The sequence below is a fragment of the Roseivirga sp. E12 genome, assembly GCF_017592825.1.
Taxonomy (GTDB): domain Bacteria; phylum Bacteroidota; class Bacteroidia; order Cytophagales; family Cyclobacteriaceae; genus Roseivirga.
Genome location: NZ_JAGFMD010000003.1, coordinates 173,014 through 230,684, shown reverse-complemented (window position 1 = coordinate 230,684; position 57,671 = coordinate 173,014). Strand labels below are relative to the sequence as shown.

Sequence of the window (57,671 nt, the reverse complement as noted above, 5' to 3'; positions counted from 1 at the left end):
ATAAGTTCGCCTATACTCATTGCCCTGAGTAGAGAAATTTGCTCCGCCTTGCTCTTAATGGTACTTAATTTGGCGGCATCGAATTTTGATCCAATTACTTGTTCATAAAGGTCTACCGTATCCTGATGACTAATCAAACCAAGGTTACAACCATCTTCCAAATCGATGATATGGTAACATATATCATCCGCGGCTTCCACCAGGAATGCCAGTGGATGTCGACACCATTGCGCATCAGCTAGTTGGTGCAATTGAAGGTCTTTAGCCAATGAGTCGAATATTTCAGCCTCGGAGTGATAAAATCCATATTTCTTCTGACTCCGTCTCGGCTTAAACTGGTCGGCTACCTTTGAAGGTCTAGGATATTTTGTAAATGCAGCAAGAGTAGGCTTGGTAAGCCTTAATCCCTGATAACCCGATTTATTGAGCAATCGAAAACCTTGTGCGTTGCCCTCAAAGTTGATCAAGTCAAACCATTGCTGCTCAGTGAAGTCCGATTCTAGTATATCCTTATTAGTGACGAAGTAATCCGAGATGGCATCTTCTCCTGAATGCCCAAAGGGTGGGTTTCCGATGTCGTGAGCCAAGGAAGCAGAAGCTGTAATCAAACCAAAATCGTTTGCATTGAAGTAAGGCTCTAATTCAGGGTGTCTTTGCAAAATAACCGCTCCTACAGACCTACCAAGGGACCTACCAACGCTCGAAACTTCAAGGCTATGCGTCAAACGATTGTGTACAAAATCATGTTCGGGAAGTGGGTGAACTTGAGTTTTGTCCTGCAGTTTTCTAAAAGGATGTGAGAATATTATTCGGTCAAAGTCTCGGTCAAACACCGAACGATCGGTATTCTTTTGATGAGATTCCCCGCTATTCAAGAGCACTTTCCAGTCCATTATAAAATCGTTTAGGAGTCGAAATTAGACATCCTATGCAACAGCACAAATTATTCTCAATCTAACCATAATTTAAGGGGTCTATAGTGAAGGATTTTGGGCTTAAAATCTTGATCATTTTTTGAGGGAAACAGGTGCTCAAGTATCAATTAACATGGGCATAATATGAAGCTGCCAACCTGAGAGTTAGAAAAACCAATTCCCTGTTTACTGTGCGAAAATCGCGATTTACTGCAAACGTTTGCGTTAATTTTAGGTTAAGTCGACTATGATTTACCCCTCAGTAATAGTACTTTAAGCATTCGATTGCACTTTTTTGGCCGAATTCGGCCTTAAATCAAGTAAATTAAAAATGATTGTATGAAAAAGTTTTTACTAATCCTACTTGTTATGTCAGTGGGTTTCCAAGGGGCACTACTGGCTCAAACAAAGACCGTTACCGGTACGGTTACAGGAGGGGATGACGGCTTAGGCATCCCGCGTGTAAACGTAACGGTTAAAGGCACTACTAGAGGAGAGGCTACCAATTTAGATGGTACTTTCTCTATTCAAGTAGCGGCCAACGAAACACTAGTTTTCTCTTTTGTGGGTTATATCGCACAAGAAATTCTAGTGGGTACACAAAGCACTATTAATGTAGTGTTACAACCAGACTACGCTGAACTAGACGAAATCGTAGTTGTGGGTTATGGATCTCAAGAAAAGAAAGAGATCACAAGTGCTGTAGCCAGCATTAAACCTGAAGATTTCAACAGCGGTAACATTTCAAATCCTACCCAGTTACTTCAAGGTAAAGTTGCAGGTCTATCAATCACAAGACCAGGTGGTGACCCGAATGGCGGTTTCAATATCCGTTTAAGAGGTATCTCTACTTTCGGTGGTAACCAAGCTCCACTTATCGTTCTTGATGGTGTGCCTGGTGCAGACCTTGGTAACGTTGACCCGAATGACATTGCATCTATAGATGTCTTGAAAGATGGTTCGGCTGCTGCGATTTACGGTGCTAGAGGATCTTCTGGTGTTATCCTTATTACTACTACTAAAGGAAACTCTGGTGAAGGCGTAACAAATATCTCTGTTAACACTTTCGCTACTATCGATTCTAAAGTGTTAAACAAAATCAGTGTTCTCGGAAGAGACGAATTCCTCACAAGAGGTGGTACTGACTTTGGATCTAACACTGACTGGGTAGATGTAATTACTCAAGACGCATTCTCTTATGCTACTAACGTAAGCTTAAGCGGATCTATGGGAGGTACTTCTTACCGAGCTTCTGTTAACTACAGAAACAACGAAGGTATTGTTAAGGGTTTCAAAAATGAAAGACTTAACACTCGACTTAATGTTACGCACAACGCGATCAACGATCGTTTAAGATTAACTGCTAACATTAACATTACTAATGGATCTTTCGGTGCTAAGAACAACAACCTGTTCGATTTCGCATTGACTTACAATCCTACTGCTCCAATATTTGACGATGGTACTTTAAGCCAGAATAGCTTGGGAGGTTACTTCCAGACTTTAGCTTCTTCTGACTTCTTTAACCCTGAAGCATTAAGAAGAGAGCAAAACTTCAGTGGTACTAACAAGACAATCTTAGCTTCATTCAGAGGTGAGTTTGACATTACTGATAACTTGACAGTTGCTTTACAATACAACCAAGATAGATTCACTGGCTTGAACAGCAATGTTTGGTCTAAGTCTGATTTTGACTTTGGTGGACCATTTGGCGGTGTCGCTGGTAGATCTACTGATGATAGATTCACTGAAATCATCACTGGTACATTGAACTACAACACTGAACTAGCTGATGGCCTTGATGCAACATTCCTAATTGGTGCTGAGCGTCAGGAAATCACAAGTGAGGGTTTCGGTCTTCAAACACGTCAGTTCTTATTCGATTCTTTCGGAGCTAATAACTTAGGCGCTGGTGCATTAGCAACTGGTCCTGGTACTAACTATTACTCTTATAAGAATGCTAACGTATTGAACTCAGCCTTCTTCAGAGCTAACCTTAACTTCAAAGGCACCTACTTCATTTCTGCTAGTGTGCGTTCTGAGTCTTACTCAGGGTTTGGTGACAACGAAAAGACAGGTTACTTCCCAGCGATATCAGCAGGTGCTGAGCTAACTGAGATTGCTGACTTAGGTCCGATATCACAATTGAAATTCAGAGTTTCATATGGTATTACTGGAGCACTTCCTCCATCTGCTGACCTAGCACTTCCTGTTATCAGAAACGGTGGTAGAATTGACTTAGATGGTGATGCAAACACTGCTGATGACCAGTTCATCGCTCCAAGACAAGCACAGAATCCTAACCCTACTTTGAAGTGGGAAACTAAAAAGGAATTCAACATTGGTTTTGATTTCGCGATCCTTGATGGAAAAATCACTGGTACTACTGATTACTACACTAGAAATATTGAAGATCTTATTTTCAACATTCCAGTGCCAATCGGAGCGCCTAACCCATTTGATGCAGGAAACTTTAACACTGTAGGTTCTACATGGGTAAACCTTGCTGATCTTAGATCTGCTGGTTTCGAATTTGCTGCTTCATATAACGGTTTGAAAATTGGCCAAGTATCTTGGACTCCTTCATTCAACTTCACTATCTACGACAAAACAACAATTGAGAAACTATCTATTGGTGATGGTTTAGGTTTTGATGATTTACGTGGTGGTAACTTAGGTTCTCCAGGTCAGAACAACACACAGATTATTCTTAACACTGTGGGTGAGACACTTGGTAACTTTGTAGGTGCTAAATTCATCGGAATTGATGAGAATGGCCAATATGTGCTAGAAGATGCAAACGGTGTGAGAGGTTCTTCTGCTGCCGACTTTGCTCTTGATGATTTAGCAGTAATTGGTAACGCTCTTCCTGATGCTGACTTCGGTATCAATAACTCGTTCAGATATAATAACTGGGACTTCAGCTTCTTCTTAAGAGGTAGTATCGGTCACGACCTTTATAACTCTTTCAGAAGTTTCTACGAAAACCAAGATGCTAGTACAAGTGCTTGGAATAGTGTAGTAACTGACAAAACTCCTGTCGTGAGTGCGTCACCTACCTTCTCTGATCTTTACATAGAGGATGCAACGTTCATCAGACTAGATAACTTGCAGTTAGGTTATAGAGTACCTTCTAACTCTGAGTGGGTTGAGAACATTAACGTGTACTTCGCTGCACAGAACTTGTTCACAATTACAAACTACACAGGTTTAGATCCTGAAGTAAGATACACTGACGGTGGTAACCCACTGGTTCCAGGTCTTGAAAGAAGAAACACTTTTATTCCTACAAGATCATTTACACTCGGTGTAAAATTGAATATTAAATAATAGAAGAAATGATTAGATATACTAAAACGACAATTCTTGCTGTAGCGCTACTTTTTGTAGCAGCGGCTTGTGAGGAACCGGTGCAGGAAATTTTCGATGGTGTAACTCCAGAGGAACTCGCAAATAGCACGGAACCTGCGCTAATTGATGTGTTGAAAGCTTCTGCTTATCAACGTATCATTGGAACATGGGGAGGTCATAACTCTCTATGGTCAATGCATGAAGTAGCTTCAGATGAAATGGCAATTGCCCATAAAGGAGCTGACTGGGAAGATGGTGGTCAGTGGCTAAGAATGCACAGACATCAGTACAATGCTAATGAGCAATCAGTAAATAACGCTTGGGCATACTGCTACACCGCAATTGGTGATGTGAACCTTTTGATTCAGCAGAACCCGAACGTTACGGCTCTTGTGGCTGAGCTTCGAATCCTACGTGCCTTAGTTTACCTTTGGTTAATTGACGCATATGGTAATGTTCCAATTGTATTGGAGACTGACACAGACCCAACGCCTCCGACTCGTACTAGAGCTGATGTTTTCACTTTCATAGAAAACTCTGTTCTTGATAACATCTCAGAGCTTTCTACTGATAACACAAAAACCACTTTAAATCAGTGGTCTGCACGTGCAATCTTAGCTAAGCTTTACTTGAATGCTGAAGTGTATACTGGAAGCGCAAGATGGGCTGATGCTGAAACTCAGATTGATCTTATCATCAATGGTGGTGTATTCAGTTTAGAGAACAACTTCTTCTCGAACTTCGTGACTAACAACGAAAATTCAAGTGAGAACATCTTGACATTGCCTTATGATGAGAACAATGCAGGTGGTTTCAACATTGCTCAGATGACTGGTCACTACCAGACTCAAGCAACGTTTGACCTTCAAGATTCTCCTTGGAATGGATATGCTTCTCTAGAAGAGTTCTACAATGCGTACGAGGCAACTGATGCAAGAAGAAACAGTTTCCTTGCTGGTCCTCAGTTCGCATTAGATGGTAGTCCTTTGACAGATGACAATGCTGAGCCGGCTGACCCTGATGGTCCTGGATTGAACTTTACTCCAGAAATCAACGAGTTAGCTCCTAACTCATTGAGACAAGCTGGTGTTAGAGTAGCTAAGTTCGAATACAGAGTTGGTGCTACACCTAACTTGAGCAATGACTTCCCAATTTTCAGATATGGTGACATACTATTGATGAAAGCAGAAGTAATGCACAGACAAGGTAACTCAGCTGGTGCTTTGACTTACGTTAATCAAATTAGATCAAGAGCTGGCATTGCCGACCTTGCTATGTTAACTGACGACATTCTTCTTGCCGAAAGAGGTAGAGAAATGTTTGCCGAAGGTTACAGAAGATCTGACCTGATTAGATTCGGAAAGTATAATGATGCATGGTGGGAAAAAGACGCGTCTAACCCATCTGTGAATATCTTCCCAATTCCACAGATTCAGAGAGATGCAAACCCTGACTTACAACAGAACCCTGGATATAACTAGGATTACTTTATCATAATCATTGAAAAAGGCCCCGATTAATCGGGGCCTTTTTTGCTCTATATTTTACATCTTTGTAAGATGCCTAATAGGTTAAAAGTCTACATATTAAGTACGATTACCTTCATTGTCATTAGTTGCGAAACACCAACTGAGAACACACCCCTATTTAAAAAAATTAATCCTTCAGAATCAGGAATAGATTTCGAAAATCATCTGGAATACGATGAACAACTCAATGCCTATACCTACAAAAATTTCTACAACGGAGCCGGAGTATCACTAGGCGACATCAACAATGATGGCCTCACCGATATTTATTTCTCAGGTAATCTGGTAGACAATAAGCTCTTTCTGAACAAAGGCAATTTTCAATTCGAAGACATTACCGAAAGTGCCGGTGTAGCTTGCCAAAATGTTTGGTCATCAGGGGTCTCCATGGCTGACGTTAACGGAGATGGGCTTCTTGACATATTCGTTTGCAAATCAGGGCCGCTAGAAGGAGAAAAGAGATACAACCAGTTATTCATTAACAATGGAGATTTAACCTTTACGGACAAGGCAAAGGATTATGGCGTTGATGAAATTGGCCTTTCTATTCATGCTGCATTTTTCGATTACGATCGTGATGGTGATCTCGACTTCTACTTGTTAAACAATAGCACGAGATCAGTAGGAGGCTACGACCTACGAAAGGGCCAAAGAGAAGAACGTGATCCCAATGGAGGGAACAAACTCTATCGGAATGACGGTGAAAAATTCACGGATGTAAGTGAGGAAGCAGGCATATATGGGAGCTCTATCGGTTTTGGCCTGGGCGTCACAGTGGCCGATGTAAATCAAGATAACTGGCCTGACTTATTCGTATCCAATGATTTTTTTGAAAGAGATTATCTCTATCTCAATAACCAAGACGGTACTTTTTCAGAATCATTGGAGCAAATGATTTCGGAAACAAGTATGGGCTCAATGGGAGCTGACATCACTGACTTAAATGATGATGGCTATCCTGAGATCTATGTCACCGAAATGCTTCCCGCTACACAAGAGAGGGTCAAAACCAAAACGCTTTTTGAAAGCTGGGACAAATACCAAGCAAATATTAACAGCGGTTATCACCATCAGTTTACACGAAATACCCTACAACAAAACTTAGGAGTCAATCCTGAAAAAAACACAGAGGTGGTCTTCAGTGAGATTAGTCGACAAGCAGGAGTACATGCCACAGACTGGAGCTGGGGAGCACTTATGTTCGACTATGACAATGATGGAAAGTCAGATATTTTCGTTGCCAATGGTGTGGTAAAAGATCTTACCGATCAAGACTACATCAACTTCTATGCTAACAACACCCTCCTCTTTGAACAATACCGCGCTGACAGTTTAGTTGTCACCAAGCTACTAGATGCCATACCATCAGTTCCCCTCGCAAATCATCTCTTCCAAAATCAAGGAGACTTTCAGTTTGAGGACAAAGCCATTCCTACGGGGTTAACCGACAAAGCCTTTTCGAATGGAGCCGCATATGGAGACCTGGATAACGATGGAGATCTGGATTTGATCGTCAACAATATCAACAGCCCAGCATCGGTCTATAAGAACCTGAGTAGTGAAACAACGGAGAACCATTATCTAGAAATTGCCTTTGAGACCAAGGAAGCTTATCAACTTTTTGGTACTAGGGTCACATTGTACTCAGGAGAACTGAAGCAGGTAAAAGAATATCATCCTGTTAAAGGGTACATGTCTTCGATGGACCATATTCTTCATTATGGATTGGGCGATCAGACAAAAGTAGATCGCATTGAAATCACATGGCCAGACGACTCTCAATCGGAAATCACAAACTTGGAAGCTGACCAAAAGATTGTATTGTCCAAAAAGGAACTCGAAGCGAAGAGTCCAAAAGCTATTTCACAAAAGCCATCATTCTTTACCAAAACCAGCTTAACAGGTGGTTTCTCCCATAAGGAAAATGAATTCTCAGATTTCGATAGAGATAGATTACTCTTTCAAATGAGTTCTAATGAAGGACCAGCTCTGGCTGTAGGAGATGTGAATGGAGACGGCCTAGATGATGTATTCATCGGTGGGGCCAAAGGCCTTTCTGCAAAGCTCAATATCCAAAAAGCAGACGGAACATTCAGTCTTAAAACCATGAACGAGGACCTTTTGTCAGAAGATGTTGATGCCTCTTTTGTTGATATAGATGCAGATGGCGACTTAGACCTGATCGTTGCTAGTGGTGGCTATGAGTATGGTGCAATGGACCCAGTGCTTCAAGATAGAATTTATGAAAATGATGGAACGGGCGCTTTCAAACGCATACCATGGACGCAATTTCAATCGGTCAGTGAAAGTTCTGCTTTTCTTAAGCCTCTAGATTTTGATGGTGATGGCGATATGGATTTAATCTCAGGCACGCGCAGCACGCCTTTTGCCTACGGCATACCTGGAAGTATTCATCTCTACGAAAATAGGGATCAGGTATTTAGTGAAATCAAAGACAACCCTGCCTTCAAAAATATTGGCATGATGACCGCTGGAATCGTCACTGACATTGATAATGACGGTGACGCGGATGTGGTAGTAGCAGGCGAATGGATGAACGTCAAGATTTTCAAGAATAATGGTGGAGCTTTTGAAGTAAATGAGCTTCCCAACACCAGTGGCCTTTGGCATAGCCTCGCTGTTGCCGATATGAACAATGATGGACTAATCGATATTATTGCCGGTAACCATGGACTCAATAGTAGACTTAAGGCCGACACTGAACACCCCCTTTCGATGTACGTCAATGACTTCGATCAAAACGGCAGCATAGAGCAAATCATAACGCAATATGAGGGCGATATAAGCTATCCGATCGTGTTGCTTCCAGATTTGGTTAAACAGCTACCTGGATTAAGGAAGAAATATGTCAAACATGAAAGCTATAAAGACCAAACCATAGAAGACCTCTTCGATAAAGAGACATTGGGTAATTCCATCAAAAGCAATGTTCAGGAACTCCGAACAAGCATATTTTATCAAGAGTCAGATGGCAGTTTTAGACAGTCGCCACTTCCTGCCGAAGCACAATTCTCTCAGGTTTTCAGCATCCTTCCAGAAGATATCAACCAAGATGGGCTAATTGACTTAATCATAGGAGGTAACCAAACGCGAATGAAGCCTGAAATGGGTATCAATAATGGTTCATATGGCTTAACTTTACTCAATATTGGCAATGAGAATTTCAAAGCGCTAAAGCCATCTGAATCTGGTATTCTAGTGCGAAATGATACGCGTCAAATCAAAAAAATCAAGGTAAAAGGTGAAGAGGTCTTCCTCTTTGTAAGAAGCAACGAAAACAGCCTTGCCTACAAAAAAGCAATAAATGAATAGTCGATCGATAAGTGTCAGCTTAATGATTTTAATACTGGTAGGACTATCTACTAGCTGTACCAGAAAATCTGAATATCAAAAGCTTGTAGAGTCCGAATTGAGCACCAATGTGCGTCAAGACAGTCTTTATTTAGGTATTAGCCTTCAAATGGAGTCTAAGGATTTCTTCGTGCACTGCTGGGAGATGAATAAGAAGGGTCTATTGACGAATGGAGTGGGTAATCAGATTAAGTACGATGCGAGCGAATTCTTCGAGGAAAAAACCTCTATGCACTTCTATCCAAAGTTTGTGGACGGAAAAATCTTCGAAATGCCAGTGGAATTTAAATATGACAACTGGGCGCTCTGGAACGAAGAACTCTCGGTTGATAACTTAATCGAAGATGTAATAAGTGTATTAGAGTCATGGTATGGCGAAGGCTTTATAAAAATGGTCAATGATGATGGTTCTAAAACCGTCTGGGTAAAAGTAGATGGCAATAGACGCATAAGGGTCTATAGACAGAGTATTTCGTCAGTATCTGTCATTTTCACCGACCTAGTTAAACTGAACGAGATCAATAGCGAAAAGTCCTAATACGCATTATGAACGCTATCAAAACTTCACTTTTTGGCCTGATTATATTGACCGTGGCATGCTCCACACCTGACGCTTCAGGCCCCACTCTTTTTAATAAACTTGAAGCCAATGATTCAGGCGTTTCATTCGAAAACGAACTCGTGTTTGATGAAGAATTCAATATTTATACCTACCGAAATTTTTACAATGGTGGAGGTGTTGCCTTAGGCGATATTGACAACGATGGCCTTGTAGACATCTATTTCACTGGCAACAGAGTATCAAACAAGCTTTATAAAAACCTCGGAAACCTAAAGTTCGAAGACATCACTGATCAAGCAGGTGTTTCGGGGCAAAAGGCATGGAGTACTGGGGTGAGTATGGCCGATATCAATGGTGATGGCCTCCTCGATATCTATGTTTGCAACTCTGGAGATATCTCTGGGGATGACAAACAAAACGAACTATTCATCAATAATGGCAACGGCACATTTACCGAAAGCGCGGAGGCTTATGGGCTGGCCGACAAAGGCTTTTCTACCCATGCGGCCTTCTTTGATTATGACCGCGATGGAGACTTAGATGCCTATCTATTGAACAACTCGTATAAGGCGATCGGAAGTTTTAACCTTCAAAAGAACGAAAGACCAATTAGAGATGCTGTTGGAGGTGACAAACTCTACAGAAACGATAATGGCAAGTTTACGGATGTGAGCGAAGATGCCGGCATTTATGGAAGTATCATAGGTTTTGGACTTGGTGTAACGGTGGGTGACGTCAATGCCGACAACTGGCTAGACATCTTTATATCAAACGACTTTTTCGAAAGAGACTACCTCTACATCAACCAAGGAGATGGGACATTTGACGAAGTATTAGAGTCGAGCATGCGTTCCATAAGTCAGGCATCCATGGGTGCTGATATGGCGGACATTAATAACGATGGTAACCCAGACATTTTCGTGACAGACATGTTACCTGAGCCAGATCAGAGGCTAAAGCAGGTTACAACTTTCGAAAGCTGGGACCGATACAATTATGGTGTCCAAAACGGCTATCATCATCAATTCATTCGCAATATGCTCCACATGAACAATGGTGATGGGACTTACACTGAAATAGGCCGTTTGGCAGGCGTTGAAGCCACTGACTGGAGTTGGGGAGCACTATTCTTTGATATGGACAACGATGGGCTTAAGGATCTTTTCGTAGCCAACGGAATCTATCAAGACATTACAGACTTAGACTATCTCAATTTTGCTGATGACAATGACACCAAAGTCAATGTGATCAACCAAGATGGTGTGAATTACAAAAGTCTAATTGATCCAATACCCGTCACTCCTATCCCTAATTACGCTTACAAAAACTCAGGCAACTTGCAGTTTACTAACCAAGCGCAAAAGTGGGGGCTTGGAGAACCTGTCCATTCAAATGGATCTGCTTATGGGGATTTGGACAATGACGGAGACTTAGACTTAGTGGTTAATAATGTCAACGCGGTGGCCAACATCTTTGAGAATAAAGCCAGCGAGCAACTTGTCGGCAATCGCTATTTAAAGTTTGACCTGAAGGGAAAAGGCCAAAACACCTTCGCAATCGGAACAAAAATTCGAGTCTTAGGGGATGATCAACAATTTTACATAGAGCAAGTCCCTATCAGAGGTTTTCAATCTACTGTTGACGCTAGACCGAACATCGGCTTGGGTAATCTTCAAACTGTTGCCTTGATAGATGTTACCTGGCCAGATGGTAAAGTGACATCTATGAAAGACGTGCCGACCAATCAAACGCTCACGCTTAGTTGGGAAGATGCGACTGAGCCTTCACAACAGTTAGAGGAAAAAGCTGACTTTGTTTTTACCCAAATAGATGCCAGTGATGTCCTAGCTTTTACCCACAAAGAAAGTACTTACATCGATTTCGATCGTGATCGTCTGACATATCACATGGTTTCAAATGAAGGGCCAAGGCTAGCCTCAGCAGACGTCAATGGTGATGGCCTCGAAGACTTGTACATCGGTGGAGCCAAAGGAGAGGCAGGTTCAATGTACATCCAAAGTGCTAACGGCTCATATCGAGAAACAAAGCAAGAAGATATCAAATCAGATGAGCTTTCAGAGGATGCTGATGCACTCTTTTTCGACTTTGATAATGACGGTGATCAGGATCTTTACGTAGCCAGTGGTGGTAATGAATTTGGTCTGGGCTCTATGCAATTCATTGACCGCCTTTACCTGAATAATGGAAAAGGCAGTTTCAGCAAGCTCAGTGACCCAATTCTCAATGCCAATACCTGGAGTACGGGTACGGTAGCGACCAGTGATATCAATGGGGACGGTTATCTAGACCTATTCGTTGGCTCTAGGCTTCGACCTTTCCTCTATGGGGTTCCTGCGCCAAGCTATGTCTATCTCAATAATCAAAAAGGAGGTTTTACAGATGCTACAAAGGACATTGCACCAGAATTAAATGATCTGGGTATGGTTACAGATGCCATTTGGAATGACTTTGACAATGACAATGATGAAGACTTGATTGTGGTTGGTGAATGGATGAATCCAATAGTATTTGAAAATAAGGACGGTAAGCTTACCAACATCTCATCAACAGCAGGCACCTCTGCATTCAAAGGCTGGTATCACCGTATTGAGGCCCGTGATCTTGATGGAGATGGTGACATGGATTTCATTCTTGGAAATCATGGCCTCAACTCTCGATTCAAAGCTTCCACCTCGGAACCGATTAGACTATACGTCAATGACTTTGACCAGAACGGCAGCCCAGAACAGATCTTTACAAGAGTAATTAATGGTAAAAACCTGCCCTACACCTTGAAGCATGAACTTCAGATGCAAATTCCTGAGATTAAGAAACGCTACCTCAAATATGAAGCTTTCAATGATCAAACGATGGAAGACATCTTCTCTCCTGCTCAGCTTGAGAAGGCTATCGTTTCCGAAGCTACCCATTTGGCAACATCTGTCATGATTAATAACGGTGACGGAACCTTCAGTATAAGTGCCCTACCAATAGAGGCACAGCTTGCCCCAACTTACGCCATCAGCACCGCAGACTTCAATGGTGATGGTGCCGTGGATATACTGTTAGGAGGTAATCAGCACCGCGTAAAGCCTCAGGCCGGACGATATGATGCCAACCATGGCATCTTACTAATCGGTGATGGAAAAGGTGGCTTCTCTGCCATGTCAAAGTGGATAACAGGACTATCCATTGAAGGTGAAGTAAGGGATTTCTTGATTCGTAAAATCGATGGTCAAAATGTACTACTGATTGCTATGAATAACGAAGCTCTTAAAGCCTATAAGTTCTAGGCCAATGCGCATTAAGTACTCCATCTTTCTCTTGCCCATTCTTCTATTCGGCTGTTCTGATGATAAGTCGGAACCTATGTTTAGGCTGCTCCCAGCGGAAGAGTCTGGTGTGGTTTTTAAGAATGTTGTGACTTCATCAGCCGACTTCAATATTCTAGAATACCTCTACTTCTATAATGGTGGAGGGGTAGCCACAGGAGATATTAACAACGATGGTCTGGTCGATATCTTTTTCACTTCGAACCAATCCTCCAACAAGCTCTACCTTAACAAAGGGAACCTTCAATTCGAAGATATCACCGAAGCTTCAGGACTTGCCGGTAAAGGCACTTGGTCCACTGGTGTGACTATGGCTGACGTAAATGCCGATGGCCTTTTAGACATTTATGTATCTCAAGTAGGCGACTACAAAGATGCACAGGGCCAAAACGAACTTTTTATCAATAATGGGGACAATACCTTCACTGAATCTGCTGAGCAATATGGCTTAGCTTTCAAGGGGTTTTCTACGCAAGCGGCCTTCTTTGACTATGATAAAGATGGAGACTTGGACATGTACCTCCTCAGCCATTCCATTAAGAATCCAGCTGTTTTCTCTGAAGCCAGTACGCGTTACAAGCCGGAGTCTGGAGGCGATAGGTTTTTCCAAAACCAAGCGGCTCAGGGCCAATTGGGGTTTTTGGATGTTACCGATCAAACCGGAATCTATTCAAGTGCAATTGGCTTCGGTTTAGGGCTGGCCGTTAGTGATATCAACGGGGACCACTGGCCCGATATCTATATATCGAATGACTTTACGGAAAATGACTATCTGTATATCAACCAAAAAGATGGAACATTCAAGGAGGAGCTAGAACAAAGAATAGCGCATACCAGCCGATTCTCAATGGGCAACGACATTGCTGATTTGGACAATGATGGTTTAGGGGAAATCATCACCACAGACATGTTGCCTTCGGACCCAGAAATCTGGAAAAGATCGGTAGTAGAGGATAAATCGGAGGTCTATAAAATAAAATTAGGTTATGGTTACGGCCATCAATATGTGCGCAATACCCTTCAAAGAAATTTGGGAAACGGGCAATTTTCGGACCTTAGCCTTTTTACCAATAACTATGCCTCGGATTGGAGTTGGTCCCCATTAATCTTTGACATGGACAATGATGGCTTTCAGGATATTCATATCACCAATGGTATCTACAAACGGCCTAATGACCTAGATTATCTCAACTATCAATCCACATCAAATGACGTAAGGCAGCGAAGCCAGGACGAACTAGAGGAGTTCTTGGTTGAAACTTTGCCTACCGTTAAGATTCCAAATTATGCCGGCCGAAATCATGGCGGGTTCGAAGTTGAGGATGTTGCCGATGCATGGGGGCTCAATCAACCTTCCTATTCAAATGGTTCGGCCTATGCCGATCTAGACAATGACGGTGATCTTGAACTCATCATCAACAACATTGAGCAAGAAGCCTTTATCTACGAGAACTTATCTAAAGAGAATGCCTATTTGAAAGTATCCTTCAAAGGGCCTTCCCTCAACCCCTTTGGCATAGGCACAAAGGTCACATTGAAACTGGGTGACCAGTCAATAACACGAGAAAATTTCAATAGCAGAGGTTTTCAATCAAGCATTGCTCCCAGCTTACATTTTGGCCTTGGTAAGGCAAAATCCATTAACGAGCTGACAGTAATCTGGCCTGATGGCAAAATTCAGCGGATGACCAATCAAGGCATCAATCAAACACTGACAATAGATTATGAAAATGCCAAGTTAGATACGAGTAAGAGTAAAGAAGAAAAGCAGGCTTTACTAAGCCCCTTGGCTAACCCTTTTGGATTTGAACACAAAGAAGATGCTTTCACTGATTTCGATCGTGAATACCTTATTCCACGGCAGTTCAATCACGAAGGACCAGCCCTCGCTGTCGCTGACGTCAATCAAGATGGTTTAGATGATGTCTATTTCGGAGGTGCAAGAGATCAAGCCGGTGAGTTATGGATTCAACAAACCAGCGGAACGTTCTCTCCTCAAGCCTCTCCTATTTTCAACCAATTGGCAAAAGCTGAAGACATTGCCGCAGAATTTTTTGATGCGGATAATGATGGTGACCAAGACCTATATGTCAGCACAGGCGGTAATGAGTCTGAAGAAGGCCAGCTGTTCTCATATGACAGACTCTATCTCAATGATGGCCGAGGGAATTTTAGATTTTCTCCTCCTGCTTTACCTCAAATCGGATCACAAGGAAAAACCATTGCCATTACGGATATTGACGGTGATGGCGATTTAGATGTATTTGTAGGTTCCAATATTGTCTCAGGTGCCTATGGCAAAAATCCACAGCAGTACCTGCTTATTAATAATGGAAGAGGACTTTTCAAGAATGAGATCACCACTCGAATCTCTGGCAGCGAAACCATGGGAATGCTCAATGCATCTCAGTGGATAGACTATGACCAAGATGGTGATCAGGATTTGCTGGTCGCTGGCGAATGGACACCCATTCATCTCTATGAAAATGATGGTAGCGGAGTCTTCAGCGCTGCGTCATTGGAGGCTTTTGAAGGATCTAATGGCTGGTGGTACAGCCTAAAAGTGGCAGACATTAACAATGATGGCCTCCTGGATATTCTAGCGGGTAATTTGGGTTTAAACAATAAGCTGAAAGCGACTGAAGAACAACCCGTAAGCCTATACCTTAGAGACTATGACAACAATGGTCAAACAGATCCTTTTGTCTTTCACTACCAAAAAGGAATTGAATCACCTTTCGCTACACGCGATGACTTGATCAAGCAAATGGCCGGCATCAAAAAACTTCATCCCGACTATAAGTCTTATGCGCAAATCACGGGACCAGCAGATTTGCTCGGTGGTGGTTTTACGAATGACGCCATAGTCAAGCGTGCCTATTCCTTCAGTTCAAAAGTCTTTATCAATAAAGGAAATGGAAAGTTTGAGGGCATGCCATTAGCAAACGAGGCTCAATTCTCTACCGCAATGGGTTTTGCTGTCAATGACCTCAACAAAGATGGCAACCCGGACCTTTTGGTATTTGGCAATAACTACACTTTCAGAAATGATTATGGCCGTTCAGATGCCAAGCCAATAACACTATTGATGGGCAATGGCGATGGCACTTTTACGCCAAGAGCGGATAGTCATTTGAATACTCCCGAGACTTGGGGAGAGTATCGATCAGCACGTAGAATCATGATTAATGGGCAGGCAATGATTATTGCAGTAAGAAACAACCAGCCGCCCATCCTTCTCAAAGCAAACTAAAAAAAGTACTTCTCCCAAATTGCGAGTCAATGCTTATATTGAGCATGCTATGACCTCACGAAACCTTCTCGCTTCTCTTCTTACCTTCTCTATCATTATTCTATTCTCAGCTTGTAAAAGTCAGGAGTTTGATTTCTCAAAAAAAGATGTGAAAAGCGGACAGAAACTGGTCGGCTTGGACTTTGACAAACAATCGGTCAATACCATGTACCGTTACCTTGGCAGGAATAAAACAGGCTATGACTCGCTCAGGAAATACGAAACTGACAACGAAACATTCCCCGCTCTGCTCTTTGACCCACACCCAAGTGGCTATACCATGCCAGAAAATAATCCCACTGGCAATCAATGGGACATTCCCGAAGACATAGCGCTACCATCCTCTGATGAGGAGATTGCTTTTATGAGTATCCCAGAATTAGCGAGTCTTATCAAGTCCAAAAAGCTTTCGTCCGAGCGGCTTACTCAAATTTATCTCGATCGGATAAAAAAATACGATGCTAAGTTGCAAAGTGTGATTACCGTGACCGAAGAACTGGCCATGAAACAGGCACGCGAGGCAGACAGACAGCTTGCTTCTGGCAACTACAAAGGTATACTTCACGGCATTCCATACGGAGTGAAAGACCTTATGGCCGTTGAAGGCTACCCTACTACTTGGGGTGCCGCTCCCTATAAAAATCAAATGATTAATTACACCTCCACTGTGGTAAAAAAGCTAGAAGCACAGGGCGCAGTGCTCATCGCCAAGCTTGTATCAGGATCACTCGCCAGAGGAGATGTTTGGTTTGGTGGAAAGACTAAAAACCCTTGGGATTTGAATCAAGGAGCTAGTGGTTCATCTGCAGGTTCAGGTTCGGCCACATCTGCCGGATTAGTAGCCTTTTCACTCGGTACCGAAACGCTTGGTTCCATCACATCACCAGCAACGAGAAATGGGGTAACAGGGCTGAGGCCAACTTACGGAAGAGTAAGCAGGCATGGTGTAATGAGTTTGAGCTGGTCAATGGATAAAGTCGGTCCACTGTGCCGATCGGCTGAAGACACCGAGATTGTTTTCAATGCGATATACGGAAAGGATCCCCTAGACCCAACAACCAATGACATCGGTTTTTCTCAGGTAGATAAAAGGCCGAGCGACTTGAAAGTCGCTTATTTGAAAGAAGACATAGAAGCAGATTCTTCGGACCAAGGAAAGAACCTCTGGGCTGAGCTTGAGGTATTGAAAGAAATGGGTGTCAATCCAGACCCTATCAGCCTGCCAAAAAACTACCCATATAATGTATTCGATATAATACTAAGGGCTGAAGCTGGTGCCTTCTTTGATGATCTTGTCTTATCAAAAGGGGTGGATCAGATGGTTGAACAACACTATGGTTCAAGAGCCAATTCACTGCGTCAGGCACGATTGATTCCAGCCGTTGAATACTTACAGGCAAACCGCCAAAGGAGACAACTAATGGATGATATCCATCAACTCTTTAAAGACTATGATGTTATCATAGCTCCAACATTCAGGGGAAGGCAGCTTTTTATCACCAACCTCACAGGCCATCCAGTGGTCAGCATACCAACAGGATTTGATAAAAGAGGTAGGCCCACCAGCATGACATTCATTGGTAATCTCTACGATGAAGGCAGTATTCTTGCGCTTGCCAAAGCCTACCAGAAGGTCACTGACTTCGATGAGAAACATCCACCATTATTCTACAACTCACAAAACGACTAAAGATGAAGACCAAGGTTCTATCGCTACTATGTATATTGTTAATCCTAGTTTCTTGTGAGCCAAAGGAAGGTTTTGATCGAGAGCTCGGTGTCGTCTCGGCCTTTTCAGAATTGGTGAATTCAGGGGTCAAACAATTGGCTTTGAGTTCACCTATGACTCCAAGCGAAATGGATAAGTTTTATCCTCTGGCGGTTGAAGCAGCCGCGGCTTACAATGTTTCTGTTCACAGAGAAAGAGATCTGATCAAGACAAGCCTGTTTCCGGAAGACATTGCCGAAGGAAAAGAGGTACTCCTCCTCTACCAAGGCAATACCAAGTATGCCTATGATCAGTTGAAGAAGGGTCAAAACCAGTTGATTTCATCAAGTAAGTATGACCATGCCGAACGTCAGGAAATCTCACGAAGGTTTGGAAGGTTATTGAGTTACTCTCCTCGTAAAATCAACAAACTCTTGGCCGATAACACTGAGTATAGAACCTTAGATGACTTTAATATTCAGGCTACCAATGTATTTCTATACTATAAAGACCTAGCAAAGGCCACTGACTTTTACACCAAAACCCTAGGCCTTGAATTGCTCACCGAATACGACAATGCCAGCATTATCAAAATCACCGATAGTGCCCTTTTCATCTTGGTTGATGCTGCCAAAGGCATGCACAGCGCAGATGAGCCGAAGACGGTGGCACTGGCACTGCTGACCAATCAGTTGCCAGAGTGGTATGCCTACTTACAGGAGCAAGGTGTTAAGATTAAATATACCTATAAGCCCAAGGAAGGTGGCCCTCATGACGGTTTTGTGGCGATCGACCCCGAGGGGTATCTGCTGGAATTTGAGATGTTCAAACAGCATAAGGAAAATGAGGCCTTCGTCCCTTATTTGGAACAAAATGAAGAAATTGAAACTGCCATAAACTACAACGCCAAGCAGCTCAGTTTCCATGGGGCGATCACCTGGCTGTACTATAAAGACTTATTGGCAATGCAAGGCTTCACAGAAAACACCCTTGGACTAGAGATGGTAGCAGATCAAGGCTGGACTAAAATCTACCGTGCTACAGATACTGGATTCATTGGTCTAGTGGATGAACGAAGAGGCATGCACAAGTTCACCGAAGAGAAAGGAGTTACTGTGTCTTTTATCATTGAAGACCTCGATGGCTGGTATCAATATGTGCAAGCCAATAAACCTTTTGAACTGAGAGAAGGAGCATTTGAAGAAGGCCCAGGAGGTAGATATAAGGCTTTTGTTGGCTTCGATCCGGAAGGGTACTTTCTTGAGTTCGATAAGTTCTTTGATCACCCTGACAATCAGAAGCTGATGCCACTGTTCAAGTAGAGCAGTAAAGGGGGCTCATTTTTGTTTCTTCGCTCACTTGACAGAAGGAATACCACTAATTAAAAAGGCCAGCCAATAAATTGTTCATCTTACTTTTCATTCCTTAACTTTGTGAAGGCGAAAAGGATAAAGAGAATGAAGAAGTATTTTTCCATTTGTATCATAAGTCTATTCTTGATCAGTTCTTGTGACTCAGGAAAAGAAGAGATCGTTATTCCATCAGATGTCTATCATGACACTATGGAGAAGCTTTCTGAGGTGATTGTTCATGATATTTTCTCTCCTCCTGTAGCCAGCAGAATCTATGCTTACCCAAGCATTGCCATGTACGAAATACTTGCTCAGAATGACAGTGAGTACAAAGCCTTGGCTGGTCAGTTGACAGATATGACTGCCATTCCTAAACCAACTGAGAATGTAAGTTATGAATTGGCGGCACTCGAAGCCTTCCTAAAAATTGGAACGCAGCTCATATTTTCAGAAGAGAAAATTGACACCTACAAGGCTGAGCTTTACAAGGATCTTAGAAGAGGAGTGAAAAGTTCTTACTTTGATGCCTCAGTCGCTTATGGAGACCAGGTCGCAGAGCATATCTTGGCTTGGGCTGATGGAGATAATTACAAGCAAACCAGAACCTTTCCAAAATTTACTGTTACGGACGAGCCTACCCGATGGAAACCAACACCTCCTGGTTATATGGAAGCTATCGAGCCACACTGGACTAAAATCAGACCTTTCGCTATAGACTCAGCGAACCAGTTCGTTCCTATCAGACCTACTCCTTTTGATATGGCCAAGAACAGCCTTTTTTACAAAGAGCTAATGGAGGTCTATGATGTAGGAAACAATTTGACCGAAGAGCAAAAAGAAATTGCCTCTTTCTGGGACTGCAACCCTTACGTGATGAATGTAACTGGACATGTAATGGCGGCTACTAAAAAAATCACCCCTGGTGGGCACTGGATTGGTATTGTGAAGATTGTTTGTCAAAAGGAAGAAACAGCACCAATGAAGACTGCCGAGGCATACGCTTTGACCTCAATCGCATTGGCCGATGGCTTTATCAGCTGCTGGGATGAGAAATTCAGAAGTAACCTTATTCGTCCAGAAACGCTAATCAATCAGCATATCGATGAAGAATGGTTGCCGTTACTACAGACTCCACCGTTTCCAGAATATACCAGTGGTCACTCTGTGATTTCCAATGCTGCTGCGGTTGCATTAACTTCTATTTTCGGTGATAACTTTGCTTTCGATGATGACACCGAAGTTAAATATGGCCTACCTGTTAGATCATTTACATCATTCATTGATGCTTCAGAAGAGGCTGCTATTAGCCGACTGTATGGAGGTATCCACTACATGCCTGCCATTGCAAATGGTGTTACACAAGGAAAAGCGCTTGGCAACTTTGTGATAAACAAATTGGAGATCAGAAACGAAAGTTTAGCCCAAAACAACCAATAGGCTTTCTAAAAAGACTTTGAAGCCAGCACATGTTGCTGGCTTTTTCTGTTTTTGGCCACTTGGCTTTCATGGCCAAAAACTATGATTTTCCCCTCGAAGTGCTTATAATTATGTGTTGCGAAAGGCTCTAAAACGCCCATTATTCGCTTCAAAACTGAAACGCGCTTTTACCGAAGTCTCCTCAAGGCAAATGCCTGGGTGATTCGGCAACCTTAAAAACAACTAATGGACAATATTGGATTGGAATGGAGTGATTACACGATAATCATCGTGTACCTCGTGGGAATCGTTTGGTACGGCATCCGTAAAGGAAAACAAGAGAGTTCTGAAGATTATTTTCTCGCAGGCCGAAATATGGCTTGGCCCATCGTGGGGATCTCTCTCTTTGCGGCAAACATAGGTAGTAATACGCTCATCGGATTAACCTCTGATGCCTTCAATACCGATGTGGCTGTCTATAACTATGAATGGATGGCAGCAGTTGTGCTTGTCATATTCGCTATATTCTTTCTACCCTTCTACTTGAAATCCAAGGTGTATACCATGCCTGAGTTTCTTGAAAGGCGTTATGATACAAGAACACGATACCTCTTTTCTGGAATTACCATAGTAGGTAATGTAATCATTGATACTGCCTCTGGTCTCTATGCAGGTAACCTCATTCTGAAAATCATATTTCCAGGTACGCCATCATGGATCATTATTGCATTGCTAGCCTTCGCGGCAGCAGCTTATACCATTCCCGGTGGCCTTTCGTCAGTGGTACACACTGAAGTAATTCAGGCGGTCCTCCTCATATTCGGTTCAATTCTCGTGACCTACTTTGCATTCAACGAAGTCGGTGGGTGGAGAGCCATGATAGATGGGCTCAACAACCTACACGCTAGTGGGGCCATCGAAAAAGATTCTGGAGAGGTACTGAGTCTCATACGGCCGGCCTCTGATAAATCCATGCCTTGGCCTGGACTACTCCTAGGGGTACCTCTTTTAGGTTTCTATTTCTGGGCGAATAATCAATTTATGGTGCAGCGGGTGCTTTCAGCAAAAGACCTTAACCACGGTCGATGGGGTGCCATATTCGCTGGCTTATTGAAACTGCCTGTTCTATTCATCATGGTAATTCCTGGTGTTTTGGCAATTCTATTATTCTCCGATACAGATATCAGTTTCTTGAATTATCAAATTCCTGTGGAAGGTGGTTTTGAGACTTGTGGTGCTTTGGCTGACTGTCCAAACATGACTTATCCAGTACTTATTTACTCCCTACTGCCAACAGGTATTCTGGGTTTGGTGATTGCTGGACTATTGGCTGCAATGTCATCTAGTATTTCGGCAACCTTAAACTCTGCTTCTACCCTGATCACCATGGACTTTGTACAAAAACTTAAGCCAGGTATCAGTTCAAAAGGCTTAGTAAGAGCTGGGCAAATAGCCACTGTGGTTCTTGTGATTCTCGCGGCAGCTTGGGCACCAATGATCGAGACTTTCCGATCATTATGGACTTACCTACAGCAAATTCTCGGCTTTATTTCACCTCCAATAGTAGCCGCCTTTGTAATAGGGCTCTTTAGCAGAAGATCTAACGCCAATGGAGGTTTCTGGAGTTTGGTACTTTCCTATTTACTGGTCCTTGGTTGGATTGCCTATTGCTTCGCGACTTATGGAGGAATCAGTACAGATCAAACGGGAGTTCACTTCTTATACATCGTGCCGGTGTTATTCGTGATTGCGTGTGTAATCAACATGGTGGTCAGTTCAATGTCTCCAGCACCGACTGATGAGAAGTTAGAAGGAATGATTTGGAGCAAGAGAATATACCAAGACGAGACCAAAGAATTGGTTGGACTACCTTGGTACAAAAACTACAGAACCCTATCTCTCTTGCTGCTCATACTCACTGCCATTATCGTCATCTGGTTTGCATAGAAACTTGTAGAAAAGCCTCGGTTGGAAAACTTCTGACCGAGGCCTTTAACACTTTCTGATATTGATTCTCAGCTTAGAATAAAATACTTTAGCCGCCTCTTTTCGAACGTATTGAACATAATTTTCAATGTATAACCCATCGGCCCATTTATTACTGAAAAAGCTTCTCCCTGTACTCAGGAAGCAGATGGGAAATAAGAAAGACGAAGACTTTGAAAGAAGGTATATAAGCTTGTTCAGTGAAATTTACAGCAGGTTTCAAAAGCTCTACGGACAACACGAGGATGCCATGACGGCATTTGAAAAGTTAAGCGAACGTATGCTCGAAGCTTATCTCAAGCGTCCCGAATACCTTAAGAAATCCGATCAAAAGAGAGAGGAAAATCCAGGTTGGTTCAGAAGCCATGAATTGACAGGTATGATGCTCTATGTCGATCGATTCAATAAAGACTTAAATGGCTTAGTCGAAAAGGCGGACTACTTTGAAGAACTGGGCATCAATTTCTTACACCTGATGCCATTGCTCGAAAGCCCAAAAATCAAGAACGATGGAGGTTATGCCGTTAGCAATTATCGAAAAATTGATAGGCGATTTGGTACCAATCAAGACTTCAAAAACGTAACCAAAACACTCCGAGAAAAGAATACCCTTGTCATGCTCGACTTCGTGGTCAACCATACCAGCGATGAGCACGAATGGGCTAAAAAAGCCAAAGCTGGAGACGAAGCATATCAAGCCTTCTACCATACGCATGCCGATCGGTCAACCCCTTACATGTTCGAGCGGTCCATGCCCGAAGTTTTCCCTGAAAGTGCTCCTGGCAACTTCACCTTCAATGAAGAAATGCAAAAGTGGGTGATGACGGTTTTCAATGGCTATCAGTGGGATTTAAACTACACCAATCCTTTCGTGCTAGTGGAAATGATCGATAATATCTTCCACTTGGCAAATATGGGTGTAGATGTATTTAGAATGGATGCGGTGGCCTTCGTTTGGAAGCAAATTGGTACTTCTTGTCAAAATCTACCGCAAGCTCATATCATTCATCAACTCTTTAAGTTGTGTGCACAAGTAACTGCTCCCGGAGTTGCTTTTCTGGCTGAAGCCATAGTGGCTCCCACAGAGATTATCAAGTACTTTGGCGACTCTGAAGTATGGAGCAATGAGCACGATATGGCTTATAATGCCACTTTGATGGCATTGCTTTGGAATTCTTTGGCAACGCGAAGCACACGAGTAATGAAAGCCAGTCTAAGGGACATACCCACAAAGCCTAATGGTACTACCTGGATCAATTATGCCCGATGTCATGATGATATAGGCATGGGTTTCGAAGATCAGCATATTCAAGAATCGGGGTTTGACCCAGGGCCTCACCGGCAGTTCCTCACCAAATTTCTCACTGGCGATTTTCACGGGTCTTTCGCCAAGGGAATGCCTTTTATGTACAACCCCAAAACCGGAGATGCTCGTATTTCAGGTGCTATGGCATCACTTTCAGGACTTGAAGAGGCTATCGAAGAAGGAAATAAATTAGGCCTTCGCAGGGCCATTGATAGAATCAACTTATTGCACAGCATCATTCTTTCCTATGGTGGTATACCTGTGATCTATGCAGGTGATGAAATCGCTACCCTCAATGACTATGACTTCTTAAAAGACGAGTCGAAAAGTGATGACAACCGCTGGATACATCGCCCATTAATGGATTGGAAAAGGGCCGAAAAGCGAAACAAAAAGAATACCCCAGAAGAGAAGGTATTCTCAGCGCTCAAGCGGATGATAGCGGTTAGGCGATCCGTTGAGGAGTTTGCTGATGAGAATAATACCCAGCTGGTGGAAGTGTCAAACGAACATGTTTTTGCTTTTCAACGTAGCATTGAAAATCAAAACACCTTGGTAATTGCCAACTTCAAAGATGCTGATCAAGAAATATATCCTCACCTCGTTTTTCCTCAAACCCAAGTCAACCCATTCAAAATGATCGACCGGATTACAGGGAAGGCAGTAAAAATTAAAGACGGAAGGCTTTCCTTAAAGCCTTATCAATTCTATTGGTTAACGAATAAATAAGCATCATGACAAAGGCCTGGTGGAAAGAAAGTGTAGTATATCAAATCTATCCTAGAAGCTTTAAAGACTCTAACAACGATGGTCTTGGGGATATTCCTGGTGTGATTGAAAAGCTTGATTATATCAAGTCACTCGGTATCGATGTTATTTGGCTTTGTCCTGTGTATAAGTCGCCCAATGATGACAATGGTTATGACATAGCTGACTACCGCAATATCATGGAAGAGTTCGGCACCATGTCCGACTTTGATGAACTCCTATCAGGTATTCACGTCAGAGGAATGAAGTTGGTAATGGACTTAGTAGTCAATCATTCTTCAGACGAACACCAGTGGTTTGAGGAATCCAGAAAATCTAAAAACAATCCATATCGCGATTACTACATCTGGAAACCCGGAGTGAATGGTGGCCCCCCTAATGACTGGCAAGGCTTCTTTGGTGGTTCCACTTGGGAGTATGACCAGCAGACAGAGGAGTACTACCTCCATATGTTCACGGTGAAGCAACCAGACTTAAACTGGGAAAACCCCAAAGTGCGCAAGGAGGTGCAAGATGTGGTTAGGTACTGGTTCGAAAAAGGAGTAGATGGCTTTAGAATGGACGTAATATCATTGATCTCTAAACGTCCCGAGTATGCCAATATGATGGCTAAGCGATTTGATGAAGTTGTTGAGAAGCAATTCGCCAATGGACCCCGAGTGCACGAGTTTCTCCAAGAATTGAATAAGGAGGTCTTGAGCCAATATGATATCATGACGGTGGGTGAAGGCCCGGGCATTACGCTGGATCATGGTTTGGACTATGTAGGCGAAGATCGCAACGAATTGAATATGGTCTTCCACTTTGATCATATGTTTATGAACATGGGAGATGGAGGGCGGTTCGATCCCTTGCCGATTGACTTTCAAGAGTTCAAGGATGTATTTACCCGCTGGGACGAAAAGCTAAAGGGAAAAGGATGGGGTAGCATATTCCTAGGCAATCATGACTTCCCAAGAATGGTCTCTCGTTTTGCAACGGATGGGAATTATAGAGAAAAAGCATCCAAACTACTCGCTACTCTTTTGATGAGTTTAAGAGGAACTCCATATGTCTATCAGGGAGACGAAATTGGTATGACCAACATCGCTTTTGACGATCCGAATGATTATAAGGACGTGGAAACGCTGAATTTCTTTAAGGAGCTAAAAGCCAAGGGCAAAGACCCGAAAGACTATCTAGACAAAGTTCACAATATCGGAAGAGATAATGCTCGAACGCCCATGCAATGGACCGATAAGCAAAACGCGGGTTTCTCAGAAGCCGATCCGTGGATCAAAGTGAACTCCAATTATCCTGACATCAATGTTGAAGATCAGGAACGCAATACTGAGTCTATTCTGAATTTCTACAGAAGGATGATTCAATTCCGGAAGGACAACCCAACGCTTGTGTATGGGGATTATGAATCTATAAGAAATGATCACAAACAGATTTATGCTTACCGCAGGTGGGACGTAGAGAATGAGTTCTTGGTGGTACTCAATTTTTCTGGTCAGGAAGTGGACTTCGACCCTATTATAACTGGTTTAGAACTGTTGATTTACAACTATACGGATGCTACAGAAGACCTGCTGATGAGACCTTGGGAGGCAAAGGTATTCAGAGTTAATGACTAATTGGTTTCAGGAACAATTCGGACTTTTAGGAAAGTCTGATAGTCACGTTCGTCTTCATAAGCGCGCTTCAACCAGATATAACCATTTGCGTCACCGAAAAAACGGTAATCACTTGACTCAAAATCCCAATCGACTTCTCCCAAGTATTCCTGTTCATTAAAGAGTAACAAATTGGTGCTACCATACTTATTATTCAGTTGATCGAATTCAGGTGACTGCCACCATTGAGGAATGCCCATAATTTTTTCAAGTTCTGATTCGGGAACCCTGCCCATCATCATTACGGCAATTTTATCTCCAATTGTCATGACATAGCCCACAGATTTCGTGCGATCGACTTTTCCTTTGCTACTAAATTCAATGGCATCAAATTCTGGTCGATGTTCCTCAGGAATTTCTAGAATATTGAGCAACTCATCACTCGGAGCATCATAGATATAGATGTTCTTGTCACTGGTATAGGCTACCACAAACTTGCCGTTATTCAAGTGATCCATGGATGGGTAGCCATTGTCAATATACTTTCCCAAGGTTCGATAAATGCTTTCCTCAGGTCTTCTGAAAATTGGTCTAGACGTTTCATTAGTAAAGTCTAAAGCATAGACCAAATCAAGACTGTCATAGTAAAGTTGCGTTCTGGGTGAAGGTTTTGATAAGCCAGGAATTAGCGCAACAACTTTTTCTGTTGATTGATCCTTATAGTAGATCAATCGTTTTGGAAAGTAGTCCATATAAATCCAACCCGCCACCTCTATTGGGTACGAGAGTCTTTGCAATCTTTTCCCCTTATCCGAGAAACGCACAAAATGAGTATATCCAAAACCGACAAGCTGATCATTTCCATAAAAAGTCCAGCCAAAGCTTTTATCACCCATATAATCTGGTCCTTCGACAAACGGATTAAAGCTCGAGGTAATCTCTCCTGACTCATTAACCAGCACCATCTCATTTGTCTGCTCATCAACTAAAAGCAGTCGGTTTCCGGCAGGGTTAATCGCCTCCATTGTCAAGACCGAAAGTCTATCGACTACAACAGAATCTGTGATTTGCGCTACATAGTTTATTTCGGTAGGAACATTCGCTTTAGAACCCGACTCCGAGGAACCACAGGAACTTGTTCCAAAAGCAGAAATCACTATCAAGACGATAACAACTGCATTTTTAATGCGACAGGAGGTTTGGATATCTCTCATTCTTTTGTTTTTACTTTAATTTTTAAGAACGTTCTGTAAGGCCTTTCATCATTGTACCGTCTTTGAACCCAATAGAACCCATCGCTCGTACTCTCCATATCATAATTCACAAGGCCCGCTCCATTTTCTAAGGGGCCTAAATATGTCCCGTCCAAATTATAGACGAGGGTATTTAGGTCAGAATACTTCTTCAAAGCATCCCTGTATGCCTGAGATTGGCGCCAATTTTCATTCCGTCTTAGCACCTTCTCAACTGACTCAGGTATAGTACTCAACACTCTCAAAAAGATGTGCTTCCCGTCAGACATGACTTTGATGTTAATTCTTAATTTATCTGGCTTTTCCTTAGAACCGAATGGTACAGTCTCAAACTTTGGCTTAAATTCTTCTGGGATCTCGAAAGTCTGAACAAGTTCATCAGTATTAGCATCATAGAGATAGAATTTATCATCGATGCTGTAAGTCACAACGACTAGGTTATTATCAACTTGACGAAAATAAGGCCAGCCCCTATCTACATAAGCGCCTAGGTTTCTATAAATACTCTCAGGCCTTTTCTTCATGATGGGTTCTGAAGTCCCCTTTTGAAGATCCATTCTATGCAGCATATGTGCCGAATCTTGAAAGGCTTGGGTATTATAATTATGGCCCGCAGGCTCAGTGATGAATGCCAAAAACATCGGATCGCCTTCAGGAGATTTATAAGAAATAGACATCTCTGGTAAATAGTCCAATGACCATATACCATTGACTTCCACTGGGTATTTGTGCCTAGCTATATACTCTCCTTCTTTAGTTATCTCGTAGAAATAGTAATTGCTAAAGCAAACCAGATTTTCTCCATGAAATATCCATCCATGATCAAAGTTCCCCACATAGCCCGGCCCCTCAATATGGGGATTGAACTTTGATACAATTGCACCTTGATTATCAATAATTAGTACCTCCCTACTTTTTCTGTCGATAAGTATGAGCTCTTCTGTCTCCTCACTATAGTCCATTAATAGCACCTCAGGGAGATAATCAAAAGAGAGTGAATCGGCCACATAGGTGATATAATCCTGTACCTGATGTTCATTTTCGCTCTTCTCTGCGGAGCCTCCACAAGACACTGCTAAGAGAATAAGGAGAAGTGACGCTGAGATTCCTTTAATGTGCTTGTTCATTGACCTTGTATTTATAAATTGTCAGAAGATAAAAAGAATTTAAGGCATGTCAGAAAAGCTTTGGGGAATTGATTTGGGCGGTACCAAAATTGAAGGAATTGTATTGAAGTCCAAGGACGAACCCGAAGTACTCGTCCGCCATAGAATAGACACCGAAAGTGACGGTGGTTATGAGCATGTTCTTGATCGCATACGAATCCTTATCGACCATCTAGCCGATGAAGTCGGTGAAAGGCCGAGCATCATTGGCATGGGAACACCTGGGGCCATTGACCCTCCTACTGGACTCTTAAAAAACAGCAACTCGCAATCCATTAATAAAAAGCCATTCAAAAGAGACCTAGAAGCGCTAATCGGTATTCCCACTGTGATGGCCAATGATGCTAATTGTTTTGTCCTTGCCGAAGCACAAATGGGTATCGTTCCCGAAGTAGACCCAGATGCAAGTGTCGTATTTGGTGTTATCATGGGCACAGGCTGCGGTGGAGGTGTGGTGGTCAACGGGCAGGTGATCAACGGAAAACATGGTATTGGTGGTGAATGGGGCCACAATTTCCTGGACGCCTCAGGGGGCGATTGCTACTGCGGCAAGTCGGGGTGCACCGAAAAGATTATCTCCGGAACTGGGCTTGAAAATTATTACGAAGAGATTACGGGTACCAGAAAAAGGCTGAAGGAAATCATTCCCGCTGCACGTTCCGGTGAAGACCCTAATGCGGTGAAAACTTTAGACAGGCTTATCCATTTCTTCGGGCTGGGTATATCTACCATTATCAATACCCTAGACCCAGACGTAATTGTTTTGGGTGGTGGTGTCGGCAATATCGAAGAACTCTATACCAGGGGCGTTCAGGAAGCCGAAAGGCATGTTTTCAACCCTCGACTTGAGACTAAAATTGTAAGACCAAAACTAGGTGACAGCGCAGGGGTTTTCGGTGCGGCTTTCTTGACTGTCTAAATTAACCGTCCGACCGCTTTAAGCGGTCAGACGGATAATCTTTACCAAAACATTGATGATATATACTATAATATTTAGTTTTTAACTATTATTTTTAGTTTACTAAATAATATAGCAATTGTACAAAGGTAGAGGAGCACAAATACAGGTAAAAAATAAGTTCTTGATGCATGAATATGTACAAGAGCACCTGGAAGGTATCGATGAGTATGACGAGGACGCTCCTAAAACCAAATACATTAAGATCTTTCCCAAGACAATTGTTAATAAGGTAACCAGTCCAGATGTCGGCATGGAGTATTCGCTCAACCCCTATCAGGGTTGTGAGCATGGCTGCATTTATTGCTATGCCCGAAACTCCCATGAGTACTGGGGCTACAATGCAGGCCTCGACTTTGAAAGAGTCATCCTTTACAAGGAAAACGCTCCTGAACTCCTTGAAAAGCAGTTTCAAAATCCACGATGGACCCCAAGAACGATTGTCCTTTCTGGTAATACAGACTGCTACCAGCCGATTGAAAGAAAATTGAAAATCACCCGAAAGCTGCTTGAGATTTTTCTACAGTATAAGCATCCAGTGGGGATAATTACTAAGAATGTAATTGTCTCGCGCGATATAGACATTCTCGGTCCACTAGCAGATCTGAATCTCATCGGATTGCATTTTTCGCTTACCTCCTTAGACGAAAAAGTCAGGCGAAAGCTGGAACCAAGGACTGCTACCGCCAAACAAAAGCTCAAAACCATTGAAAAATTGGCCAATCGAGGCATTCCTGTCAGCATCATGATTGGCCCGGTAATTCCCGGGCTCAACGACCATGAAATTCCGGAAATTATGAAGTCCGCTGCTAATGCCGGGGCCAGAAGTGCCGGCTTTACCATGGTAAGACTAAACGGACAAATTGGTCAGGTCTTTGAAAACTGGGTGCCACAGGCTTTCCCCGATCGTGCGGAAAAGATTCTAAATCAAATCAAGGGGGCTCACAACGGGAAACTCAATGATAGTCGATTTGGCATGCGCATGAGAGGCAATGGCCGCATGGTGCAGTCTATTCATCGCATGTTTGAACTCAGCAAAGCCAAATATTTTAAGGATATTCCTCATCGACTGCCTCTTAGAACAGATTTATTTGTCCGAACAAGTAAAGGGCAATTAGGCTTATTTTAGCTCTTTGTCCACAATTTTAAAGGGGTTCGTCATTCCTTCTTCGGTGGAATGACACGTAACTTGCCTAAAGCTTCCTCAACAACGACTCCATAGAAGTCGTCTCTTTCAGCTTGCCTTTCACTTCGTCAATAGACACTCTAATCTGAGATAGATCGTCTCTATCGCGGATGGTAACGGTATTGTCTTCTAAAGTTTGATGATCTACTGTCACACAGTAAGGTGTACCAATAGCATCTTGTCTTCTATAACGTTTACCAATGGCATCTTTCTCGTCATACTGACAATTGAAATCAAATTTTAATTCCGAAAGGACCTCTCTTGCCTTGGCAGGAAGACCAGACTCTTCTTTCTTCAACAGCGGCAATACCGCTACATGATAAGGAGCCAAAGGTGCTGGTAACTTCAATACCGTTCTTTCGCTTCCATCTTCCAAAGTTTCCTCGGTGAAGGCGCTTGAAAGAATGGCTAGGAACATACGGTCTAGACCAATGGATGTCTCCACCACGTAAGGAACGTAAGACTTATTCTCTACAGTGTCGAAGAACTGCAGCTTCTTACCAGAGTGCTCTTCGTGGGCCTTCAAGTCGAAGTCTGTTCTTGAGTGAACTCCTTCCAGTTCTTTGAAGCCCATCGGGAAGTTAAACTGAATATCGGCCGCGGCATTCGCATAGTGCGCCAGATTCACATGGTCATGAAAACGGTAATTCTCTTCACCCAAACCGAGTGCTTTGTGCCATGCAATTCGCTTGGCCTTCCAGTTTTCGTACCAGTCAATTTCTTCGCCTGGCTTCACAAAGAATTGCATCTCCATTTGCTCAAACTCTCGCATTCTGAAGATAAACTGCCGGGCAATAATCTCATTTCTAAACGCTTTTCCGATCTGAGCGATACCGAAAGGAATTTTCATTCTACCCGTTTTCTGCACGTTCAAGAAGTTCACGAAGATGCCTTGAGCAGTTTCTGGTCGTAGGTAGATCTTATTTGAGTCGTCAGCGACAGAGCCCATCTCAGTAGAGAACATCAGGTTGAACTGACGTACGTCTGTCCAATTTTTAGAACCCGAAACAGGGTCTGCGATGCCAAGTTCTTCAATCAAAGCTTTGATATCGGCAAGGTCACCGTTCTCAAGCCCTTTGCCCATACGATCATTGATTTCGTCAATCTTAGATTGGTTTCTAAGAACGTTAGGGTTGGTGGCCAAGAACTGCGCTTTGTCAAAACTATCGCCAAAACGCTTTTCAGCTTTGGTCACTTCTTTATTGATCTTCGCTTCTATTTTAGCGATATAATCTTCGATCAGCACGTCTGCCCTGTATCGCTTTTTAGAGTCTTTATTATCAATCAACGGGTCGTTGAAAGCGTCCACATGGCCAGAAGCCTTCCACGTAGTAGGATGCATGAAAATAGAAGCGTCTATACCAACGATGTTCTCGTTCATCTGTACCATCGCTTTCCACCAATACTGCTTAATATTGTTTTTAAGCTCTACTCCATTTTGCCCATAATCGTATGCAGCGCCAAGCCCATCATAAATTTCACTTGATGGAAAAATGAAGCCGTATTCTTTTGCGTGACTCGCAATCTTTTTGAGCAAATTCTCTTCGTTCTGTGCCATGCCGCAAAGATATAGAAAAGGGATTCAACAAGTACAAGACAGGAATTAAAAAAGGAATTAGACCTATCAAATAACAAGGATTGAAAAAAAGCCGTTTCGAATGCCTAAATGGGTATATTTACACTAAATGTCTAAGCGCGTCATTTATATTTTTGGTGCAGTGGTCTTTGTACTACTAGCAATTATCGGGGTTCAGCAATACATGCTTTACCAGACAAAACAGTACAGCCCAGAGTCGACCGCCCAATATACAAGTAGCGATGTCAACATTCGCGTCACCTATAGCCGACCATCCAAAAAAGGAAGAGACATCTTTGGCGAGCTTGTTCCTTATGGTCAATGGTGGAGAACGGGAGCCAATGAGCCTACCGTGATTGAGGTTTCCAGAGATATTATTTTCGAGGGAGATCAACGACTGCCAGCAGGCAAATATTCATTGGTCACCATCCCTGATGCATCTTCATGGAAGGTGATTTTCAACAGCCGAATTCCTGACTGGGGCACCGACTATTACCCCGAAAGTAACGTGGTAAATGTAAGTGCAAGCGTGGAGCTACTACCTGATGTCGTAGAGTTGTTTACCATAGATTTTACAGAGGATAATGGCAGGCCAGCCTTGATTCTAGCATGGGATCACACCAAAGTTACGGTGCCTTTTCAGATACTCTAAGCTAAAGCTTAGGACCCATCAATTTCAAATTCTTTAGCCTCTTCATTAAACCATCTTGTTTCTTACACATCCAAGGGGTGAATTAAAAAGAAAGAGATATGAGGTCATTATTAAGAACTACTCTGATACTTACAGTTATATTTTCGGCCAGTCAAGTCATGGCTCAGAGTGGAAATAAAACACTCCTTAAGACAGAACAAATCGCTGCCAAATTAGAGCTCACCGATAAGCAGAAAGCGGATCTAGACAAAGAGCTAAAGGCAAATCAAGAAACCAGAAAGGCACAGATGGAGAAAATACGTGCCATTAGAGAAGAAATGAAGCGAGATGCTTTTGTACAGCGTCAAGAGCAGATGGAGCGAATGAAGAACATTCTTACACCGGAGCAATGGGAGAAATTCCAGAAGCTTCAAAAAGAGGGAAAAGGTCGTCTTCAAAGAATGAGAGGAAATCGTGGGCAAAATAATGTGCGAGGGCAAAGGGGTCAGAATGGACAAAGAAATTTTTCCGGTAGAGCAGGTATGCGACCGGGAAGAATGATGCTACGCAAAAAAGCTATTGAAAAGAAAATTGAAGAAAAGAAGGAAAAAGGAGGAGACGGAGGAGACGGAGGTAATTAAACCTTCGCTTATCGCCAGCCACATTGTCCCCCGCTGGCGGGGGTTAGGGGGTGGAGGAAGTAATAAATAGGGTTTCTGCGAAATTGACCCGTTGAAAGCCTCCTCCGTCCTTTGGAGGATAATGGCAACTCCGAAAGGCCACTTATTTCCAATCTTCCTCATCTTTAGGGCCCATCTTGCCCTCCACACTTTTCAGTAAAGTCTTGCTATCATATACTAGCCCTCCTTTGATCACTTTCTGAACATTTCTGGTGTTCGTAATCTCTTCCAGAGGATTGCCTGTGATCACAAAAGCATCCGCCAGTTTACTAACCTCGATGCTCCCAAGAATGTCACTTTTTCTTAGTGCCTCGGCACCATTGATAGTCGCTATCTTCAAAACTTCAGCATTAGGTATACCTATTGAAACCAATGCTTCCATTTCTCTATGCGCACTAAATCCCGGAATAAATTCACCTACTGAAGGGTGGTCCGTTCCCAGCGTGATCTTCCCCCCTTTGTCAAAGAATTTTTTGACAGTCACTTTCTTCACATCAAAGATTTTCTGGAACATCCCCAATTCCTGACGTGTTTCTTTCGTGATTTCAAAAGCATATGGGGTGAGATACTGACGTTCATTATGCCAATAATCATAGAGTGAGTTTCTATGCCCGTAATAGCCATAAGCTGTTAAGGTGGCATCAAAGAAAACACCGTTGGCAATAAAGTGATCTATTTGTTTGTCGACAGCCGGATCGTTAATGTCTAAGTTTTGAAGCGTAGCATAGGCCGATTGTGTATTGGGCAGTGCATCACCTCCCAGAAAGTGCTCAACCCGATCGATCCCCATCGTTATGGCATCTCTCGGGTTCACTGTATTTCTAAAACCGGAACCCAGATGACCCGTGACGGGTAAGCCATGTAGATGAGCCCTTTCAATAAGTGCTTTGAGTAAAACGGGAGAAATTCCTTTGGCCTTGAATCCTGCTACGCCAAGTTCGGCCCACTTATCTACAGTTGCATAAATGTCTTCAATAGTAGTTCCTCTATTCCAAGCCGGAAATGCCGTACCAAAATATGGCCCAGAGCTGTGAATACGTGCGCCAATCTTCTCGCCTCTATCAATTTTTCTTCGAGCCTCCAACATCACCTCAGGTTGAATTTCACCCCCCGGGAAGGTCGAGGTCACCCCATTGGCTAGGAAGATTACAGGATTGGCCTCTACCTCATCTCTTCGAACGCCATCAAAAGTCACACGATAATGCGCATGCAAATCGAAAATGCCAGGCAATAAATACTGATCATCGCTAAGAGTCAACTCCTCATAGTCTTCGCTGGCCGCTAAAGCTTCATTTACTCGAACAAACTTTCCACTGCGAATAACTATGCCCTGGTTTCTGACCATTTCACCTGAAACCACATCGAAGTAAGAACCTCCAGTGATATAAAGGTTTTGGGCAGAAACAGTTCCAAAAGTCAGAGTGGCAAAAAGCGTGAGTGTTACTCGTGTGATCAATTGTCTCATGATTCGTGATTTTTACTCAATATAAAGGCTGTGATTGAAACCTACTTGTAAGAATTGACAAGAGGTAATCCGAAAGCACGTCTATCTTTCGAACCTCAGGGCAACGTCCTCTAAACTCGAGTTGGTACCAACTACAGTTAGCGTATCGCCTAGTCTCAAACGAGTATACCCATGGGTAATAATACTCTGACCTCCACGATTCACCGATAGGACAATAACATCAGAAGGCAATCTCAAGTCTCGAAGTGCCAATCCACGTAGGTTCGGGTTTTGCACCTCCACATCCATGGTATCCTGGTTTTCCTGCATACCCAAAAGAAGGGTTGCCGCCTGTGGCGACCGTACCAGATGGTCCATCAAACTCACCATAGCCGTTGCTGGGTCTACTATCAGACAGTCCAGTTTATGAAATTTTTCGAAATTATAGCGGTGATTAAGCCTCACTACAATGTCTTTGGTACCTATCTTCTCATAAAGTACTTCTGCAATCGCCAAGTTCTCCTCATCAGTCAACATTAGAACCACCGCTTCAGCCTTCTCAATATTGTTATCAATCAGCGATTGAACATCGAAGTCATTCACTTTATGCACTACAAGGTCAGGGTACTCTGAAGCTTCAATTTCCTCACTCCTTGTCAATAGTTCCGCTTCCCAATTATGCTCTTTTAATTGCCTGGCCAAAGCCACGGATTGAGACTCAATACCAATAATCATGGCATCGCGAACACCATCGAAATGAGGTGTGTTGGCTTTTGTCCGTGCTTCTCCAACCATTTGAATGGACCATTTAAACAATGGCGGACCTACAAACTGGTTCAGCACAATAACCGCCACTACTATGGTCTGAAACTCGGCACCAAAAACAGGAAAAGTATTGGCCACAATAGTCGCTAGACCCAAACCAACACCCGCTTGGGTAACGAAAGGCATCCAACCAATTCGTTTAAATAAGGCTGAATCTCCTGCTAATGAGCCTCCGATAATTGACCCTACCACCATCGTAACCAAACGGATACCAAACAGCAAGAAGGCAACTCCAATAACTTTAACAAGGATATCAATGGAAACGGAGGCTCCCGTTAGTGTGAAAAAACAAATGTAGATGATGGGACCAATCTCTTCCAGCAACTTGATGAACTCATACCTGAAACGTGAATAGTTGGTCACTATGAAACTACCGATGATACAAATCAGCAGCGGTTCTATATGGAACTCATGGCCGAAATGATCGAGTGTATAATGCTTTACAAAATAGTAGAGTAGGTAAACAGAATAGCCAACGGCCAATATGAGCACCATTTTTACATAGGGATTGGCCCTTAGTTTCAAGGCGAGAATTAATACTCTGCCAACTAAATAACCCAGTGCAAAAGAGGTTGCTAACTCTGCTAAAAGGAACAGTAAAAACTGTAAGTCGAAAGGATTCCCATTCACCAATGAAGTAGCAATGGAGAGACAGATAGCGAAGAGTATAATGACCAAGAAGTCCTTGATAACCGTTACTCCCATTGCCATTTGTACAAATGGGCCCTTAGCTCGCATTTCGTTGATCACTGCGATGGCCGAGGCTGGTGATCTCGCGACAAAGATAGTGGCCATCAAAATGGCTACTGCCACTTTTGACGAATTGTTCATGTCGCGCATGAATTCGATCTGTCCCGCAAGAAAGTAGATCAATACGGAGCTGCCTATGAAGGTAACGGCCAACTGACCAAAGGTCATCCACTTAATACTCTTCATTTGGCCTCTTAACTCTTTCAAGTAGAGCTCGGCCGCTGCCGCAAAGGCTATAAATGCTAAGGAAATATCGTTAATGAATTGTAAGCCAGACCCTGCCTCTTTTGGTAGTAATTTGAAAATAAAAGGACCTGAAAACAGGCCTATTACTAACAAACCAGTAATGAAAGGCAGCTTGGCTTTTTGGAAAAACCCAGCAATCTGATTGGCTGCCACCGCTACAATGGCAAAACCTCCAAGAAGTAAGGCTATCTGTTGTATTTCAGTCATGCAGCTTCCTTATCAGGGATATTGTTACAATTCCGGATTTACGTAAGCAGACAAATTAATAAAAAATGACTTATTTGATGTGCATAATTTCGGTGAAACACTTATTTAAGCTTTGTGTTTACCCTCAAACCTTGGGTTAGCGTTTTGTGAACCGGACACCTGTCTGCAATTTCGACTATTCTATTTCGCTGTTCCTCAGTGAGGTTTCCAGTTAACTCTAGTTCTCGATCTATGAACTCGACTTTGCTCTTCTCGTCCAAAGTCTCGGCATCAGCTGCATGACGTTTTTCCCTGCTTAGATGAACTTTTACTTCTTCCAGATCAATTCCCTTATGATTGGCATAGAGGCGGATCGTCATGGCAGTACAAGCCCCCAAGGAAGCAACAAGAAGGTCGTAGGGAGTTCCTGCCAAATCAGTACCTCCCACATCTTTAGGCTCATCGGCAATCATATAATGGCCATTGGCCATAATTTCCGTAAGCAACCCTCTTTCCTTTTCATTCCTCACTACTACTTGATGATCAGTCGTCAAATCATCTTCATTAGGTTTTGGCAAGTAACGAGTCGCCCAAGAAGAGATGACCTCGCCAACATAGCTAGCATCTTCCTTCCTAGTGAGCAGGTGGTCTGCCCCATCGAGCGAGATGTAGCTTTTGGGGTGTTTGGCAGCCAGGTATATCTTCTCCGCATTCCTTATATCCACAGTATCGTCTTGTGGAGAATGAAGTATCAGCAATGGTCTATTTAATTCCTTGATCACTTGAGATTGCTCGTACTCCTGTAGGTCGTCAATAAACTGTTTCTTAATTGTAAAAGGTCTTCCACCAAGTGAAACTTTGGCCTTACCCGAAGACTCAATCTCATCAAGTGCATTTTCAAATAAATGCTTTACGTGGGGTGGATCCGCGGGTGCTCCCACTGTAGCTACCGCTGTAATATAAGGTAATCTGTGGGCTGCAATTAATACTGCCGCACCACCCAATGAATGACCGACTATCAACTGAGGCGCCTCATATTTGGACTTAAGGTATTGGGCCGCGACAATTAGGTCCTGCACATTACTAGAGAAGTTAGTGTCTGCAAACTCACCCTCACTATCTCCTAGGCCTGTAAAGTCAAAACGTAACACAGCAATCCCTTTGGCAGTGAGCGCCCTACTAATATTCGTGACGGCCATTAAATTTTTAGAACACGTAAAGCAATGTGCAAATAATGCATACGCTTTTGGGTTTTTGTCCACTGGCATTTCTAGTCTCGCGGACAACATTTGCCCTTCGGCATTAGGGAATTGAAGTTTAAAGCTTTTCATCACTCAAGAGATTTCCTTTACAAGCCCCGAATGCGTAAAAAAGTTCGGGCTATCCCTTCAATTTAGCGATTGTACTGGAATAAATGGAGACGAAAAAAGGAACGCTGTAGGTGAACAATAACTTGGGAACGTTGAGTTGATCGAAGTCTTGATTGATAAAGCACTCGGCCTGATTAATGCAGTTGAGCAATGTTCCGACTACTAAGGACATTTTGATGGCTAGGATTATATTTCGCCTATCCGAAAATGCAGCTAAGAATGAGTTGTTTGAGTTTACCTTCATCTTTTGACCCTTTGACTTTAAGTAAATTTGCATGATCCATGACTGTTTCTTTGTCTGCTAGCACTCATTTATAGATAATCGCGGTCAAAACTAAGGGTGATTCGCAGATTGAGTGTTTAGCATATAACTACCTAATATAAAATTGCTCAAGGTGATGGGCTAACCAGCGAATCGAGGAAATTACTGGCAATCACTATTCCTTAAAAGCATATTGGGCAATCATAGATCGTTAGCTCGGGGCCATCCCGGGCTTTCTTTTTTTGCAGCCTTTCGTAGGTACTTGAAGTATGGGGCATAACAGAAAACAAATATCTTTGCAGCCTGTTTTGCTTGAATATATCTACTAATGGGAAAAGAGAAGAAAGGCGTTTTATTGGTGAACTTAGGAACACCCGACAGCCCAGCAACAAAAGACGTAAGAAAGTATTTGCGAGAATTCTTAATGGATGGTCGCGTGATTGATATCCCTTTAATTTCCAGGTTTCTTTTGGTTAATGGCATCATTGCTCCATTTAGAGCGCCAAAGTCTGCCAAGGAGTATGCGAAGCTATGGGAGGACCGAGGCTCACCATTGAAATTCAATGGTTTTGATGTAAAAGACTTACTACAAGAAAGTTTAGGAGACACCTATCAAGTGGCTCTAGGCATGAGATACCAAAGCCCGAGTATTCAGAGTGCTTTAGAAGAACTTCGAAGCCACAACGTTACCGAAATCATCGTCATTCCTCTTTTTCCACAGTATGCTTCGGCCAGTACAGGCTCAGTATCGGAAAAAGTGAATAGCATAGTCAACACTTGGCAAATTATTCCATCGATTACTCATATTAATCAGTTCATGGATCACCCTAAGTTTCTGCAAGCCTTTGCTGAAAACGGAAAAGCCTTGATGGAAAAGCAGGAATACGATCATGTGATTTTCAGTTATCATGGTTTGCCTGAAAGACAAATCAAGAAAGGCTCGGTTGGAAATCAATGTCAGTTGGGTGCATGCTGTAACCAGTTGAATGAAAGAAACAGATATTGCTATCGAGCACAATGTTTCTATACTTCTCGTCAGTTGGCCGAAAGACTTGGTCTTGAGGAAGGAGATTATACAACCACTTTCCAATCGAGATTAGGAAAAGATCCTTGGGTAAAACCTTACACTGATATTTTTCTCAAAGAATTGCCAGCCAAAGGAATCAAAAAAGTCCTTGCCTTCTCTCCAGCATTTATCTCCGATTGCCTTGAAACTACGCTTGAGGTTGGAGAAGAATTCAAAGAAGAGTTTGAAGAAGTCGGGGGCGAAGTCTGGGACTTGGTGCCAAGCCTTAACACCTCTTCTACTTGGATAGAGTGTCTTGAAGATTTGGTTAAATCAGCCTAATTAGCCAGTCTTATTGATACAATGCTTACTTGGTGTGCGGAAGCGGAAGTACAATCTGCTGATGTAGCACTATTGGTGAGCACTATCAGCACTTCTAATTCGTCTTGTTGAAATTCGGCAGGGATGCTTTCGGGCACTACCACCGAATTGAAGCCATTATTAAACTGAATCACCCATCCACATGATTCATGGCCCTGTACGTTGGTTCCATCTTTAATGATAGCCATTTGTTCTGTTACGGCAGTATCATCATTAGACTTGCACGCAAAAAGGAATAAGATTGATAAAATGAGAAAATGTTTAGCCTTCATGGTTTTGGTATTCCTCTAAAATAGTCCTTGTGTTGAACGACAAGTTAAGTACCAGCATTGTACTTTGGGAGGATAAGCGCAAAAAAATGCAGATATATCTCAGTTTAAAGGTCGAATTTGTTCAATTCTGATCTCTCTTGGAGCCAATGCCCGTGTGCTACAATCAGCACGTGAATTCAAAAACTCAACATTAAGTAACACCTCAAAACCATCTTCTTCATATTGGCGATTTAGATATGTGGGCTTATACAGCTCGCCATTGATACGAATCATAAAACCACATCCTTCTAAGCCGAAAATTCCGGAAACATCTTCGACAACCCCATTTACTTCATCAATTTGAAAATCCTCGTTTGAGCAGGAAAGTGTACAGAGGAGAAGTACGAAGACACAAATTTTGCCAAAATTCATAAATGCTTATTATAGCTATACAGACTGTATTAGCCTAAAAAAGTTGCATTAAACCATTGCTGGTTCTAATATCTCAACAAGTTTATCTAGCACGTAATCAACTTCTTCGGGCTTATTGTACTTACTAAAAGAGAAGCGAACGCCTTGTCTGTCAGCATCAGCTTTGATCCCGTTCAAAACGTGAGAGCCCATGGCTGCACCACTATTACATGCACTACCTCCTGAAGCTGAAATGCCATTGATGTCAAGATTGAAGAGAAGCATATCATTGTCCTCTGACGGAGGAAAACTCACATTCAAAACGGTATACAAACTATGCCCATCGCGGATATCACCATTAAATGAGATGCCTGAGAACCTTTCTCTCAAACCAGCAATCATCCTATCTTTTAACCCTCTGATATATCTTTGATGCTCGTCCATTTCGCGATAGGCAATCTCCAGAGCTTTCGCCAAACCTACTATACCATATACATATTCAGTACCTCCTCGGTGATTTCTTTCTTGGCCTCCACCATGAACAAACCTGCCGATTCTCTTTGATTTACAAACTCTTAGAAAGCCAACTCCTTTTGGCCCATGGAATTTGTGTCCCGCACCAACTAAGAAGTGGCAATTCAGGTTTTGTGTATCATGGGCGAAGTGACCCATTGTCTGAACAGTATCTGAATGAAATATGGCATCATACTCCGAAGCTAAATCCCCAATGGCTCCAATATCATTCAAAGTGCCGATTTCATTATTCGCATGCATTATGGATATGAGTGACCGACTATTATTCTTCAATAGATCATTGAGGTGATCCATATTAATATGGCCCTGCTCGTCCAAATCTACATAACTGATTTTAAGCTTGCCTTCAGCTTCTAGTTTTCTTGAACTCTCAAGGACTGCCTTATGCTCAATTTCTGTTGTAATAATATGCTTAAGGTCATATGCATCAACACAACATGTAATCGCAGTATTGTCTGCCTCGGTTCCTCCTGAAGTAAAGAAAATCTCTGACGGGGAAGTATTCAATAAGTCAGCAACTGTACGTCTAGCGTATTCCAGTTTAGTTCTAGCTTCTCTACCATGTGCATGCGTAGATGACGGGTTTCCGTAGACATCAAGCATTAAGGGCTTCATTGTCTCAAAAACCTCAGGATCCAATGGCGTTGTTGCCGCGTTATCGAAATAAACTTTCATGTCTTCAAATATTAGTTGGACACAATTTCTTTAATATCAGATATTATCTTGTTTGCCAAATGTTCAGCCGTAGCCTGAGATTCAGACTCCGCATATATTCTAATAATTGGCTCAGTATTTGACTTCCTCAAATGTACCCATTCCTTGTCAAATTCTATTTTTACACCATCTATTGTGTTGACTGGCTGTTTTTTATACTTCTCTTTCATAGTCGAAAGCACATTGTCAACATCAATCTCAGGCGAAAGGTCAATCTTATTTTTTGAGATATGGTAATTAGGGTATGATGCCCTTAGTCTGGACATGGGCTGACCAAATTTTGCCAAATGCGTCAAAAACAAAGCAATGCCAACCAAGGCATCTCTACCGTAGTGTAGTTCCGGATAGATAATTCCACCGTTTCCTTCACCACCAATCACAGCATCAGTTTCCTTCATTTTGGTGACTACGTTAACTTCACCAACAGCAGCAGCTTCATAGGTCGCTCCATGCTTCTCTGTTACATCTCTTAGCGCTCGCGTGGATGAAAGGTTAGAAACAGTATTGCCTTTTGTTTGAGATAATACATAGTCTGCTACCGCAACTAAAGTATACTCCTCTCCAAACGGTGTTCCATCCTCCGAAATTAGCGCCAACCTATCTACATCAGGGTCTACCACTATACCCAAGTCATAACTCCCGTTCTCAAGCGTAGAGGATATTTTGGTCAAATGCTCTGGTAATGGTTCTGGATTATGCGGAAACTGCCCATTAGGTTCACAGTATAGCTCTTCCACATGACTGACCCCAAGTGCCCTAAGTAGCGGGGGAAGTGAAATGCCTCCAGTAGAGTTGACACAGTCAATCACTACTTTGAAATTAGCCGTCTTAATGGCCTCAATATCCACCAAAGGCAGGGCCAGGACCATATCGATATGCTTCGCTATATACGTATCATCAAAAGAAACCTTTCCCAAGTCTTTAACTTCAGCGAAAGAAAAAGAGTCATTCGCTGCCAGCTCCAAAACTTCTTGTCCATCAGCTCCGCTGATAAACTCACCTTTTTCGTTCAATAGCTTAAGGGCATTCCATTGAACAGGATTATGGCTCGCAGTGAGGATTATTCCTCCTCCGGCTCCTTCAGCAGGGACTGCTACCTCAACCGTTGGAGTTGTAGATAAGCCCAAGTCCACTACATCAATGCCCAAACCTACAAGCGTAGAAGTCACCAAATTAGAGATCATCTCTCCCGATGGGCGGGCATCTCTGCCTATTATAATCTTCGATTTACCCGATTTCTCTTTTACCCAAGTACCAAACGCAGCTGCAAATTTTACAGCGTCTATAGGAGTTAAGGCCTCATCGACTTTGCCTCCAATTGTTCCTCGAATACCTGAAATTGATTTAATTAATGTCACCAGCTAGCCTATGTTAATTCAATTGCAAAAGTAGCAAAACAAGTGTAGAAACACTTTAATAAAATGCTTTGAAAAGTTTGTAAAAAGTGAGGGGTTATTTGAACTGAGCAAGCACCTTATCCACCTCATTGTCAGGGTTTCCGCAGGCCTCACCTTCTTTCATGTCTTTGCCACAGAAGCCACAGCGAACGCCTTCTTTGTTTAGAAATGGGCTTTGAGAAGCACAAGTACCCTTGAATTCACCATTTTTCAATAGGATCAACCTCACAGACATCCCTACGAAAAACAACCCTACTAAAACTAATGTCAATATTAATGTGGTCATGACAGACTAATTTGTGGCAAATTTAACATACTTGATTTCATAACGCTACCTTTGCCTCATAAGTTTCTGGAAAGGAAAAACTGATGATTCAACCCCCAAAAGATTTACGTAGAAAGGAAAAACTCGAAGCCTTCGATCGGCTTTTGACGATTATGGATGAATTGCGATTGAACTGTCCATGGGACAAGAAGCAAACATTGGAAAGCATTCGTCACCTGACCATTGAAGAGACTTACGAGTTGTCAGACGCCATTCTGACAGAAAACCTGGATGAGGTTAAAAAGGAGATTGGTGACCTTATGCTCCATATGGTCTTTTACTCAAAAATTGCAGATGAAAAAAAGGCCTTTGATGTAGCAGACGCTTTGAATTCTATTAGTGATAAGCTAGTGAATAGACATCCTCACATCTATGGAGATGTTGAAGCAAATGATGAAGAAGCTGTAAAAGCTAATTGGGAAAAGATCAAGCTTAAAGAAAAAGGCAACAAGTCTGTTTTGGGAGGAGTACCGAATTCATTACCGGCCCTTGTAAAAGCGATCAGAATTCAAGACAAAGCTCGAGGCATTGGCTTTGACTGGGAAAAGAAAGAGCAGGTTTGGGAGAAGGTGGAAGAAGAGATGCAAGAATTCAAAAATGAATTCAACGTAGCCAAAAACGGCACAATCGACAAACAAAAAGCTTTAGGCGAGTTCGGAGATCTTCTTTTTTCATTGGTCAACTATTCTCGATTTATCGATATTGACCCGGAAGAAGCACTCGAAAGAACAAACCTCAAATTCATAAAGAGATTTCAATACTTGGAAACGGAATCTAAAAAAGATGGTAAAAATATCAGTGAAATGAGTCTTGAAGAAATGGACCAGTACTGGGAAAAGGCCAAAAAACTAAAATGAATTTCAAAAAGCTCTTAGGTAAGTTTTTGATTTGGCGTATTCGCCATATCCGTACCAAGAATTTCGTAATTATTCTGGGTGGGCTTATCGGTGTTATTGGTGGCATCGCTGCAGTTACCCTAAAGAGTCTCGTTCATTTTATACAAATTTCATTATCCGGGCTTAGTGATTCCTTTATTTACATCTTCTTCCCTGTCGTAGGTATTCTCATCACCGCCCTACTGGCCAATTATGTCCTAAAAGAGAGGTTGGGCCATGGAATCACTACAATTCTGTACGCTATTTCGAAGAAATCAAGCATCATCAGCCGGACAAAGATGTACAGTCGTATGCTCACCTCTGGGCTTACTGTGGGCTTCGGGGGTTCTGTCGGGCTCGAGGCTCCAATTGTTGTAACAGGTTCTGCGATTGGCTCCAACATTGGTCGTTTGATGCATTTGAACTATAAGCAACGCACCTTAATGATAGGCTGTGGAGCGGCTGCAGCTATATCGGGCATATTTAATTCGCCTGTTGCTGGTGTGATTTTTAGTATCGAAGTGATCTTAACGGATGTAACGATTGCCGCTTTCATCCCATTGCTGATAGCTTCGGTAATTGGTTCCTTGATTTCAATGCTATTGCTTGGAGATGATGTGCTCTTTTCATTTGATCTAACAGATCCATTTTTGGCCGGAGATTTCATTTTCTACTTGATTTTAGGTGTCTTCTGTGGACTCATTTCTTACTATTTCTCAAACACCACCCAGTTTGCAGAGAAGCTGATGTCAAACATAAAACAGCCGATTATCAAAGCGATTGTCGGTGGTCTGGGCTTAGGTGTGTTAATGTTATTTTTCAACCCTCTATATGGTGAGGGCTATGATACCATCAAGCTGATCCTCAATGGTCAGGCTTCCGAAGTGCTAAGCAATAGTCAATTCTTTGCTGATGTGTCTAACGAATGGATTTTAGTGGGTTTAGCTTTTCTGGTCCTGCTTTTGAAACCAATCGCGACAGGGCTAACCATCGGGGCAGGTGGCAATGGAGGAATCTTTGCCCCTTCTCTCTTTATAGGAGGCATTACAGGATTTCTATTTGCACAGGTTAACAATCTACTAGATTTTGGAAGAACGCTATCAGTCAGCAATTTCACTTTGGTAGGAATGTGCGGGGTAATGAGTGGCGTATTGCATGCCCCTCTGACGGCAATATTTTTAATTGCTGAAATCACCAGTGGCTATACACTATTCTTGCCATTGATGCTTGTTTCAGCCGTAGCATTCAGTACCAATAGTTACTTTCAGAAGCATTCCTTTTACACTGCCAAATTGATTGAGTCAGGCGATCTTATACAACATGATAAGGACAAACAGCTTCTCAGTCTCATGAACATTTCTAAGCTTCTTGAAAAGGATTTGATGACCATTCAGCCGCAACAGAAATTAGAAGAATTAGTCGCATTGGTTAAAAAGTCAAATCGAAACATTTTTCCAGTTGTCGATGAAGAAAACGTCTTAAAAGGCATAATTACACTTGATGACATCCGAGAGATCATGTTTGATCCAGAATCTCAAAAAAGTGTAATTGTTGAAACATTGATGCATAGACCTCCAGAAACGGTCTCTCCAGATGATCATATGCAGGAAGTGATGTCAAAATTTGAAAAAACGGGTGCATGGAACTTACCCGTTATAAAAGATGGCCAATATTTAGGTATAGTTTCAAAATCACGAATCTTCAATACCTATCGAACTAAGCTAAAACGTCAACAGAAAGAAATGGGCTCCTAAATCGCCCATTTTTGAGCCCAGAGGCATGTTCTAAAAGATTTCAATAATTCACTTTCTACTTAAAGTGAAAATAGTTATCAACAAAAATCAACAATAAGATTTGATGCTTAATCATCTATAGATCAGTTACTTATGTGTAGTTCGGTTGTCCCTGTGGATAAACATTGAAAATTGTGGAAAAAAAATCTCCTAAAAAATTGATTCTTTTTTTTGTCTAAAAATCACTTATGAGTGACTCTAATGCCTTAAAGAAATTGTTTAATTTTTTGCTAAGAAATCCTTCACTAAACTAATGGCAAAAATGTGTTCGAGAGCGACCAACGGCAAGGTTAAAAAACCATTAAAGTCAGATATATAAGCTGTTACATAATTATTACCTAATGCCTAACTATACTAATACTACGTTAACTCTATTTTAATACTAAGTTCATTAGTTGATTCAATGAACTCAGCCGTATTAGAAAAGTACAATTTTCTCGAAAGTGTTGAAAAGGAAGATTTTGTGTATGTAATACAAAATTTAGGAAAACACCCCTTCAGCATCAAGCCTCCTAATGAGGCTATGATTTGACCTGTAAAAGGCTCAGAATCTCATCGAGGTACTCACGGGTATTTGATAGTCGAGGTACTTTATGTTGCCCTCCAAGCTTACCTCTTTTTCGCATCCATTGGTAGAAGGTACCTGGTGCCGCCTTATGAACTATGGGAGGAGACAATGCCATATCCTTATAGCGCTTGGCATCATAGTCAGAGTTGATGCTTCTCAGCGTCTCATCGAGCGCCATCGCAAACCGCGCGAGATCATCTGGATCTCTTTCAAACTCCACAATCCATTCATGAGCGGCATTCTCCTCTTTATCGAAATATTTCGGGGCTGCCGTAAAGTTATTGATTTGGGCTCCAGTCTTTTCACATGCCTCCGCAATAGCTCTTTCGGCATTCTCAACAACGACTTCTTCACCAAAAGCATTGATGAAATGTTTTGTTCTTCCCGATATCTTGATTCTGAATGGGTCGATAGAAGTAAACTGCACAGTATCGCCAATCTTATAGCGCCACAAACCAGCATTGGTTGTAATCAATAGAGCGTATTGTTCTCCAATTACCACCTCATTAAGCCCTATAACCTTGGGTGATTCATTGTGAATTTCTGCAAAAGGAATGAACTCGTAATAGATTCCATAGTCCAGCATCAGTAGCATATCATCGGCCGAAGGGTCATATTGAATCCCAAAAAAGCCCTCTGATGCATTATAGGTCTCCATATAACGCATTTGATCAGATGGAATGAGGCTCTTGAAAAGGCTCTTATAAGGACCAAATGCCACAGCTCCATGAAAAAACACTTCGAGATTCGGCCACACCTCATGAATATGGCTAGCTCCCTTAAGTTCAAGAACTTTCTGCAAGAGGATAATGGTCCAAGTGGGAACACCGGAAATGCTCGTGACATTTTCCTGCATGGTATACTCCGCCATCTTGTCAATTTTGGACTCCCACTCTTCCATCAAGGCGATGTCCAGCGTTGGCGTTCTAACAAACTTGGTCCAGTATGGAAGGTTAGACATGATAACAGCTGATACGTCACCATAAAAGGACTCGCTATTACTATCGAATTGATTGATTTGCTGGCTTCCTCCAATGGTCAACCCCTTTCCATCGAACATCTTTGTCTCTGGAAAATTATTGCAATAGATGGACAGCATGTCCTTGCCTCCTTTGAAGTGGCATTCTTCCAGTGCTTCATAAGAGACAGGTATAAACTTACTCCGGGCATTTGTGGTACCGGAAGATTTGGCGAACCATTTGACATCTGAGGGCCAGAGCAAATTTTGTTCACCCGCCATATTTCGCTCAATATACGGGCAGATGTCTTCGTAGGAGGAGACAGGAATTAATCTTCTGAATTGCTCTTCAGTATGCACATCAGCAAAGCCATGTGTTCTACCGAATTCAGTGTTTCTACCAGTGGTAATTAATCTTTTGAATAACTCTTCCTGAACTTCATGAGGGTATTTCATGAATAGATCGATCTGGTGCATGCGTTTTTTCATGACCCAGGTGAGTATGGAATTCAGGATAGCCAATGGACTAGATTTTTCGTTTCAGCTCAAAATGCTTTCCAAGATATACTTTCCTTACTTGCTCGTCAGCTGCCAATTCTTCTGCTGTGCCCGCCTTTAATAGCTTGCCTTCAAACATCAAATAAGCACGATCGGTAATAGAAAGTGTCTCTTGCACATTATGATCTGTGATTAAGATACCAATATTTCTGTTTTTTAGCTTGGCCACGATGGATTGAATTTCTTCTACTGCGATGGGGTCTACCCCTGCAAAAGGCTCATCGAGCAAAACGAATTTCGGGTCGACAGACAGTGCTCTGGCAATTTCAGTTCTTCTACGCTCTCCACCTGAAAGCACTCTACCCAAGTTCTTTCTCACATGCGTCAAACTGAACTCTTCTAAAAGAGACTCCATCTTCTCGCGTTGAGCCTGCTTAGAAAGCTTAGTCATTTCTAGCACCGCAAGAATGTTTTGTTCTACTGTGAGCTTTCTGAACACCGATGGTTCCTGTGCCAGGTAACCAATGCCTAATTGCGCTCGCTTGAACATTGGCAAAGGTGTGATGTCCTCTCCTTCCAGCTTCACCGTCCCTTCATTTGGCCTTACTAAGCCAACAATCATATAGAAGGTGGTGGTTTTACCTGCTCCATTTGGGCCTAAAAGACCCACAATCTCTCCTTGATTCACTTCAACAGAGACTTCGTTTACAACTTTTCTCTTCTTGTAAGTCTTTATCAGGTTATCTGCAGATAATTTCATTGAGGCAAAAATAGTTTAATCAATCAAATTTGATGTCTTTGATAAAGAGTTGGAGGGATTTATGTCCTCTAAATTCATTCTCCTCGATAGTGTATGCAATATTAAAACGCATGCCACTGTCGATCAAATCGGAATATTCTCCAAAACCAAAGCCGATTACATCATAAGCAACATTCGTACCTTCCTGCCTTACACTGAACTTCAAATGCTGTTCTTTTAAAACTTTAACATTTGTGGCATAAACATTTTCAGAGACAAATACCGGCTGCATATTTTGAGGGCCGAACGGTGCCATTTGTGAGATGATGTTGTAAAACTTCTGGTCAATCTCCTCAAGCCTCATAAGCGAATCGATCTTAAGGCAAGGAATCAACTGATCATCGGTGATCTTCCTTGCAACGGCTTCCTCAAACCTCACTTTGAAGGCTTCAACATTCTCGATAGGCATAGTCACACCAGCAGCATACATATGTCCTCCGTATTGCTCCAACAAATCAGAACATTCACAAATGGCTTCGTAAACATCAAAACCCATAACCGATCGGGCTGAGCCTGTCACCATGTCATTTGATTCAGTAAGAATAACTGTGGGCTTATAGAATTTATCAATGCACCGAGAGGCAACGATACCGATAACTCCTTTATGCCAATCATGCTTATATAACACTGTCGACTTAGCTTGCTCAAAGCCTTCATCGGAGTGAATCATCGCGATGGCCTCTTCAGTAATCGAGCTATCAAAGTCTCTTCTCGCATCATTGGTATCATTGACAGTATTGGCAAGTGCTACCGCGGCCTCTTCAGTTTCGGCAAGAAGCAACTCCACGGCCGAGCCCGCATGCCCCATTCTACCAGAGGCGTTTATTCTTGGTCCAATACCGAAGACTACACTCGAAATGGTCAGGTTTTTCTGAACCTTGTTCAAGGCAATCAATGCTTTCAAACCTGGCCGAGGCGCACTATTAAGCTTTTTAAGGCCGAAGTATGCCATAACCCGGTTCTCCCCTGTTATTGGAACAATATCAGAAGCAATACTGACGGCTAGTAGATCTAAGAATTCATAGGCCACTTCTGGCTCAATGCCCGATTGAATGCTGAACCCTTGTAGCAGTTTGAAGCCCACGCCACAGCCAGACAGCTCTTTGTATGGATAGGTACAGTCTTTGCGTTTGGGATCGAGCACAGCGTAAGCCGCTGGTAGCTCATCCCCTGGCATATGGTGATCGCAAATGATTACATCTATGCCTAGACCATTGGCCATTTCAACCTTATCCATAGCCTTAATACCGCAATCCAGCGTTACAATCAATGAATACCCATTGTCTTTAGCATATTGGACACCCTCGGCCGACACACCGTAACCTTCTTTATAGCGATCGGGAATATAGTAGCCGAGTTGATCGTAAAAGGCATTAAGGAAGCCGTAGAAAATCGCTACTGAAGTGGTACCATCAACATCGTAGTCTCCATAAACCAGTATTTTCTCTCCATTCCCAATGGCTTCGGTCAGGCGATTTACAGCCTTGTCCATATCCTTCATAAGGAATGGATCGTGTAGTTGATCTAATGATGGCCTGAAAAATGAGCGAGCCTCATCGAAGGAAGCCACTCCTCTCTGAGAAAGAAGCTTAGCAATGGTTGAACTAATCTGGAGTTCATCTTGCAAGAGATCGACAATCGCATTATCATATTCACCCTCAAATAACCACCGCTTCTGCATTAGATAAAATTAAAAAATACTTGTCTTATAAGGCATAAAAAAAGCAGTACCTCGAAAGGCACTGCCCTCAATAATATGTTCACAACTTAGTTGTTAGACACTTTCTCTATTGCGATAACCTCTTTCAAAGGAACTCTCTTACCATCGCGGTAAGGTACTATCCAAGCGTCTTCCACACCCATTTCCCTCAAATAGCGTTTAAGAATATTGGCGTCATCGTAGTTTCTGAAGTTTCCGATTATATACTTTCTCAATTCGTTGCCCTCTTGATCGAAGTCCTTGGCTGTTTCGGCATACTTAGCTAAATCAATCTTGCGGAAGGCTCCTACTTGAACTTTGAACACAACACCTACACTAAAATCCTCACCGTTGATCAGTTCAGGGTTATAGACTGGAGTAATGGATTGGTCTTTAAGGTTCTCTATTTCTCTTTGTGCCGCTTGATATGCCGCCTGCATTCTTGTCACCTGTTTCTGTAGGTCACTAACCCTATCATCTTTGGTAGACACCTGTCGTTCCAAGTTTTGAATCTCCCCTTCAATACTCGCGATTTGAGCTTTCTGCTTTACATTCTCATCATAAAGCAGCTTGAAGTCTTCAATAGACATCTTTTTCTTACGCTTTGCCCACTCTTTCAATTCTTTCTTTGTTAGGGGGCGGCCTTCTGTGGTTTGTGCCAAAGCAACCGAAGCCACGAAAATTCCGAGTATGAGCGTTAAAAATACTTTCTGAGATTTCATCGAGTAATTATTAATTCTAAGTACAATTTAGGACAATAAGGTCAGCTTTTCAAACTACCTATCATATCCTCCGGCCTTACCCACTCATCGAACTCATCTGCCGTCAGATAGCCTAAATTAACAGCCTCTTCCTTCAAGGTTGTACCATTTTCATGGGCTGTTTTGGCGATTTTGGCAGCTTTTTCATATCCGATCTTGGTATTCAAGGCGGTTACCAGCATTAACGAGTTATTGAGGTGTTGCTGTATACTTTTTGTATTCGGTTCTATGCCGATCGCGCAATTCTCTTCGAAGGATACGCAAGCATCTCCGATCAAACGTGCAGACTGCAAGACATTATAGGCCATTACCGGCTTGAAAACATTCAGTTCATAATGTCCTTGCGCACCACCAATAGAAATTGCCACATCATTACCCATTACTTGAGCACAGACCATGGTCATTGCTTCACATTGGGTAGGGTTTACCTTACCAGGCATAATGGAAGACCCTGGTTCGTTTGATGGAATAATGATTTCACCAATGCCTGACCTAGGTCCAGATGCCAACATTCTAATGTCGTTAGCAATCTTATTCAAGGAGACAGCTATTTGTTTTAATGCACCATGGGTTTCTACCAGAGCATCATGGGCTGCCAACGCCTCGAATTTATTCTCCGCAGTAATGAATGGAAGCCCTGTAAAATCAGCAATCTTCTGTGCTACATGCTCGGCATAGCCTTCTGGAGTGTTGATGCCCGTACCGACAGCAGTACCTCCTAAGGCTAACTCAGACAGGTGATCGAGTGTATTTCTTATTGCTTTTAATCCATGGTTAAGTTGCGATACATAACCCGAAAACTCTTGCCCTAAAGTAAGAGGAGTAGCATCCATTAAATGCGTACGTCCGATTTTTACCACTTGCATGAAGGCTTCAGATTTCGCCTTTAAAGTGTCTCTGAGCTGCTCAATACCCGGAATAGTCGTTTCCAACACCATTTTATAGGCAGCTATGTGCATCCCAGTTGGATAAGTGTCATTTGATGACTGCGATTTATTCACATCGTCATTAGGGTGAATGAATCTCTCCCCTTCTCCTAACTTATTTCCCGCAATGACGTGTGCTCGATTGGCAACCACTTCATTAACATTCATGTTAGATTGTGTTCCAGAACCGGTTTGCCATACTACAAGGGGAAACTGATCATCGAGCTTACCTTCTAAAATCTCATCACAAACAGCGGAGATTAAGTCTCTCTTCTCAGCAGATAAAACACCTAGATCACAGTTCGTATGGGCTGCAGCCTTTTTCAAATAAGCGAAGCCATACACTACTTCTAGTGGCATGCTACCCTCAGGGCCTATTTTAAAGTTATTTCTAGATCGTTGGGTTTGGGCTCCCCAGTACTTATCAGCAGGGACTTTAACGTCACCCATTGTATCCTTTTCAATTCTATATTCCATGTGAATGAGATGTTTTCAGCAGGCCAAAATTAGGCATTGAAGCCTTTATACTAAAAGAAAAACAAGGTTATTCACCGATTGGTGCCTACAAACCAAAAACTTCTGTCGAACCGCCCGACCATTTACCGAGTGCTGGCGTGCGTTTACCGATTTCACGAACCCGCAAGGCCTAAAGACCCCGTACATTTGAGTAGTCAAAAACAACAAACAACATTTGGTCTAGAGGTTGGTCCCTCGATTAGCCCAAAGTCAAAACTCAAAATACAACAACGCTTAAAACTAACAGTCATGGAAAATAAAATGAATAGACGAATTTTTGTAGGAGCAGCCTTCCTTGTAATAGGTCTACTTCTCACTTTCGACAACCTAGATGTCTTCAACTTCGACTTACCTGATTATGTCTTTCGTTGGTATACCTTCTTAATTATTCTTGGTGTGTTCTTGGCCACTGTTAGAGAAAAAGTAGGTGCCGGAATTACATTGATCATCATTGGTTCAATATTTCTGGTAGATCGGATGTCGGACTATTATTACTGGGATTTTTATATCGAAGACATCTTTAGATTATGGCCTTTGGCTTTCGTAGGAATTGGTTTATCTCTGATTTTGAAGAGAAAAAGTAATAACGACTACGAAAAAAAAAATATTGAAAACGACAACGATCATGTCGATGAGATCGGAATTTTCTCAGGGGCAGAACGTAAGGTTTATTCAAAAGAATTCAAGGGAGGTAAACTCACTTCGATATTTGGAGGAACAGATTTAAACTTAGTAAACGCTGATTTAGCTTGGGGCACGAACGTATTGGATGTATTTGTTTTGTTCGGTGGTTGCGATATTAGAGTTCCTTCTGACATGAATGTCAAAGTGAAAGTAACTGCAATTTTTGGAGCCTTTTCAGATGAAAGAAAAGTCATCAACGAAAATGAAGCCAACGATGGTAAAGAATTGATCATAAAGGGATTGGTTCTTTTCGGAGGCGGAGAGGTTAAATAATAGATTTGGATTTACGGGAGTTTCAAATTGAAGCTCCCGTTTTTTTGCTCAAAGATTTCGTAATTTCCGCTTAGCGCGGATTTTTTTATGGACCACCCCTTTATCCGAAATAGAAGTATCATCATTTATTCCATCATCTGGTTGGTGATCGGAGGGTTATTTGCCTTTGCCCTATACTATTTCTATGATTTTGAAGCCAAAATCGCTGCCCTTGATAGCTTGGTATTCAATGGTATTTTCTTTGGCTTAGGCCTCGCCTACTGGTTTAATGTCCGATACAACTCCTTTGAAAAGTCACAACTGCTAAACCTTGCCATGAGTCATGTGGCAGCTTTGGTGATTTCCATTGCCTTGGCAATATTTCTATCTAAGAGTATTCTAGTAAGGGTCTCAGCAGATGAGGAATATCTGATCTTTTTAAATCAATCCATTCCTTGGCGTTCGGCATTAGGCTTAATGTATTACTCTATCATCATTTTGGTGTATTACCTTATTCTGTACTATGATGATCTTACTCAAAAGAACAATGAGCGCTCCCAGTTAGAGACCATGCTTAAGAGTTCTGAGTTGGAGATGTTGAAATCCCAGATCAACCCGCACTTTATTTTCAATAGTCTTAACTCTATAGCTTCGCTTACCATTGTCTCTCCTGAAAAGGCTCGTGATATGGTCATCAAGCTTTCCGAATTTCTTAGATACTCCCTCGGTAAGGAAAACGACCAAATGAATACCATGAAGGATGAGTTGAACAACATCATCCTCTATCTTGATATTGAAAAAGTCCGTTTTGGGGATCGGCTTTCCGTGGAAACAGAAATTAGTAAAGAGTCTCTTCAACTTAAACTCCCCAACCTGATTCTTCAACCTTTATTCGAAAATGCCATTAAACATGGTATTTATGAAAGTCTGGAAAAGGTCACTGTCAGTCTCAAGGCATGGCAAGATCAAAACATCCTTAGGGTTGAAGTCACTAATCAATTTGATCCTGAAGCTACAGGTAAAAAGGGAAAAGGAATAGGCTTAAAAAACGTGGGAGAACGACTCCACTTGATTTATGGGGTCCCTCAATTGGTATTTACTGAGAAGACTGATAACTTATTCACCGTTCGATTAGATATTCCTCAAATCGCCACTGACTTATGATCCGAGCCATTATCATCGATGATGAAAGTTTAGCAAGAGACCTGATCAAGGCCTACCTACAAAAATTTAGTGAAATCGAAGTGATCGCTGAATGTGGAGATGGCTTTCAAGGTTTAAAGGCCATTCAGGAACACAACCCTGATCTGATTTTTCTGGATGTTCAAATGCCCAAAATTACCGGCTTTGAGATGCTAGAGCTTTTGGATGAGCCTCCAGTAGTCATATTCAGTACTGCTTTTGACCAATATGCAATCAAGGCATTCGAACTAAATGCGACAGACTACTTATTGAAACCCTATGCTGAAGAGCGTTTTAACGAGGCTATAGAAAAGGCTAAGACCAAGGTAGGTACCAAAGGAGCCGCTAAGGCTGAATTGGAAACTCTTCAAGAGACTAGGTCAGAAAGTGATGAGTCTCTCGATAGAATTGTTGTCAAAACCGGCAACAAAATCCAGATTCTTCCATTAGAAAGCATCTCTCACTTTGAGGCGCAGGATGATTATGTTGCCATCCATTCGGAACAAGGCAAGTATCTGAAGCTTCTTCGCATGAAGCATTTAGAGAACCGATTGCCTAAAGGCGAATTTGTTCGTATTCACAGGTCTCACATTGTCAACGTCAAGCAAATCGAGAAGCTGGAGCTCTACGAAAAAGATTCCTACCTCCTCTCTCTCAAGACAGGAAGCCAATTACCCGTAAGTAGAAGCGGTCATGGCAAGCTCAAGGAAGTTTTGAAATACTAGGTGCAACCCTCCGCCACTTTAGCTGTCCATTAGGTAAGTTCATTTCTTTTACAAAGTATATACTTATATTAGTTTGACAAAATATATATAAATGAAAGGTAACTATCTGGGTGAATTTGAGGAATTGGTCATGCTGACTTGCGCCATTCTTAAAGACGAAGCATATGGCATCAACATAGTGCAGGAAATAAAGGCGAGAATGGATCGGTCGGTTAATCTCAGCGCTGTTCATGTCACGCTCTATAGATTGGAAGACAAAGGTTTTGTCAGGTCTTTTTATGGGGGTGCAACATCGCAAAGGGGTGGCCGAAGAAAGCGTATTTTTCAGCTTACCTCTTTAGGGGTAAAATTACTTCAACAAGTAAATGAGAAGCGCCAAAACTTATGGGATCAACTTCCTGAACTAAAGCCGCTATAGCAATGAAAAAGCGGAGCGAATCTCCCCCAAAATGGGCCTTACGTTTATTCAAGTCTCTTTGTCCGGAGCAACTGCAAGAAGGCATTATTGGAGACCTATTGGAACAATATGAATTTAATCTTCAGGCCAAGAGTAGGTTCAAAGCTAATGGCCTGTTCATTTATAACACCTTCCGATTTCTTCGGTATGGCATTTTAAAAAGAAAAGACACCAGACATAAATCAAACATTACCGCCATGTTCAGAAACTATTTTTTAACCTCGGTTCGCGCACTTTTGAAGCAGAAGTTTTACTTCTTTCTCAATGTGTTTGGCCTATCAATTGGCATCGCAGCCTGCCTGCTCTGCTACCTTCATATCAATTATGAGTTGAGCTATGACCAGTATAATACTAAGGTAGATCAAGTTCATAGGCTCATTACGGGTGATGTAAAAGGCGGCAATGGTTGGGTCAAGGTTTCTGCTCCCATGCCTCCGACACTTAAACGAAATATTCCTGAAATAGAGCGTTATACCAGGCTGACGAATATCACACGCGACCCTCAGGTGACCGTTGAGTACAACAACACCATTTTTAGCGAAAGTAAATTCTTCCTTGCTGATCCTGACATTCTAGAAATATTCAGCATCAATATGATCAGAGGAGAAAAGTCATCTGCTCTGGCTGGTCTCAACAATGTTATTCTATCAGCTTCTTCTGCCAAAAAATACTTTGGCAATGAGGATCCTATGGGCAAAACCATACGGGTTGATGATCAGCATGATTTTCTAGTTTCTGGAGTTTTTGAAGACATCCCCTTCAACGCTCATTTTGAGTTCGACTTTCTAAGCTCATTTTTAAACTTAGAAACGATTCTTCCCGGAACCAGCCTGACTGCAAACTGGGGCCAATTCAATTACTTCGCCTATCTGGAATTGGCAAAGGGTAGCGATCCCGCTAGCGTACAAGCTAAAATTCAAAGTACAGAAGTTAATATTGG

Annotated in this window: 42 protein-coding genes (2 of these 42 only partly in view); 24 read left to right on the top strand and 18 right to left on the bottom strand. The window is 42.3% G+C overall.

Annotated elements, in window-relative coordinates; all coding sequences use genetic code 11:
* Positions 1–893: the 5' portion of a deoxyguanosinetriphosphate triphosphohydrolase gene (locus J4E76_RS10445; protein ID WP_208503906.1), read on the bottom strand. Its footprint begins 418 nt before the window's first position; the window shows 893 of its 1,311 coding nt (coding positions 1–893); the start codon lies at positions 891–893; its stop codon lies beyond the left edge, outside the window.
* Positions 894–1,253: 360 nt separating this feature from the next.
* Between J4E76_RS10445 and J4E76_RS10440 the strand changes: the two genes are divergently transcribed.
* The 12 genes from J4E76_RS10440 to J4E76_RS10385 all read left to right on the top strand — a co-directional run bounded on the left by J4E76_RS10440 (position 1,254) and on the right by J4E76_RS10385 (position 26,507).
* Positions 1,254–4,244, top strand: coding sequence for a SusC/RagA family TonB-linked outer membrane protein (locus J4E76_RS10440; RefSeq protein ID WP_208503904.1), 2,991 nt, complete (start codon positions 1,254–1,256; stop codon positions 4,242–4,244).
* An 8-nt stretch (positions 4,245–4,252) separates the two neighbouring features.
* Positions 4,253–5,746: a RagB/SusD family nutrient uptake outer membrane protein gene (locus J4E76_RS10435; protein ID WP_208503902.1), complete on the top strand. Its 1,494-nt coding sequence runs from the start codon at positions 4,253–4,255 to the stop codon at positions 5,744–5,746.
* A 78-nt stretch (positions 5,747–5,824) separates the two neighbouring features.
* A complete protein-coding gene (locus J4E76_RS10430; protein WP_208503901.1) occupies positions 5,825–9,127 on the top strand; it encodes a VCBS repeat-containing protein in 3,303 nt (1,100 codons plus the stop codon).
* A complete protein-coding gene (locus tag J4E76_RS10425; RefSeq protein WP_208503899.1) occupies positions 9,120–9,704 on the top strand; it encodes a hypothetical protein in 585 nt (194 codons plus the stop codon). The genes J4E76_RS10430 and J4E76_RS10425 overlap by 8 nt, the downstream gene beginning before the upstream one ends.
* An 8-nt stretch (positions 9,705–9,712) precedes the next feature.
* The gene (locus J4E76_RS10420) at positions 9,713–13,021 is read left to right on the top strand and encodes a VCBS repeat-containing protein (RefSeq protein ID WP_236017376.1); all 3,309 of its coding nucleotides are present in this window, start codon (positions 9,713–9,715) and stop codon (positions 13,019–13,021) included.
* Between the two features lie 4 nt (positions 13,022–13,025).
* Entirely contained in the window at positions 13,026–16,313 is a 3,288-nt protein-coding gene (locus tag J4E76_RS10415; protein ID WP_208503897.1) for a VCBS repeat-containing protein, read from the top strand.
* A gap of 49 nt (positions 16,314–16,362) precedes the next feature.
* Complete coding sequence (locus tag J4E76_RS10410; protein ID WP_208503894.1) at positions 16,363–18,042, top strand: amidase; 1,680 nt, start codon at positions 16,363–16,365, stop codon at positions 18,040–18,042.
* Between the two features lie 2 nt (positions 18,043–18,044).
* Positions 18,045–19,382 (top strand): VOC family protein, encoded by a 1,338-nt coding sequence (locus J4E76_RS10405; protein WP_208503892.1) that lies wholly within the window; start codon positions 18,045–18,047, stop codon positions 19,380–19,382.
* Between the two features lie 135 nt (positions 19,383–19,517).
* Positions 19,518–20,849, top strand: a complete 1,332-nt coding sequence (locus J4E76_RS10400; RefSeq protein WP_208503890.1) for a vanadium-dependent haloperoxidase — start codon at positions 19,518–19,520, stop codon at positions 20,847–20,849.
* Between the two features lie 225 nt (positions 20,850–21,074).
* A complete protein-coding gene (locus J4E76_RS10395; RefSeq protein ID WP_208503888.1) occupies positions 21,075–22,775 on the top strand; it encodes a sodium:solute symporter in 1,701 nt (566 codons plus the stop codon).
* Positions 22,776–22,902: 127 nt separating this feature from the next.
* Positions 22,903–24,849, top strand: coding sequence for an amylosucrase (locus tag J4E76_RS10390; RefSeq protein ID WP_208503886.1), 1,947 nt, complete (start codon positions 22,903–22,905; stop codon positions 24,847–24,849).
* A 5-nt stretch (positions 24,850–24,854) separates the two neighbouring features.
* A complete protein-coding gene (locus tag J4E76_RS10385; protein WP_208503883.1) occupies positions 24,855–26,507 on the top strand; it encodes an alpha-glucosidase in 1,653 nt (550 codons plus the stop codon).
* Here J4E76_RS10385 and J4E76_RS10380 read toward each other — a convergent pair.
* Both J4E76_RS10380 and J4E76_RS10375 read right to left on the bottom strand, forming a co-directional pair.
* Complete coding sequence (locus J4E76_RS10380; RefSeq protein ID WP_208503881.1) at positions 26,504–27,700, bottom strand: hypothetical protein; 1,197 nt, start codon at positions 27,698–27,700, stop codon at positions 26,504–26,506. The genes J4E76_RS10385 and J4E76_RS10380 overlap by 4 nt on opposite strands.
* Complete coding sequence (locus J4E76_RS10375) at positions 27,697–28,866, bottom strand: DUF4221 family protein (RefSeq protein ID WP_208503879.1); 1,170 nt, start codon at positions 28,864–28,866, stop codon at positions 27,697–27,699. The genes J4E76_RS10380 and J4E76_RS10375 overlap by 4 nt, the downstream gene beginning before the upstream one ends.
* Before the next feature lie 46 nt (positions 28,867–28,912).
* Between J4E76_RS10375 and J4E76_RS10370 the strand changes: the two genes are divergently transcribed.
* Together J4E76_RS10370 and J4E76_RS10365 are read left to right on the top strand one after the other, a co-directional pair.
* Complete coding sequence (locus J4E76_RS10370) at positions 28,913–29,824, top strand: ROK family protein (RefSeq protein ID WP_208503877.1); 912 nt, start codon at positions 28,913–28,915, stop codon at positions 29,822–29,824.
* A gap of 118 nt (positions 29,825–29,942) precedes the next feature.
* On the top strand, positions 29,943–30,992 hold the full coding sequence (locus J4E76_RS10365) for a PA0069 family radical SAM protein (protein ID WP_236017375.1): 1,050 nt from the start codon (positions 29,943–29,945) through the stop codon (positions 30,990–30,992).
* Between the two features lie 64 nt (positions 30,993–31,056).
* Here the strand turns inward: J4E76_RS10365 and J4E76_RS10360 are convergent, their stop codons facing one another.
* Complete coding sequence (locus J4E76_RS10360; RefSeq protein ID WP_208503875.1) at positions 31,057–32,607, bottom strand: glycine--tRNA ligase; 1,551 nt, start codon at positions 32,605–32,607, stop codon at positions 31,057–31,059.
* Positions 32,608–32,734: 127 nt separating this feature from the next.
* Between J4E76_RS10360 and J4E76_RS10355 the strand changes: the two genes are divergently transcribed.
* Entirely contained in the window at positions 32,735–33,277 is a 543-nt protein-coding gene (locus tag J4E76_RS10355) for a DUF2911 domain-containing protein (protein WP_208503872.1), read from the top strand.
* A gap of 98 nt (positions 33,278–33,375) precedes the next feature.
* A complete protein-coding gene (locus J4E76_RS10350; protein ID WP_208503870.1) occupies positions 33,376–33,897 on the top strand; it encodes a hypothetical protein in 522 nt (173 codons plus the stop codon).
* 142 nt (positions 33,898–34,039) lie between these two features.
* Here the strand turns inward: J4E76_RS10350 and J4E76_RS10345 are convergent, their stop codons facing one another.
* The 4 genes from J4E76_RS10345 to nrtS form a co-directional block, all read right to left on the bottom strand.
* Complete coding sequence (locus J4E76_RS10345; RefSeq protein WP_208503869.1) at positions 34,040–35,401, bottom strand: amidohydrolase family protein; 1,362 nt, start codon at positions 35,399–35,401, stop codon at positions 34,040–34,042.
* 81 nt (positions 35,402–35,482) lie between these two features.
* Complete coding sequence (locus tag J4E76_RS10340) at positions 35,483–37,408, bottom strand: cation:proton antiporter (RefSeq protein WP_208503866.1); 1,926 nt, start codon at positions 37,406–37,408, stop codon at positions 35,483–35,485.
* 101 nt (positions 37,409–37,509) lie between these two features.
* Positions 37,510–38,718 carry a bifunctional alpha/beta hydrolase/OsmC family protein gene (locus tag J4E76_RS10335; RefSeq protein WP_208503865.1) on the bottom strand — a complete coding sequence of 403 codons (1,209 nt, stop codon included), beginning with the start codon at positions 38,716–38,718 and terminating at the stop codon, positions 37,510–37,512.
* A 49-nt stretch (positions 38,719–38,767) separates the two neighbouring features.
* Entirely contained in the window at positions 38,768–39,001 is a 234-nt protein-coding gene (gene nrtS, locus J4E76_RS10330) for a nitrate/nitrite transporter NrtS (RefSeq protein ID WP_208503863.1), read from the bottom strand.
* Between the two features lie 346 nt (positions 39,002–39,347).
* Here nrtS and hemH point away from each other — a divergent pair, with 346 nt between their 5' ends.
* Positions 39,348–40,367, top strand: coding sequence for a ferrochelatase (gene hemH / locus J4E76_RS10325; RefSeq protein ID WP_208503861.1), 1,020 nt, complete (start codon positions 39,348–39,350; stop codon positions 40,365–40,367).
* Here the strand turns inward: hemH and J4E76_RS10320 are convergent.
* The 5 genes from J4E76_RS10320 to J4E76_RS10300 form a co-directional block, all read right to left on the bottom strand.
* The gene (locus J4E76_RS10320) at positions 40,364–40,678 is read right to left on the bottom strand and encodes a hypothetical protein (protein WP_208503859.1); all 315 of its coding nucleotides are present in this window, start codon (positions 40,676–40,678) and stop codon (positions 40,364–40,366) included. The genes hemH and J4E76_RS10320 overlap by 4 nt on opposite strands.
* 99 nt (positions 40,679–40,777) lie before the next feature.
* A complete protein-coding gene (locus tag J4E76_RS10315; RefSeq protein ID WP_208503856.1) occupies positions 40,778–41,089 on the bottom strand; it encodes a hypothetical protein in 312 nt (103 codons plus the stop codon).
* Positions 41,090–41,137: 48 nt separating this feature from the next.
* Positions 41,138–42,277 (bottom strand): cysteine desulfurase family protein, encoded by a 1,140-nt coding sequence (locus J4E76_RS10310; RefSeq protein WP_208503855.1) that lies wholly within the window; start codon positions 42,275–42,277, stop codon positions 41,138–41,140.
* Between the two features lie 11 nt (positions 42,278–42,288).
* Positions 42,289–43,674: a phosphoglucosamine mutase gene (gene glmM, locus J4E76_RS10305; protein ID WP_208503853.1), complete on the bottom strand. Its 1,386-nt coding sequence runs from the start codon at positions 43,672–43,674 to the stop codon at positions 42,289–42,291.
* A gap of 94 nt (positions 43,675–43,768) precedes the next feature.
* Positions 43,769–43,999, bottom strand: coding sequence for a hypothetical protein (locus tag J4E76_RS10300; protein ID WP_208503851.1), 231 nt, complete (start codon positions 43,997–43,999; stop codon positions 43,769–43,771).
* Between the two features lie 83 nt (positions 44,000–44,082).
* Between J4E76_RS10300 and mazG the strand changes: the two genes are divergently transcribed.
* Positions 44,083–44,895, top strand: a complete 813-nt coding sequence (mazG, locus tag J4E76_RS10295) for a nucleoside triphosphate pyrophosphohydrolase (RefSeq protein WP_208503849.1) — start codon at positions 44,083–44,085, stop codon at positions 44,893–44,895.
* The gene (locus tag J4E76_RS10290) at positions 44,892–46,667 is read left to right on the top strand and encodes a chloride channel protein (protein ID WP_208503847.1); all 1,776 of its coding nucleotides are present in this window, start codon (positions 44,892–44,894) and stop codon (positions 46,665–46,667) included. Before mazG ends, J4E76_RS10290 begins: the two co-directional genes overlap by 4 nt.
* Positions 46,668–47,227: 560 nt before the next feature.
* On the opposite strand, the gene J4E76_RS10285 is transcribed toward J4E76_RS10290, so the two are convergent.
* The 5 genes from J4E76_RS10285 to fumC all read right to left on the bottom strand — a co-directional run bounded on the left by J4E76_RS10285 (position 47,228) and on the right by fumC (position 53,392).
* Positions 47,228–48,721, bottom strand: coding sequence for a GH3 auxin-responsive promoter family protein (locus J4E76_RS10285; RefSeq protein WP_208503846.1), 1,494 nt, complete (start codon positions 48,719–48,721; stop codon positions 47,228–47,230).
* A gap of 37 nt (positions 48,722–48,758) precedes the next feature.
* Entirely contained in the window at positions 48,759–49,490 is a 732-nt protein-coding gene (lptB, locus tag J4E76_RS10280; protein ID WP_208503844.1) for an LPS export ABC transporter ATP-binding protein, read from the bottom strand.
* Between the two features lie 19 nt (positions 49,491–49,509).
* Positions 49,510–51,210, bottom strand: coding sequence for a single-stranded-DNA-specific exonuclease RecJ (recJ, locus tag J4E76_RS10275; protein WP_208503842.1), 1,701 nt, complete (start codon positions 51,208–51,210; stop codon positions 49,510–49,512).
* Between the two features lie 86 nt (positions 51,211–51,296).
* Positions 51,297–51,950 (bottom strand): hypothetical protein, encoded by a 654-nt coding sequence (locus J4E76_RS10270; RefSeq protein WP_208503840.1) that lies wholly within the window; start codon positions 51,948–51,950, stop codon positions 51,297–51,299.
* Between the two features lie 41 nt (positions 51,951–51,991).
* Positions 51,992–53,392 (bottom strand): class II fumarate hydratase, encoded by a 1,401-nt coding sequence (fumC, locus tag J4E76_RS10265; protein WP_208503838.1) that lies wholly within the window; start codon positions 53,390–53,392, stop codon positions 51,992–51,994.
* A gap of 288 nt (positions 53,393–53,680) precedes the next feature.
* Here fumC and J4E76_RS10260 point away from each other — a divergent pair, with 288 nt between their 5' ends.
* From J4E76_RS10260 to J4E76_RS10240, 5 genes are all read left to right on the top strand, one after another.
* The gene (locus J4E76_RS10260) at positions 53,681–54,388 is read left to right on the top strand and encodes a LiaI-LiaF-like domain-containing protein (RefSeq protein ID WP_208503836.1); all 708 of its coding nucleotides are present in this window, start codon (positions 53,681–53,683) and stop codon (positions 54,386–54,388) included.
* A gap of 87 nt (positions 54,389–54,475) precedes the next feature.
* Positions 54,476–55,531 (top strand): sensor histidine kinase, encoded by a 1,056-nt coding sequence (locus J4E76_RS10255; protein ID WP_208503834.1) that lies wholly within the window; start codon positions 54,476–54,478, stop codon positions 55,529–55,531.
* Complete coding sequence (locus tag J4E76_RS10250) at positions 55,528–56,274, top strand: LytTR family DNA-binding domain-containing protein (protein ID WP_208503832.1); 747 nt, start codon at positions 55,528–55,530, stop codon at positions 56,272–56,274. Before J4E76_RS10255 ends, J4E76_RS10250 begins: the two co-directional genes overlap by 4 nt.
* 91 nt (positions 56,275–56,365) lie before the next feature.
* A complete protein-coding gene (locus tag J4E76_RS10245) occupies positions 56,366–56,692 on the top strand; it encodes a PadR family transcriptional regulator (RefSeq protein ID WP_208503829.1) in 327 nt (108 codons plus the stop codon).
* A gap of 2 nt (positions 56,693–56,694) precedes the next feature.
* Positions 56,695–57,671 carry the beginning of an ABC transporter permease gene (locus J4E76_RS10240; protein WP_208503828.1) on the top strand. Its footprint extends 1,633 nt past the window's final position, so 977 of the gene's 2,610 nt are visible here — the first part of the coding sequence; the start codon lies at positions 56,695–56,697; the stop codon falls past the right edge of the window.

Excerpts from the sequence above, each read along its gene's own strand:
- J4E76_RS10300 (WP_208503851.1), bottom strand. The coding sequence starts at position 43,999 with ATGACCACATTAATATTGACATTAGTTTTAGTAGGGTTGTTTTTCGTA.
- J4E76_RS10260 (WP_208503836.1), top strand. The coding sequence starts at position 53,681 with ATGGAAAATAAAATGAATAGACGAATTTTTGTAGGAGCAGCCTTCCTT.
- J4E76_RS10375 (WP_208503879.1), bottom strand. The coding sequence starts at position 28,866 with ATGAACAAGCACATTAAAGGAATCTCAGCGTCACTTCTCCTTATTCTC.
- J4E76_RS10410 (WP_208503894.1), top strand. The coding sequence starts at position 16,363 with ATGACCTCACGAAACCTTCTCGCTTCTCTTCTTACCTTCTCTATCATT.
- fumC (WP_208503838.1), bottom strand. The coding sequence starts at position 53,392 with ATGGAATATAGAATTGAAAAGGATACAATGGGTGACGTTAAAGTCCCT.
- J4E76_RS10350 (WP_208503870.1), top strand. The coding sequence starts at position 33,376 with ATGAGGTCATTATTAAGAACTACTCTGATACTTACAGTTATATTTTCG.
- J4E76_RS10435 (WP_208503902.1), top strand. The coding sequence starts at position 4,253 with ATGATTAGATATACTAAAACGACAATTCTTGCTGTAGCGCTACTTTTT.
- J4E76_RS10390 (WP_208503886.1), top strand. The coding sequence starts at position 22,903 with ATGTATAACCCATCGGCCCATTTATTACTGAAAAAGCTTCTCCCTGTA.
- J4E76_RS10440 (WP_208503904.1), top strand. The coding sequence starts at position 1,254 with ATGAAAAAGTTTTTACTAATCCTACTTGTTATGTCAGTGGGTTTCCAA.
- J4E76_RS10370 (WP_208503877.1), top strand. The coding sequence starts at position 28,913 with ATGTCAGAAAAGCTTTGGGGAATTGATTTGGGCGGTACCAAAATTGAA.
- J4E76_RS10345 (WP_208503869.1), bottom strand. The coding sequence starts at position 35,401 with ATGAGACAATTGATCACACGAGTAACACTCACGCTTTTTGCCACTCTG.
- J4E76_RS10415 (WP_208503897.1), top strand. The coding sequence starts at position 13,026 with ATGCGCATTAAGTACTCCATCTTTCTCTTGCCCATTCTTCTATTCGGC.
- J4E76_RS10335 (WP_208503865.1), bottom strand. The coding sequence starts at position 38,718 with ATGAAAAGCTTTAAACTTCAATTCCCTAATGCCGAAGGGCAAATGTTG.
- J4E76_RS10430 (WP_208503901.1), top strand. The coding sequence starts at position 5,825 with ATGCCTAATAGGTTAAAAGTCTACATATTAAGTACGATTACCTTCATT.
- J4E76_RS10310 (WP_208503855.1), bottom strand. The coding sequence starts at position 42,277 with ATGAAAGTTTATTTCGATAACGCGGCAACAACGCCATTGGATCCTGAG.
- J4E76_RS10385 (WP_208503883.1), top strand. The coding sequence starts at position 24,855 with ATGACAAAGGCCTGGTGGAAAGAAAGTGTAGTATATCAAATCTATCCT.
- J4E76_RS10270 (WP_208503840.1), bottom strand. The coding sequence starts at position 51,950 with ATGAAATCTCAGAAAGTATTTTTAACGCTCATACTCGGAATTTTCGTG.
- recJ (WP_208503842.1), bottom strand. The coding sequence starts at position 51,210 with ATGCAGAAGCGGTGGTTATTTGAGGGTGAATATGATAATGCGATTGTC.
- J4E76_RS10395 (WP_208503888.1), top strand. The coding sequence starts at position 21,075 with ATGGACAATATTGGATTGGAATGGAGTGATTACACGATAATCATCGTG.
- J4E76_RS10245 (WP_208503829.1), top strand. The coding sequence starts at position 56,366 with ATGAAAGGTAACTATCTGGGTGAATTTGAGGAATTGGTCATGCTGACT.
- J4E76_RS10420 (WP_236017376.1), top strand. The coding sequence starts at position 9,713 with ATGAACGCTATCAAAACTTCACTTTTTGGCCTGATTATATTGACCGTG.
- hemH (WP_208503861.1), top strand. The coding sequence starts at position 39,348 with ATGGGAAAAGAGAAGAAAGGCGTTTTATTGGTGAACTTAGGAACACCC.
- lptB (WP_208503844.1), bottom strand. The coding sequence starts at position 49,490 with ATGAAATTATCTGCAGATAACCTGATAAAGACTTACAAGAAGAGAAAA.
- J4E76_RS10285 (WP_208503846.1), bottom strand. The coding sequence starts at position 48,721 with ATGAAAAAACGCATGCACCAGATCGATCTATTCATGAAATACCCTCAT.
- nrtS (WP_208503863.1), bottom strand. The coding sequence starts at position 39,001 with ATGAAGGTAAACTCAAACAACTCATTCTTAGCTGCATTTTCGGATAGG.
- J4E76_RS10380 (WP_208503881.1), bottom strand. The coding sequence starts at position 27,700 with ATGAGAGATATCCAAACCTCCTGTCGCATTAAAAATGCAGTTGTTATC.
- J4E76_RS10340 (WP_208503866.1), bottom strand. The coding sequence starts at position 37,408 with ATGACTGAAATACAACAGATAGCCTTACTTCTTGGAGGTTTTGCCATT.
- J4E76_RS10315 (WP_208503856.1), bottom strand. The coding sequence starts at position 41,089 with ATGAATTTTGGCAAAATTTGTGTCTTCGTACTTCTCCTCTGTACACTT.
- J4E76_RS10250 (WP_208503832.1), top strand. The coding sequence starts at position 55,528 with ATGATCCGAGCCATTATCATCGATGATGAAAGTTTAGCAAGAGACCTG.
- J4E76_RS10425 (WP_208503899.1), top strand. The coding sequence starts at position 9,120 with ATGAATAGTCGATCGATAAGTGTCAGCTTAATGATTTTAATACTGGTA.
- J4E76_RS10400 (WP_208503890.1), top strand. The coding sequence starts at position 19,518 with ATGAAGAAGTATTTTTCCATTTGTATCATAAGTCTATTCTTGATCAGT.
- J4E76_RS10355 (WP_208503872.1), top strand. The coding sequence starts at position 32,735 with ATGTCTAAGCGCGTCATTTATATTTTTGGTGCAGTGGTCTTTGTACTA.
- J4E76_RS10255 (WP_208503834.1), top strand. The coding sequence starts at position 54,476 with ATGGACCACCCCTTTATCCGAAATAGAAGTATCATCATTTATTCCATC.
- J4E76_RS10290 (WP_208503847.1), top strand. The coding sequence starts at position 44,892 with ATGAATTTCAAAAAGCTCTTAGGTAAGTTTTTGATTTGGCGTATTCGC.
- J4E76_RS10405 (WP_208503892.1), top strand. The coding sequence starts at position 18,045 with ATGAAGACCAAGGTTCTATCGCTACTATGTATATTGTTAATCCTAGTT.
- mazG (WP_208503849.1), top strand. The coding sequence starts at position 44,083 with ATGATTCAACCCCCAAAAGATTTACGTAGAAAGGAAAAACTCGAAGCC.
- J4E76_RS10360 (WP_208503875.1), bottom strand. The coding sequence starts at position 32,607 with ATGGCACAGAACGAAGAGAATTTGCTCAAAAAGATTGCGAGTCACGCA.
- J4E76_RS10320 (WP_208503859.1), bottom strand. The coding sequence starts at position 40,678 with ATGAAGGCTAAACATTTTCTCATTTTATCAATCTTATTCCTTTTTGCG.